The sequence below is a fragment of the Arthrobacter sp. Edens01 genome (genome assembly GCF_001307035.1).
In the GTDB taxonomy this organism is placed as follows: domain Bacteria; phylum Actinomycetota; class Actinomycetes; order Actinomycetales; family Micrococcaceae; genus Arthrobacter_B.
Window position 1 is genome coordinate 56,562 of record NZ_LKIU01000003.1, and the last position, 43,328, is coordinate 99,889.

Sequence of the window (43,328 nt, forward strand, 5' to 3'; positions counted from 1 at the left end):
GCTACGGCACAAGGCAAATTGAACGGACACTTTAGATGAGCCATGGAACGGACAGGCGGGAAATACCGCAGCGCAGCAGCCGGTGGGCGGCAAAAGCTGCGGATCTTCTTGCGGCGGCAAAACTCACCCCCAACCAGATCTCGGTCGGTTCAGTGCTGTTCGCTGCAGCGGGCGCCGTTGCGCTTATCTGGTCGGGGAATGCCAGCGACGCCGTCGTTCGCGCTGTTCTTCTGGCCGTGGCTGCTGCCTGCATACCGCTGCGTTTGCTGCTGAACATGCTCGACGGGATGCTGGCCGTGGAAAAAGGCATGAGCTCACCGGTAGGTGACATTTACAACGAACTGCCGGACCGGATTTCCGATGTGCTGTTCCTGGGGGCCGCCGGCATCGCGACCGCCGGGCTGGCGACCGCCGGCCGGGTCGATTTAGGGATCACGCTTGGACTCCTTGCAGCGATACTTGCCGTACTCACTGCCTACATCCGCTGCCTCGGAGCAGCCCTTGGCACGGGAAACTTCTTCGACGGGCCCCTGGCCAAACCTCACCGCATGTGGCTGCTGATGATCGGAGTCCTGGCGAGCATCGCCGAGCCATGGCTTCCCTGGCAGGAAGGATGGGCGCTGTTCTGCACACTGGCCCTCATCGCGCTGGGCTCACTGATCACCTGTGCCCGCCGCCTGCGCCGCGTCAGCGCTGCGCTGCGTGCCCGCAGCAAGGACCTGCCCGCATGAACCTTGGAAGGGCCGCCCGGCGCAGCCTCGCGAAACTTGTCGGAGCCTTCGCCGGTGCGCGCGTTGTGACTGCAGCCGGAGAACCGGGACTGGATCTACCCGAGCAGGCGATCTACTACGCGAACCATTCGAGCCATCTGGACTTCCTCACCATTTGGGCCGCACTGCCTGCCGAGCTTCAGCGACGCGCACGTCCGGTGGCTGCCAAGGACTACTGGGGGTCCGGGGTGCGGAGGGCTTTTGCCGAACGGATCTTCAACGCCTATTTGGTCGACCGCCACGGCTCCAGCAGCAGCCGGCAGCGCACGTCGGACTCGGGAGTTAGCCCCAAGGGGCAGGTGGAGGGCATGGCGGAGGTGCTGGCCGCCGGCGACTCGCTGATTATCTTCCCTGAAGGTACCCGCGGCGAAGGCGACACAATAGCCCCGTTTCACGGCGGACTGTACAAACTGGCCCGTCTTCACCCGGAGGTGCCTGTGGTCCCAGTGACGCTGGCGAACCTCGGCCGGATCCTCCCGAAAGGTGAGGTGATCCCGGTGCCTCACCTCTCCACCGTCATCTTCTGCGAGCCACTCCATCTGGGACCCGATGAGGACAGACAGACGTTCCTTACCCGCGCCCGCCACGTTCTGGTGGAAGGCCTGGCGAAGCATCAGGGCCCGCAGCCTGCGGACACGGCTGGGCTGGCCGACGGTCACTCGGCCCCTCCCAGCGAGACCCGGCAGGACAATCCGTGAGCGCCTGGGAGTTGGGGTTGCTGGACTGGACGTCGCTGAAACTCCTTGGCGGCGTCGTCGTTGTACTGGTTTTGGCCACCGTGATCGCATGGGTGCTCGGGCGACGGGTGGGCAAAACGGGCACCATAGTGAACCTGAAGCAGCGCATCAACGCCTGGTGGTTGATGGTCGCGCTGATAGGCACTGTCCTGGCAGCCGGCGAGACGGTGACGATCCTGCTGTTTCTGGTGCTCTCTCTTCTGGCACTGCGCGAGTTCATCACCATCTCGCCGACCGGCCGCGGAGATCACAAGGTTCTCGTGTGGCTCGTGTTCATCATCCCCGCGGTGCACTACTGGTTCCTGTGGGAACACTGGTACGGCATGTTCAGTGTCTTCATCCCGGTGTACGCCTTCCTCTTCCTTCCCGCGCGCAATGCACTGGCCGGGCAGACCACCGGCTTCCTGCAGCGAACCGCGGCCATTCAGTGGGCGCTGATGGTATGCGTTTACGCCATCAGCTACGCCCCGGCGCTGCTGCAGCTACCGGTAGCCATGGAGGCAGGCCGGGATGCGGCCGAAGGTTCGGCGCCCGGAGCCGGCGGGGCGACAGGTGCGCAGCTGCTGCTGTTCCTGCTCATCGTGGTGCAGGGCTCCGACGTGCTGCAGTACGTGTGGGGCAAGACGCTCGGGAAGCACCCAATCGCGCCGGGCGTGAGTCCCAACAAGACCTGGGAAGGGTTCATCGGGGGAGTGCTGTCGGCCACCGCTCTGGGGGCGGCTCTGTGGTGGGTCACCCCGTTCAGCCCGTTGATGGCCGCGCTCCTGGCATTCATCTCCTGCGTGATGGGCTTCGCCGGGGGCCTGGTGATGTCTGCCATCAAGCGGGACCGCGGGATTAAGGACTTCGGCTCCACCATCCCCGGCCACGGCGGCATCATGGACCGCCTGGACTCGCTCTGCTTTGCGGCGCCTGTCTTCTTCCACGCGGTGCGGTTCTTCTACACCTGACGGCGGAGCGACCCTGGGCGGGGCAAAGCAAAAGGTCCCGGTTCCCATGATTTACAAGGGAACCGGGACCTTCTCAAATGGCGGTGACGGTGGGATTTGAACCCACGTTGGCTTTTACACCAAACAACATTTCGAGTGTTGCACCTTCGGCCGCTCGGACACGTCACCAACGCGTCAACCTTACCGGGTGTTTGGCCCCAGTCCCAAAACGTCCCGGCCCCGGGTCCGCCGGGGCCGGGACGGCGAGCCTGCGCTAGAGGTCGACGACGTCGTTCTTTCCGATATCCGGCGTCTGGCCGGTTACGGCACTCTTACCGATCTTGAAGATGCTGGCAATCTTGGGTTCGTCCGACACCCAGTACTCGGCGGTGTCACTGTTGACCTTGATCAGCGCAATGGACGGATCTTCGCGTCCCTCTTCGAACCATGCTGAAGCCGAGGCGCTCCAAAGCTCCTGAATCTTCTCCTGGTCACGGGAAATCTCTGCACGGCCGCTGATGGAGAGGTAGCCCTTCTTGTCCGCCACGGAGACGTTCACGTTCGGGTTGGCCCGGATCTCGTCGGCCTTGGGGGAGGGGTCCTGGGTGAAGAACCACAGATTGCCGTCGGAATCCGTTTCCTGCAGCTCCAGCGGCCGGCTGACCAGGTTGCCCTGAAGATCCTGGGTGGTCAGGTTGCCGATCTTGGCGTGTTCCAGGATCTTGACTACGCGATCTACGCCCTCTTGGTGCTCTGAAGTCATGCCTGCTCCTAGCTGGTAGGTTCCACGGATGAAAGAAAGCCTACTTACTGTTTAATGCCGTGTGAACCGCGGCTCCTACGCCGTGAGCCGAAAAACGTGAGCAGGAGTTCAGCACATTCCCTTTCCCGGACGCCTGGGAAAACCTCCACCCAGTGGTTCAGCCGCGGCTCCCGCAGGATCTCGAAAACGGAACCGGAGGCGCCGGCTTTCTCGTCCCAGGCCCCAAACACCACGCGTGGCACGCGGGCCAGGACAATGGCGCCGGCGCACATGGCACACGGTTCCAGGGTGACCACCAGGGTGCAGCCTTCCAGCCGCCACTCGCCGAGCGCCGCAGCTGCCTGGCGGATTGCCACAACCTCGGCGTGGGCCGTCGGATCGCCGGTCGCCTCACGCTCGTTGCGTCCGGTGCCCAGGATGGTTCCGTCCGGACCTACGACGACGGCGCCAATGGGGACGTCGTCAGTGTCCAGGGCGGCGCGCGCCTGCTCCAGGGCGAGTCCCATCCAGGCCTGGTGTGCAGCTGTGGGGGATTCCATACGGCTATGGTCCCTTATTCATACCTCCGGAGGACAAATGGGCCCGGTTTGCCGGGGTCCTCGGTGGTAGTTTGGACTCATGCGCGTACTAGTAGTGGATCATCCCCTCGTAGCCCACAAGCTGACGGTTCTCCGGGATAAGGACACCCCTTCACCGGTCTTCCGGATGCTGACAGAAGAACTTGTCACCCTGCTCGCCTATGAGGCCACACGGACCGTCCGGGTTGAACCCGTGAACATTGAGACTCCCGTTACCTCTGCAATTGGCACGGGGCTGGTCAAGCCGACCCCGCTGGTTGTCCCCATCCTCCGCGCAGGGTTGGGAATGCTTGAAGGGATGACACGGCTGGTTCCGACTGCCGAGGTCGGTTTCCTGGGCATGGCCCGCAACGAGGAGACCCTCGAAGCCATCACCTATGCGGAACGGCTTCCGGACGACCTCACCGGGAGGCAGGTGTTCGTCCTGGACCCCATGCTGGCCACCGGCGGCACGCTTCGCGAGGCGATCAAGTTCCTCTTCAACCGGGGCGCTGCTGAGATCATCTGCATCTGCCTGCTGGGTGCACCGGAAGGCCTCAGCGTGCTGGAGGAGGAGCTGGCCGACGCCAACGTCACCATTGTCCTGGCTTCCATTGATGAGCGGCTGGATGAAAAGGCCTATATCGTGCCCGGCTTGGGAGATGCTGGAGATCGCCTCTACGGCGTCGTCCACTAACGCGGAAAGCATCCAAACGCGCCTAGATTGTCTCAATATGTGGACAGTTTGACAGGTGCTTGACTTCTGGCGGTTCGTAAGTGTGCTTACGAGCCGCCTTTGTCGTTAATGCGGGAACTGACCGAAATCCCTTGTAGATCCGGGATCTATTCCGATTGGGGAATACCAAGGACATTCGCTGGTATTTGTCTTGGAGGGTGAAATAGCTCACAGATGCACGTGTAACGTCCACTATTTGAGACGACGGGACCATTGTTACTTGTGCGTACTTCTTTGTTACATGCAATAATCCGTAACGTGAACATCCACACGACAGCATGTGTCGCAGATCTTCTTTCCGGCAGCCATGCCGGGCCGAAGAGCTGCTGTCGTCGAATGCAGGCCAGGGACACCACCCCCCATCCCAGGCACCACACCAGTTCTGTTGAGTGGCGCAACCCCTGCGCCTGCGAAACGGACACACTCCCTGCATAGTGCCGTTTCGACGGCAATTCACCATGAGGTCCCAAAATGTCAGTAGCATCCGGGTACGTCCACATCTCCCTCCGCAATGCCCAGACAAGGGCAGCCGGAATACCAGCACGGCCGGCTGGGTTTGCCCGCCAGTTCGGTGCGCCCGCCACGGGACAGCAGTTCCCTGGCCAGGTAGTTCCCAACGCGGCCCGTTCACCGCGTCCCTCCTATCCGGAGGGAATGCCCGTCACCGCCCCGACACCAGTGGTCGGCCCGTCCGGAGTGCCCGGCCCGCAGCCAGTTGCCAATGACACGGTTGCCAGAGGTTTCGTGATCTACGTTGGCCTGGATGAACACGCCGCCGCGGCCGCCGGAACTACGCTCACTAAGCTGGCCCAGGAAATCCGGGCGCACGTCCAGACACTTGTGCCGGGTGCTCAAAGCCACGCGGCCGTAGCACTGGCACCTGCCAGTGCCGCCGGCTCTGACATCGACGTTGTCCGCCAGGCACTGGGGGACCCGACTGTCAGCCGGAAGCCACGCCAGGAGATGCCTGCACCGTCACCCGTTCAGCAGAGTGCACCGCGGCCAACCGGCGTGCTTATCGACCTTTCCCGCCGCGAGGTACACCTGGACGGCGAAACCCTGAACCTTACGTTCAAGGAGTTCGAACTGCTCAACTACCTCGTGGAGAACGCTTCCCGGACCGTTGGGCGCGAGGAGCTGCTCTCCGGCCTGTGGCGCAATGCCGAGGAAGTGCCCAATGAGCGGACCATCGACGTTCACATCCGCCGGCTGCGTTCAAAGCTGGGCCGGCTGGCCAACACCGTGCGAACAGTACGGGGCCAGGGTTACAGGTTCTATGAGCACCCCGAAGTTGTTGTCTGGGCCGCTCCGGAATACAGCATCTAGCAAGACCTGCGGCGCCAACCACTGGAAGAGGCTAGAAACGGCTGCTTTGATCCTCAAAGCAGCCGTTTCTGCCCTCTCAGGATGCCGGTCCCTGCAGGGCAGAGGCCGCGGCCCGGCCAGGGCCCCCGCGCGGATAGACTTGGCCCATGAGCGGCCACCACCTGAAAAAACTGATGCTGCTGCGGCATGCCAAAGCAGACTGGCCGCGCGAGGTCACCTCGGACCATGAGCGCCCGCTCTCCGGACGCGGTCACAGGGACGCCCCGCAGGCCGGGATCTGGATGCGGGAGAACGACTCCGTTCCGGACTTTATCCTCTGCTCCTACGCCCTGCGGACACGGCAGACCTGCACGTGGGTCTGCGACGAACTGGGGGAGAAGGCGCCCACCGCCAAATTGGAGGACCGTCTTTACGACGCCTCGGCGTCGGGAATCATCAGCGTCATCAACCATGTACCGGAGACGGTAACCAGCCTGCTGGTGATTGCGCATATGCCGGGGGTCCAGGACGTCGGCATGCGGCTGGCGTCCCTTGCTTCCAACGAAGACGCCGTGATGGAAATGGCTACCCATTATCCAACCTCCGGACTGACCGTCATGGAAGTCGAGGTGCCCTGGGCCGAACTCGACGGCCGCGACGCACGTGTTACCGATTTTGTGGTGCCCCGGGGCTGAAAGGGCCGCTAAAGTCCGTACTTTTCCAACAGGCGCAGCCACACCTCGCTGATGGTGGGGTAGGCAGGAACGGCATGCCAGAGCCTGTCCAGCGGGACCTGCCCGGTCACGGCAATCGTGGCGGCATGCAGCAGCTCAGCCACACCGGGCCCGGCGAACGTGAAACCAACCGGTACGCCCCGGTCCTCATCAACAACCATTTGGGCCCAGCCGCTGTATCCGTCGGCATAGAGGGATGATCCAGCCACGCTGATCGGCAGGGACGTTTCCGAAACCCGGATGCCGCGTTCCTTCGCCTGCTCTGGGCTCAGCCCGGTCATCGCTATCTCGGGATCCGTGAAAACCACCTGCGGCACTGCGTAGTGATCCGCCGTCGCGGCAAACCGGCTCCAGTCCGGCGGAGCTTCGAAACCAATCTCGCCCTTAGCGCGTGCTGCAATTGCGGCACCCGTTGCGCGCGCTTCGTACTTGCCCTGATGGGTCAGCAGAACCTTTCCTGCAGCATCACCGACGGCGTAAAGCCAGTTGCCGGACCCGGCGACCAGCCCGCTGGCATCGGAAACCAGCGAATCCGGGTCCAGGCCCAGTTCTTCCAACCCGAGCCCGTGCAATGCTGGGCGCCGTCCGGTGGCGATCAGCAGCCGGTCTCCGTGTAGCATTTCTCCGTCCGGCAGCGCCAGGACAATGCTGCCGGACTCGTCCTGGAAGACCCGTTCGGCCGTAGTGCCGGTATGGAGGGTGATCCCGTCGGCACGCAGTGCCTCCTCCACGAGGTCCGCTGCCGGCCGGGGGAACGCATCCAGCAGGTTGTGCCGCACCACCATGGATACTTCAGAGCCAAGACGGGCATAGGCCTGCGCCAGTTCGGTTCCGGCGACTCCTCCTCCCACTACCAGGAGGCGGGGAGGCACTTCCTGGGACGAAGTCGCGTCTGCCGTTCCCCAGAAACTGACCTGGTCCAGGCCTTCGAGCGGAGGGCGGACCGGTAGGGATCCGGTAGCAAGAACGACGGCGTGCCGGGCGCGGATGGTTGCCCGTGTGCCGTCGTCGTCACTCACCTGCAAAGAACGCTCACCGGTAAGCCGGGCGCGGCCGCGTACCAGGCCGATTCCTGTTTCCCTGACCCACTCCACCTGGCCGGCGTCGTCCCAGTCTGAGGTGAAGGAATTCCGCCGGTCCAGGACCGCCCTGGCGTCAAGTCCTCCGGTCACTGCCTGGCGGACTCCGTCCACGGCGCGCGCTTCGGCCAGGACCGTGCCCGGTCGCAGAAGTGCCTTTGACGGCATGCATGCCCAGTATGAGCACTCCCCGCCAACCAGGGCGGACTCGACCAGGATGGCCTGGAGCCCGGCTTGCACCACACGGCCCGCAGCGTTCTCTCCCGCCGCTCCGCCGCCGATGACTACGACATCTGTTTCCAGGGATTCAGTCATGGGCCCGAGCCTTCCATCTGTCCGCCTCCGGGGCAAGAGCGGCAAAGGCCTGCCGTCATCTCGAACGACACCGCGGCGCGGGCAGAAAAAAACCCGGCCTGACCGCATTTCTGCAGGTCAGGCCGGGTTTCAGTGGTGCGCGCGAAGGGATTCGAACCCCCAACCTTCTGATCCGTAGTCAGATGCTCTATCCGTTGAGCTACGCACGCATTTTTGGAATATCCTTGAAGTTGGTGGGTTTCCCCGGCTTCTTTCAAGTTCTTCCGTGGCTGTTTGGCCGTAGATAACTATAGCGGGGTTCCCGGGAGAACGCCAATCGGGTTCCGTTACGGCCGAATACTAGACCGGTCTATATGACCTTCGTCACACAAAACAGTGATTTTGGATGAAATTCCCTTGAAATCTAGGCAAACTTGGATCTGTTCGCCACATAGGTAGCATCTTTGGCCCGCTGGAGGGCCGCAGCTGGGAAATAGCATCAAAAAATACCACTGACCCAACGAAGGGAAGAGTCATGGGCGATGACGCGCGTCAGCTAGTTCTCGATGAGAGCGGCAACGCTGCTCCTAGCCAAATGCAGGACAGCAAGAACAGGGAGGCCTCCAGCGGGGCACCCACCACCCACCGTGGCCTGCTGGCGTGGGTCCAGGAAGTGGCAGAGCTGACGCAGCCCGCCGACGTCTATTGGGTCAACGGATCTGCCGAGGAAAACAAGGCGCTCACCGACGCACTGGTAGAGGCCGGCACACTGACCCGCCTGAACCCTGAGACCTTCCCCAACTCCTTCGCTGCCTTCTCCGATCCCAAGGACGTGGCACGCGTCGAGGAGCAGACCTTCATCTGCTCCGAGAAGAAGGAAGACGCCGGATTCACCAACAACTGGATGGATCCCGCGGAAATGCGGACCAAGCTCAACGGTCTCTTTGCCGGTTCAATGCGCGGCCGCACCATGTACGTTATTCCGTTCGTCATGGGACACCTCGACGCCGAGGACCCGAAGTTCGGCGTCGAGATCACCGACAGCGCCTACGTGGTCGCCTCCATGCGGATCATGGCCCGCATCGGCACCGACGTGCTGCGCAAGATGGAGGAACTTGACGCCTTCTTCGTCCCCGCCCTGCACTCCGTCGGCGCCCCTCTGGCTGAGGGCGAAGCAGATGTCCCCTGGCCGTGCAACGAGGAGAAGTGGATCGTGCACTTCCCCGAAGACCGCTCCATCTACTCCTACGGCTCCGGCTACGGCGGCAACGCCCTGCTGGGCAAGAAGTGCTACGCGCTGCGCATCGCGTCGGTCATGGCACGGGACGAAGGCTGGCTCGCCGAGCACATGCTCATCCTGAAACTGACCAGCCCGGAGAAGAAGGACTACTACGTCTCCGCTGCCTTCCCGTCCGCCTGCGGCAAGACCAACCTGGCCCTGCTTGATCCGACCGTCGAAGGCTGGAAGGTCGAGACCCTCGGAGATGACATCACCTGGCTGCGCTTTGGCCACGACGGGGAGCTCCGTGCCACCAACCCGGAAGCCGGCCTGTTCGGCGTTGCCCCGGGCACCGGATGGAGCACCAACCCCAACGCGATGCGCGCCATCGCCAAGGGCAACTCGATCTTCACCAACGTGGCCCTGACCGACGACGGCGGTGTCTGGTGGGAAGGTATGACGGACGAGACGCCGGCGCACCTGACGGACTGGCGCGGCAACGACTGGACTCCGGAAGCGGGCACCCCTGCTGCGCACCCGAACTCCCGTTTCTGCACCCCGATCGACCAGATCGACATGCTCGCTGAGGAATACCATTCCCCGAACGGTGTGCCGGTCTCCGCGATCCTGTTCGGCGGCCGCCGGAAGACCACGGTTCCCCTGGTCACCCAGGCGCGCGACTGGACCAGCGGCATTTTCATGGGCTCCACGCTGTCCTCGGAGACCACGGCGGCCGCTGCCGGAGCCGTGGGCGTGGTGCGCCGTGACCCGATGGCCATGCTGCCGTTCATCGGTTACGACGCAGGTGACTACCTCAAGCACTGGATCACCCTCAGCGGCACCGCGAACCAGGAGAAGCTGCCGCAGATCTTCCTGGTGAACTGGTTCCGCCGCACGGCCGACGGCGGTTTCGCCTGGCCCGGCTTCGGCGAGAACTCGCGTGTGCTCAAGTGGGTCATCGAGCGCCTCGAAGGAAAGGCCGACGCCGTCGAAACCCCGATCGGCTTTGTGCCCACCGGCGATTCGATTGACCTCAAGGGCCTGGACATGACCCCGGCCGACGTCGAAGCCGCAGTGCGCGTGGACCCGGCCGAGTGGGAGACCGAGCTGGCCGGCATCGACGAGTGGTACGCCCGCTTCGGTGATTCCCTGCCCGAGGAGCTCTCCGCCAAGCTGGCCGAACTCAAGGAGCGCTTCGCAGCCGCGAAGTAGGTCCTGAACAAACGGAAGGCCCCGCACTCAGCGAATGAGTGCGGGGCCTTCTGTTTGCCTGCGTCTAGGAATCAGCTGCTTCGCTGCTGGCCCAGACGATCGGCTCGCCGGATTCCCAGATGGGATCGTTGAAGGTCCACTGGCCGTCCTGCTCGGAGTAGGTCTGGATCGCGGAGATGCAGACGCCCTCAGAGTGCTCAGCCACCACGTGGATGGCGTCGGTGCCTTCGTCGGGCAGGGTGATGTCGGAGAACACGGCTACGGCACGGTTCTGGTCCTTCTGCTCTTCCAGGACGGTGTAGAGGTCATCGATCATGGCCTCCGCGTCCAGGTCCTCGTCGCTCTCTTCGGGAGAGACGGCGACCATGCGCAGTTCGCCGTCGTTCTGTACCACCAGGGCAGCCGGGAGGAAGGCACCCTGCGCTTCGAGCTGTTCCTGCGTGACACCGAGGGCGGTGCCCAGCAGTGAGTTCAGGTCATCCTGTACCTGGGCGGAAGGTTCTCCGCCGGTCAGTTCAACGTCAGCCATGAGCTCATTTCCTTACTAGTTCAAGTACACGGTCGCGGACCATCTCCATAGTGGAGAGGTCCTCTGCCTCGGCGTTCAGCCGGAGGAAGGGTTCGGTGTTGGACGCGCGGAGGTTGAACCACCACTGTCCGTCATCTGAGGTGAAAGTCAATCCGTCCAGTTCATCCACCGTGACGCCTGCGCGGTCATACTCGCCGCGCACCCGGTCCACGGCTGCCTGGACGTCGTCCAGCTTGGAGTTGATCTCGCCGGAGGAGAAATACGGCTCGTATTCGCGGGCCAGATCGGAGAGGGGGAGATCCTGCTCGCCGAGTGCAGCCAGGACGTGCATCGCGGCCAGCATGCCGGTATCCGCGTTGTAGAAGTCACGGAAGTAGTAGTGCGCAGAGTGCTCGCCGCCGAAGACAGCTCCTTCGGAGGCCATCAGGGCCTTGATGAACGAGTGGCCCACCCGGGTGCGGACAGCGCGGCCGCCGCAGGCTTCCACCAGCTCGGGAACCGCGCGGGAGGTGATCAGGTTGTGGATGATCACCGGGACGTCTTCGCCGGCTGCCTTGGCGCGGGCGATTTCGCGGCGGGCCACCAGGGCTGTGATCGCCGAAGGGCTGACCGGGGCGCCGAGTTCATCGATGACAAAGCAGCGGTCAGCATCGCCGTCGAACGCCAGGCCCAGGTCTGCGCCGTGCTCGACGACGGCGGCCTGCAGGTCCCGCAGGTTCTCCGGTTCCAGCGGGTTGGCGGGGTGGTTCGGGAACGAACCGTCGAGTTCGAAGTACAGCGGCACAATGTCCAGCGGCAGTCCGGGGAGAATCGAATCACCCAGGACCGCGGGGGTGGTAAGGCCTGCCATGCCGTTGCCTGCGTCCACCACTACCTTCAGCGGGCGGATACCGCGCAGGTCCACCAGATCGCGCAGGTACGCGGAGTAGTCGCCGAGGACGTCCCGCACGCTGATCTGGCCCGGCTTCTCCACCGAGTCGATCACGCCGTCGTTCAGGTACCGCTCTGCGGCCTTCTGGATTTCCTTCAGCCCGGTCTCGGAGGAAATCGGGATTGCTCCGGCCTTGGCCATCTTGATGCCGTTGTACTGCGCGGGGTTGTGGCTGGCGGTGAAGGTCACGCCGGCAGCGTTCAGCGAACCGCACGCGTAGTAGAGCTCATCAGTGGAAATCAGGTCCAGCAGCAGTACGTAGGCTCCCCGCGCGGTGGCGCCGGAAGCGAAGTCCTTGATGAATTCCGGGGAGGACTGGCGCATGTCGCCGCCCACCAGGACCGTCTCCCCGGCCAGGCCAAGGACGTCCACAAAAGCGGCGCCAACGGCCTTGACGATTTCGGGCGTGATGGTCTCGCCGACAACGCCGCGGACATCATAGGCCTTGAAGGACGAGGAAAGATCGAATGCAGTAGTCACGCCATGCAGTCTATAGGGGAGCGCGCTGCAGCGGGGCAGGCGGGGGCGGCTGCGGACTTTTCCACATTGCCTGTCCGGGGCTTCGGCGTGAGGGGGTCCCGGCTGGAATAGTGGAGGGTATGGAACCGGTATCCGCCCAGAACATCCCCACAGCACCCGCCCCACAAGAAACGGCCGACGCCGCTGCCCTGCGTGCGGAGGCAACCACCCTCCTGCGGGCGCTGGTGGGCCGGGACGACGCCGAGTTTCATGAGGGCCAGTACGAGGCCATTGAGGCCCTGGTCCGCGGCGGAAGGCGTGCCCTCGTTGTCCAGCGCACCGGCTGGGGGAAGTCCGCGGTGTACTTCGTGGCCAGCCTCCTGCTGCGCGCCCGCGGTGCGGGACCCACGCTCATCGTTTCGCCCCTGCTGGCCCTGATGCGGGACCAGGTTGCCGCCGCTGCCCGGGCCGGAGTCCGCGCCGCAGCCATTAACTCAGCCAACCAGCTCGAGTGGCAGGACATCTCCGCGCGGCTGGAAGCCGACGACGTCGATGTGCTCCTTGTCTCCCCGGAACGCCTGAATAATCCCGGTTTCCGCGAGAACCACCTGCCGGAACTGGTGCGGCGTTCCGGCCTCCTGGTGATCGACGAAGCGCACTGCATTTCCGACTGGGGCCACGACTTCCGGCCGGATTACCGCCGGATCCGGCACCTGATTGAGCAGCTGCCGCATTCGGTTCCGGTGCTGGCCACCACGGCCACAGCGAACTCCCGCGTGGTCAAGGACGTGGAAGAACAGCTCGCTGCCGGCGGGGAAGAGGTCTTCACCATCCGCGGGGCGCTGGCCCGGGACTCCCTGCGGCTGGGGGTACTCCGGCTGCCCAGCCCCCGCAGCCGGCTCGCCTGGCTGCTGACCCACATCAATGAACTGCCCGGCAGCGGCATCATCTACGCCCTGACGGTCTCTGCAGCGGAAGACACCGCCCGGCTGCTGCAGAAGGCCGGGCATCCGGTGCTGGCGTACACCGGCCGGACCGACCCTGCCGACCGGGAACAGGCGGAAGCGGCCCTGAAGAACAATGAGGTCAAGGCACTGGTTGCCACCAGTGCACTCGGCATGGGGTTCGACAAGCCGGACCTGGGCTTTGTTGTCCACCTGGGAGCGCCGTCCTCACCCGTGGCCTACTACCAGCAGGTAGGCCGTGCCGGCCGCGGCACCCCGAACGCTGACGTCCTGCTGCTCCCGGGAACGGAGGACCGGGATATCTGGGAGTACTTTGCAACGTCCTCAATGCCCTCCGAAGGACCGGCCAACGCCGTGCTGCGCGAACTCGCCGATGGATCCGTACTCTCCACCGGGGCGCTTGAAACACTCGTGAACCTCAAGCGTTCTCCGCTGGAGCTCCTGTTGAAGGTGCTCGCCGTGGACGGTGCAGTGGAACGGGTTACCGGCGGCTGGCGGGGAACCGGGCGGCCCTGGACCTACGACCGGGAACGCTATGAACGGATCGCCGCCGCCCGGGTTCGGGAACAGCAGGCGATGCTGGACTATGAGAACACCGACGGCTGCCGGATGGAGTTCCTGTCCCGGCAGCTGGATGACCCGGCAGCGGCACCCTGCGGCCGCTGCGACAACTGCGCCGGACGCTGGTATTCAGACGACGTTGCCACCGAGGCCGCCGACACCGCCGGGCAGGCCCTGTCCCGGGTGGGCGTGGACATCGATCCACGCGGCATGTACCCGACGGGCATGGACCGGCTGGGTGTGCCGGTAAAGGGGAAGATCAAGCCGGACGCTGCAGTTTCAACAGGCCGGGCGCTGGCACGCCTGACGGATCTGGGCTGGGGCGGACGGCTGCGGGAGATCTTTGGGCCGGGTGCCGTGGACGGCCCGGTGGACCAGTCGCTGCTGAACGGCTGTGTCCAGGTGCTGGCGCAGTGGGGCTGGACGCAGCGGCCCGTAGCGGTCGTGTCCGTGCCGAGCCGGTCCCGTCCGCAGCTTGTGGGTTCACTGGCCCAGGGGCTCTCCGAGCTTGGCCGGATCCCGTACCTTGGTGCCCTGCAGCTGCCGCACGGAGGCCCCGCCGGAGGTCCGGGCGGCAACAGTGCCTTCCGGCTCGCATCCGTCTGGGAGCAGTTCGCTGTGCCGGCCGAGGGCGCGGCGTGGTTCGCGGCGAATCCCGGGCCGGTGCTGCTGGTGGACGACTTCGCGGACAGCCGCTGGACGCTCACGGAAGCCGGCCGCACCCTGCGGCTGGCCGGGGCCGAATCCGTACTGCCGTTTGTGCTGGCGCTGAAGGCTTAAGCGGCGTGGAGTAGCGGCGCAGGTCAGGCGGCGGCGCGGATGCGGGACTCGACGCCGCTGACATGCACGGTCATCAGGGCGCGGGCCAGGTCCGGGTCCCCGGCTGCGATAGCTGCGGCGATGGCCGCGTGCTCGGCGAGGGTGGCGGATACGGCTTTGTCCTGCATCAGGCCGGTCCAGATGTGTCCGCGCAGGGTGCTGGCGGACAGGCCTTCCAGCAGGCCGTGCAGGTACGCGTTGCCGGAGGCCTTGGCGACCAAGGCGTGGAACGCAAGGTCGTGGGCGATGAGCTCCTCCACGGAGGAGTTCTCCTCCACAGACGCCACACAGCCCTGAAGCTCTTTGGCTGCGTCCCCGGTGATGCGGCGGGCGGCCAGCGACGCGGACCCCGGTTCGAGGATGCGCCGCACTTCCAGGAGTTCCGCGGCCGCCCTTTCCTGGTGCAGGTCCACCACAAATGACATGGTCTCCATCAGGATGGCCGGTTCAAGGCTGGTGACGTAGGTGCCGTCGCCCCGCCGGACGTCCAGTACACGGGCCAGTTCAAGGGCCTTGACCGCTTCGCGCAGCGAACTGCGGGAGAGTCCAAGGCGTTCACTGAGATCCTTCTCCGGAGGAATGCGGTCACCGGCCTTGAGCTCACCGCTGATGAGCATTGCCTTGATTTTGGTGATCGCCTCGTCCGTTACTGCCATGCACCAAGTCTAGTTCCGGCAAACCGTCCCCCCTCCCCGCAATCGAGATGGCAGAAACTGCCCGTTACGGGCCTCATACGGGCAGTTTCTGCCATCTCGATGCTTGGGGCCGGGGTTAGTCGCCGGTGAAGACCGCGGGGCGGCGCTCGGCGAAGGCCCTACCGGCTTCGGCGAAGTCACGACTGGGCAGGAACGCCGTATTCCATACCTGCACGTAATCCAGCCCGGACTGCGCCGCCGCCTCGCTGCCCTGGTTTAGAACCTGTTTGACGCCCTGCACCACCAGTGGCGGGTTCGCCGCGATCTGGGCGGCCAGCTCACGGCCGCGCGCAATGACGTCGTCCGCCAGCTCAGTGACCAGGCCCAGTTCAAATGCGCGGGCAGCGTCGAAATCCTCTCCGGTAAGCGCCAGGTGCCGGGTGGCGCCGGAGCCGATGATCCCCGGAAGCCGCTGCAGGGATCCGAGGTCCGCAACGATGCCCACACGGACCTCCCGGATGCTGAACCGCGCACCCGGAGCTGCGACGCGTACGTCCGCAGCGGTAATGACATCCACACCGCCGCCGATGCACCACCCCTCCACAGCAGCCACCACTGGTTTGCTGCAGCGGGCCACTGAACTCACGGCGTCCTGCAGGGCCTTGATCTGCCGCCGGAACCCCGCACGCAGGCGGGCATCCGTTCCTTGGGACTCCAGCAGGGGCCGGAACACCGGTTCCATGCCCGGAAGATCCAGGCCGTAGCTGAAATTGCCTCCCGAACCGTAGAGCAGGACTGCACTGACGCCTTCGTCGGCGTCCAGCTCTGCGAAAACTTCCGGAAGCTCAGCCCAGAAGTCAGGGCCCATCGCGTTGCCCTTCGACGGGCCTCGAAGCTTTACCTCAGCCACCGGTCCGTGGAGGCTGACCTGCAGTGAGCGGAGCGCGGAGTCAGAGTTCATGGATGTCCTTTGATGAAGGGGCCGGGCCATGCCGGCGCAGGGCCTGCGGGCCAATATACCGGGGCCCGAAGAAGCAGGGCCGTGAAAAAGCTAGGATCAAGGTATGGAGTTTGTGGTCATTGCCCTGTTCGTCGCTGCAATCGTGCTCGTGAACTTCCTGGTGGGCCGCGCCCAGAAGAAACGGGCAGCCCGTCCCGAGGCAGCCAAGGCCAAGGCGGCGGGCACCGGGAACCCCAAGGGAACCGGCCGCGCACCGGCCGGAACATCCCTGGAAGCGGCACGTGAAGCCGTGGCCCGGCTCGATGAGAAGGGTCATCAGCAGGTGTACGCGGCCATCGCCCAGGGGCAGCCGATCCGCGCCATTCAGCTCTATGCGCAGAGCACCGGGTGCGGGCTGCGCGCCGCCAGCGCTGCGGTGGCTTCAATGGCATCCCATCCCATCCCGTTCACGCGCCCGGAATCCCGTCAGCCGCAGCAGCCGAGCGGCGTCGACCCCGCTCCCTCCGAGGGCGCCGCTCCTCTGGAACCGGAGGCTGCAGAGACTGAAGCCCTGAAGCCTGAGACCGCGCCGGAGGTCCGCGATTCCGCAGAGCGCGACACTCCCGCCAAGGACACAGCACGCAGCGCAGCGGGAAGTCCGGGTGCAGAAGGCGCCGGGTCCGGCAAGGATAAGCCGCGCGGAACTGCGAAGGACAAAGAGCCCGCAGCCCCCGACGACGCCGAAATCAGCAAATGGGCGCAGAACCTGCGTCCCGAGGACTTCTAGCCGAGCTTTCGCGCCCGCTGGTTCCGGCCGTCCAAGCCATAGGGGTAGTTGCCCACGGCCGGAGCGCTGGCATGATTCAGCCGCTGGATCTCCGCCGGGGTTAGTTCCAGCTGCGCTGCCTGCAGGTTGCCCTCCAGCTGGTCCGGAGTCCGGGCACCCAGGATTACTGAGGTCACACCGGGACGCCCGGCAAGCCACGCGAGGGAGACCTCGGCTGGAGAAGCACCGTGGGACGCTGCGATCTGCTGTACGGCGTCCAGGACCTCCCAGGTCTGCGGGTTGGAACTGCGCAGGTCCCACCCCTGGAACTGCCGTGCCGGATTCTCACCAACGCGGGTGTTGCCGGAGGGGACGGTTTCGCGGTGGTATTTGCCCGTCAGCCAGCCCCCGGCCAAAGGCGACCAGGGAAGCAGCCCGAGTCCGGCGTCGAGTGCTGCCGGCACGATTTCGGATTCGATTTCGCGCTCCAGCAGGTTGTACTGAGGCTGAAGCGTCACTGGTGCCGGCCAGTTGTGCAGCTTGGCCATCCAGACCGCCTTGGTCAGCTGCCAGCCGGTGAAGTTGGAGAAGCCGTAGTAGCTGATCAGTCCGGAGCTGACGGCGTCCTGGAGGAAGCCGAGGCTCTCTTCCAGCGGGGTCAGGGGGTCCCAGGAGTGCAGCTGGTACAGGTCGATGTGGTCAACGCCGAGCCGGCGCAGCGAGGCTTCCAGTGCGCGGCGCAGATGACGGCGGGAGTTCCCGGCGTCGTTGGTGTCCTGCCCGGTGGGGAAGCGGGCCTTGGTGGCCAGCACCACGGTGTTGCGGGCGGTCTGGTTTGAATGCAGCCATTTGCCGACGATTTCTTCCGAGGCACCTTCGTTGTAGATGTCCGCGGTGTCGATGAAGTTGCCGCCGGCGGCCAGATAGTCGTCCAGCATCCGATGGGAGGTCTTTTCATCGGTCTCATTGCCGAACGTCATGGTGCCCAGCGCATAGTTGCTCACGGCTGTTCCGCTGTTGCCCAGCAGGCGCATCTCCATGGGTATTTCCTTCCGTCCGGCGTGCAGTGTGCTGCGCCCCAGCCTATGCCTCTTCCTGCGGGCTGGAACAGGGCGATGGCCGGGCAGCGGAAGAGCGGGCTGCCTAAGTCAGATAGTTGTCGATCAGATAGTCAGCGATTGCGAGGGACGACGTCGCCGCAGGTGAGGGGGCGTTGCGCAGCAGCGTGACCGGCCCGTTCTGGTCTACGGCGAAGTCATCCAGAAGTGATCCGTCCCGTCCCCACGCCTGGGCGCGGACCCCGGCGGCAGTCTTGGCAGTGAGGTCGGAGGGTTTCAGCTCCGGAATGAACCGGCGGGCGCGGGAGAAGTAGACGGGTTTCAGCAGTGATTCACCCACGGAGTCGAGGCCCATCTTCCAGTAGCGCTTCGCCAGTGGAAGCGCGCCGGGCCAGCGCAGCGACTCGAGGGTGTCGCGGACGGAGACTTTGCCCCAGCTGTAGCCCTCGCGGGCCAGGGCAGGAACTGCGTTGGGGCCCACATGCACGTCGTCATAGACCCCGCGGGTGAAATGCACGCCCAGAAAGGGAAAGGCCGGATCAGGGACCGGATAGATCATGCCGTTGACAAGGTGGTTCCTTTTGGGGCTGAGCTCCCAGTATTCGCCGCGGAACGGCAGGATTTTGGGTGAAGGATCGGCGCCGGCCAGCCTTGCCACGACGTCGGACTGCAGGCCTGCACAGGCGATCACATGGTCGAAGACCTGCTCGGAGACCGCTGTTTGAACGCGGACCCGGGCGCCTTCCATGCGGAGTCCGGTCACTTCCTGTCCCAGCAGGATGGTGCCGCCGGAGGCACGCACGTCCTGGGCCATGGCTTCGGTAATCGCTGCGTAATCCACGACGGCGGTGTGCGGGGAATGAACGGCAGCAACGCCTGCCACATGGGGCTCGATTTCGCGCAGCTTCGCCGGGTCATCAATCCTGGCGAGCCCGGGAACGCCGCTGGCGAGGGAACGCGACTCGATGTCCACCAGGGCCGGCAGGTCCGCCTCATCCACGGCCACCACGAGCTTGCCCACCTCACGGTAGGGCAGGGATTTCTCCAGGCAGTAGTCTCGGATGCGCTGCCTGCCCTCGGCGCAGAGCTGTGCCTTCAGCGAACCGGGCCTGTAGTACAGACCGGCGTGGACAACTCCGGAATTGTGGCCGGTCTGATGGGCGGCCAGCCGGGCTTCCTTCTCGAAGACAGTGACTTCTCCCAGACCGCGCAGGGCCAGTGCCCGGGCCACGGCGATTCCCACGATGCCTCCGCCAATAACGGCGAACCGGTTCACGTTCAAATGACTGCCTCCCCGCTGCCTGTCCTGTGGAGAGTGTAGAGGGTGGGCTAAATGCCCAGCACTGCGGACGCGATGAGGAAGTAGATGATCAGCCCCGTGGCGTCGACGAAAGTGGAAATGAACGGGTTGGAGAACACGGCCGGATCGACTTTCAGGGCCTTACCCAGAAGCGGCATGAGCCCTCCGGCAGCGGCGGCCATGGTGCACACGCCCAGCAGGGTCAGGCCCACCACGGTGCCCAGCGGCACGGTGAAGATAACGGACGTTATGGCGAACCCCAGCCCGCCGAGCAGTAAGCCAAGCACCGCACCCACTCGGACCTCGCGCGCAACGACCTTGGCAACGTCCCGCGGCCGCACGTCTCCCAGGGCGAGTGCCCTGGTGATGGTGGTGGCGGCCTGGTTTCCGGTATTGCCTCCGGTGCCGATCAGCAGCGGAATGAACAGTGACAACGCCACCTGCTCGGCCAGGGTGGCTTCAAAGGTATCCATTACCTGGACGGTGAGGGTGGCTCCGAGGGCCAGGACCAGCAACCACACGACACGGGCGCGCACAATGGCCCGGACTGGAGTCGCCAGGTAAGGCCGCCGCAGGGGCTCAGTCCCGCCCGAACGTGCGGAGTCCTCGCTTTCGGCCGATTCCAGGATCCGGAGGGCGTCATCCACCGTGAGGATTCCGACCAGCCGGTTTTCGGAATCAACCACGGGCAGCACCAGCACCTTGGCATCAGCGCAGTACCGCGCAGCCTCTTCGGCGTTCAGGGTGGCGGGGACTGACAGCGGGGCCTTCATCAGGTCCGCTACCGGGTCGGAGTCCGCGGCGCGGAGCAGGTCCCGGAGGGAAACTACGCCCAGCAGGTGCCGTCTGCCGTCGGTCACGGGGATGGTGTAGACGCTTTCCGCGTCGTCGAGCTGTGACCGGACCCGGGCCAGGGACTCGGCGGCCGTCCTGTCCGGGCTGGTGGTGACGAACTGTGGGCTCATGTAGCGGCCCACTGCGCCGCGCGGGTACCCCAGGACTGCGGTGGTGAGCGCCCGGTCCTTCTCGTTGAGCCCCAGAATCAGGCGGTTGGCCACTCCCGCCGGCAATTCATCCAGCAGCGCCACCCGGTCATCCGGGCTGAGCGCGGTGAAGACCTCCGCCACCTGGGCATCCTTCAGTCCGGCCAGGAGGTCTGCCTGGACCGGTGCGTCGAAACGCTCGAAAACTTCCATGGCCCGCCCCTTCGAGAGTGTCCGGTACGCCACCGCGCGGTCAATGGTATTGAGGCGTTCGAGCTGTTCCAGGGTTTCGGAGACGTCCAGTGGCTGGAGAACCCGGGCAATCCCGGTCAGGCTGCCGCTGCTGAGGGCATGGGCCAGCAGTTCGGCGGTTGCGTCGAATGAAAGATTGGGGGACTTGATCATGATCCGCTTCCCTACGGTGGGCGCACTGCAACGGCGCGGAAGAACCGCGGAGCAGTGATCGGGTGTGGTGGGGCTTTGGCAAATGCCGCAGCCGCGCGGACCCGGGCCGGTTAGGGAAGCAGGGGTTGGTTTCCCTTCGAACAGGGAGGAACCGGCGTGGCCCTTAGGGGCGGATGTTCAGGAGAGCTTCCCTGAAACGCTGGCGAGGTCCGCGCGCTGCGGAGATCGACTATTTCCGTCGTCCATGCGTGCGGTTCACCTCCTGCGGTTCAGGAAAAGCTCGGATATGGAAACACCCCGGTCCGAAGACCGGGGTGTCCTTGATGTCTCAACATCACAACGCGGAGACGGGGGGATTTGAACCCCCGGTGGGCTTTAGGCCCACACTTCATTAGCAGTGAAGCCCATTCGGCCGCTCTGGCACGTCTCCAATTGCCCTGGCAAACTCACGCTGCCAGCCTGTCAAGACTACCCATAACGGGGTGCTTTCAGCAAAACAGGTTCAGGACAACCTGCCGGTCAGCGCTTCCCAGAGGAACTCGTAGGACATAGCGTGCATGCGGGCGGACTGGCGGTTGTCCGCAGCGCCCGCGTGGCCGCCCTCGAGTGCCTCGTGGAACCAGACCCGGTCCACGCCCAGTGCCTTCATCCGGGCCGCCATTTTGCGGGCCTGGACCGGGCCCACCCGGTCATCGCTCGTAGCGGTCCAGATTAGCGCCGGCGGGTACTGCACGCCTTCACGCAGCAGATGGTACGGGGAGAAGGTCTTGATGAACTCCCACTGTTCCGGATCATCAGGGTCTCCGTATTCGGCAATCCAGGACGCGCCCGCGGAGAGCTTGGTGTACCGGCGCATGTCCAGGAGCGGAACACCGCAGGACACGGCGCCGAAGAGCTCCGGATAGAGGGTAAGCATGTTGCCCACCAGCAGGCCGCCGTTGCTGCGGCCGGTGCAGCCAAGGTGTTCGCGGGAGGTGACGCCCCGTGCCGTGAGGTCCCGGGCAACTGCCGCGAAGTCCTCATAGGCCCGGTGCCGGTTCTGCTGCAGTGCTGCGCGGTGCCAGTCCGGCCCGTATTCTCCGCCGCCGCGGATGTTGGCCAGCACGTAGACACCGCGGCGCAGGGTTCCGGAGCCGTCGGTGTAGCTGCGCTCAAGCCAGCCGCGTCCAACAACGCCTGAGTAGGCGGGGGTGAGGGCCTGTTCGAACCCGCCGTAACCCGAGAGGACTGTGGGGTTGCCGCCGTCGAGCACCATGTCCTTGTGTCCCACCTGGAAGTACGGCACCCGGGTGCCGTCCTCCGACACAGCGAAGTGCTGCTCAACCGTGCAGCCGGAGGCATCGAAGAACGACGGCGATGCCTTGACCGGGGAGGCCGGCGACCCCGGCTGGCCGAGGGTTCCGCGCGAGAGTGTGGACGGTGTGGTGAATCCGGTGCTGACCAGCCAGTAGTCGTTGCCGGCCTGCTCGTCCTCGTCGTCCACCGCGTAGGCGTCCACGGAGTGCAGGGGAGGGCAGGCGTCGAGTTCCGAGGCCTGCCAGTCAGCAGCCGGGTCCAGGACCTGGATTTCGGAGGAGACGTCACGCAGCAGGTTCAGCAGCAGATAGTCCCGGGTCCAGCTCCACGATTGCAGGGACACGGTGGGCTCGGGGGTGAAGAGCGTACGAAGGTTCCGGCTGCCGGCCAGGAAGTCCTCCAGGTCCGCTGCGAGCAGGGAGCCTGCCTTGTGCAGGGTTTCGCCAACCAGCCAGTCGGTGCGCGGGCGCATCACCAGCCACTGCCGGTGCAGGTCCACGTTCACGTCCAGCGGCACATCGATCCGGGCCCAGTCCCCGTCCTTCCGGAGGTAGGTGATGCTGTCATAGAAGTCGATGATGTCCACGGCCAGGTCCCGCTCGAACCCCGGCGTCTGGTCATGGTGGACATAGCCCATCATGTGGTCCTCGGGGACCTCGAAGTACAGCTGGGCGTCCACGGGTCCCTGTCCGCGGTGCAGGACGCGGACAGTGCGCGGATAGGAGGAGGCAGTCATGCTGCCGGGACCGTAATCCGTGGCCACATAGAGGGTGTCCGGGCCGGCCCAGGAAACCTGTGTTTTCGCCACGGGCAGGTCGAAGCCGCCCGGCACGAAGGTGCGGTCGACGACGTCGTACTCCCGGTAGCGGGAGGCATCCCCGCCGTCGGGCGAGAGAATCACGAGGGCGCGGCGGTAGGAGACACCGTCTTCCGGACGAAGGAAGCGTGCGCCGCCCCAGACCCACTCGGTATCATCTTCAGCGCTCAGCGCATCGAGGTCCAGAAGGGTCTCCCACTGAGTTTCCGGAGCCGTGTAGCCCTCCCATGAGGTACGGCGCCAGATGCCCCTGGGGTGTTCGGCGTCCCGCCAGAAGTTGTAGTACCAGTCCCCGCGTTTCACGACCATGGGAATCCGGTCGGTGGAGTCAAGGACTTCCAGCAGGCGCTCTTCGGTCCGGGCGAATCCGGTGGCGGAGAGCAGGGCTTCCGTCTCGGAGTTCCTGGCCCGGACCCAGTCCAGCTGCCTGTCTCCGTAGATGTCCTCCAGCCAGAGGAACTCGTCTTCGCTGTCCTGCGGGGTTTCTGCGCTCGCGGTACTCATGTGCCCATCCTAGGGGCGGATGGTGACACAGGGCTCCGCGGGTGCCACGGTTGAATGGCCTGCGCGCCTGCAGGCGTTCCGGCGGGCATGATGGACTCCATGCCGTTCCCGGTGCGAGAAAGGACCCACATGTCTCTTGTTAGCCGCCGGCGCCGCAGCTCCGAGGTCCGGGCATGACGCTGCTGATTCTTGACCTGGCCGGGGTCTTCTTCTTCGCGGTCTCCGGATCCCTGCTGGCGGCCCGGCGAAACTTCGACATTGTTGGCTCGCTGATGCTCGGATCCCTGGTCGGACTCGGCGGCGGAGTGGTGCGGGACCTGATCATTGGACAGGGCGTCCCCCAGGCCTTCACGAATCCGGTGTACCTGGCCCCGCCTGTGCTGGCCGCCCTGCTTGTTTTTGTCCACGCGCTGGGAGTCCAGCGTTACCGGCGCACGCTGCTGGTCTTCGACGCCGCCGGCCTGGCTCTCTTCTGCGTTACCGGAACACAGACTGCACTCGCCGCCGGACTGCCCCCCGTGTCTGCCGCCCTCCTGGGGGTCACGACGGCGGTGGGCGGAGGCCTGCTGCGCGACGTGGTTGCCAACGAAGTACCGCAGGTGTTCAACCCCAACGGCGTCTACGCCATCCCTGCCCTTCTTGGGGCTGGCCTGGTGTCCTTCTTCTCAGCCTTGGGCGTCTATAACGCGGTTGTGGGCATGTCGGTGGCGGGGCTGGTCTTCACCCTGCGGATCCTTTCGCTGCGATACGGCTGGCGGATACCGCTGGCAGGCCGCACCGCTGCCGTTGCTGACGAGTCCTAGCCTCGGTTCTGCTCTGGTGAGAAGTCCACGACGACGGCGGCCAGCTTGTGGGGGAGCGTGCTAACGAGCCCACGGGCCCTTCCCTCCCGGGGCGAAAGGAAACCCTGCCTGCCGGCAGGCAGCCAGAGGGCGGCCGCCGGAAAGAAGCCCGGAAATCCTGTTGACCCCTGGCTACTCAGTGTTACTATCTACTGGTAGTCAGTATTACTAGGTAGCTGGAGGTCCGTTGGGCAAGCAGGCAACAGAGATGCTCAAGGGTGTCCTGGAAGGAATCGTCCTGGCGCTTCTTAGCCGCCGGCCTGCCCACGGATACGAAATCACCGGATGGCTGCGGGACCAGGGGTTTAACGACATCGCCGAGGGGACCATTTATGCCCTCCTCATCCGGATCGAGCAGCGAGGACTCGTCGATGTGGAGAAGGTGCCGTCCGAAAAGGGTCCGCCCCGGAAGGTCTACGCCATCAATACAGCGGGACGGGACTATCTCAACGAGTTCTGGAGGACATGGAGCTTCCTCGCGGAACGTCTGGAACAGCTCCACCAAGGAGAGCGGTGACCATGTTGATTGAGAAGATAGTCGGCGACTTCGGAGACAAGCGCCGGTGGAGACAGTACAAAGCAAGGGTCAAGGGACTTCCTGGGCCTTACCGGGCCTCGGCTGAAGCCCTTGAACGCTACCTGATCTACTTCGGCGCCCTCAGTGACGGCAGCACCATGATGACAATGCTCGAAGACCTGGCCGACCTCTTCGAACGTGCTTCGGTGGATGGAACGTCCATCCGGTCCGTGGTGGGAGATGATCCGGTGGAGTTCGCCGAAACCTTCCTGCGGAACTACTCCGACGGCCAGTGGATCAGTAGGGAACGCCAGCGGCTCATCAAGGCCATCGACGCGGCGGAGGAAGACGACGACGGCGGGGAGGGGTCGTGACTGCCCGGCTGGACGGGCGCCCCGCGGTCCGGGTAACCGGTCTCAAAAAGTCCTTTCGGGAGCTGGACGTGCTGCGCGGTGTGGATTTCGACGTCGCGCCGGGGAGCATCTTCGCCCTGCTTGGTTCCAACGGGGCTGGCAAAACGACCGTGGTCCGGATCCTTTCCACCTTGCTGAAGGCTGACGCCGGAACGGCTCTGGTTGACGGCTTTGACGTTGCCGCCGAGGCAGCCGAGGTACGCCAGGCGATCAGCCTCACAGGGCAGTTCGCAGCGGTGGATGAGGTTCTGAGCGGACGGGAAAATTTGGTGCTCGTAGCCCAGCTGCGGCGGGTAAAGGAGCCGGGACGGACCGCCGATGCACTGCTGGAGCAATTCGGGCTGAGCGAGTCAGGCGGGCGCAGGGCCGGGACCTATTCCGGCGGAATGCGCAGGCGCCTGGACATCGCGATGAGCCTGATCGGCAATCCGCCGGTCATTGTCCTCGACGAACCCACCACCGGCCTGGACCCGCAGGGACGGCTGGAGGTGTGGGCGATGATCAGGCAGCTCGCCGGACAGGGAACCAGCGTCCTGCTCACTACCCAGTATTTGGACGAAGCCGAGCAGCTGGCAGACCGTATTGCCATCCTGCACCAGGGAAAGATCATCGCCAACGGGACCCTCGCCGAGCTGAAACAGCTTATGCCGCCGGCAACGGCCGAGTACGTCGAAAAGCAGCCAACCCTTGAGGAAGTGTTCCTCGCCATCATAGGGAGCGGGGCGGGCACCCCTTCCCGGGACACCGGAACCCCGCCCGAGCATCAGCAGCAGGGGGAAAAGCCATGAACACAACCACAACGCACTTCTATGGCAACACCGCTGTTCTGACCAGGCGGTCGCTGCGGCACATCCTGCGCAGTCCGGACACCATCATCACCACGGCTGTCATGCCCGTGGCGATCATGGTGATGTTTGTGTACGTGCTCGGTGGGGCGATCAACACCGGTCCCTATGAATACATCGACTACATGCTGCCGGGCATCCTGCTGATCACGGTTGCCTCGGGGATTGCCTACACGGCTTTCCGGCTCTTCACGGACCTGCAGAGCGGGGTTTTCGAACGCTTCCAGTCCATGCCCATTGCCCGGTCGAGCAGTCTGTGGGCGCATGTCCTGACGTCCCTGGCAGCGAACCTCATGTCCCTGGCCCTCGTGGTGGGTGTGGCACTGCTGCTTGGCTTCCGCACCGGCGCGGGACCGGGGGCATGGCTGGCCGTGGCCGGCATGCTGCTGCTCTTCACCCTGGCCCTGACCTGGGTTGCCGTAGTGGCCGGACTGTCAGCCAAAACGGTGGAGGGCGCAAGTGCGTTTTCCTATCCCCTGATCTTCCTGCCGTTTATCAGCTCGGCCTTCGTTCCCACCGACACCATGCCCGGGCCGGTGCGCTGGTTCGCGGAGAACCAGCCGGTGACCTCGATCGTCAACTCGATCCGGGCCCTGTTCACCCAGCAGTCCGTAGGGGCCGATCTCTGGCTCGCCCTCGCCTGGTGTCTCGGCATCATGGTGGTTGCCTACGCCCTTGCTATCTCCACGTACAAGCGAAGGGTCAGCTAGGTGCTGAATCCCGTATGGCTGGTTGGCGTAGCGTCGCGCCTGCTTGGACGCGAACTCTCGCTGCTTAGGGAGCTCGGCGCGGGCCAGCATGCCGTGACGGTTTTGGTTTCCGACGGTCTTACAGAGCTGGTTGTCCGCGGCTTCCCGCGAGCAGATCCTGCGGTGGGCCATGAGCTGCCCGTCCTGGACCGGATTGCCCCGCTGTGGGAGCTGGTTCCCCGTCTTGTTGTGCACGGGCATGAAGAAGGCTATCCCGTTATTGTGACAACGGCCTTGCCGGGTTCCACCCCAGCCCCGGACCTCCCGCTTGATGCTGTTGCCAAGCAGATGGCGTCCGCTTTGGCGAGGATCCACTCACTGGATGGTCAGGGGCTGCGTGAAGACCACCCTGCCCCGGCGGCTGGGGAATCAGCCATCGCAGTGCAGGCCCGGAACGAGCTAAAAACGCTGGATCTCAGTGAACGCGTTTTAACGCACCATGACTTCTGGTGCGGTAACGCCGTCTGGCAGGGGGATGTCCTGACCGGCGTCGTTGACTGGTCCGGTGCCAGGCATGCGCCCAGGGGCCTCGATATTGCGTGGTGCAGGCAGGACCTCATCCTTCTGGGTTCCACCGAGGCAGCACAGACGTTCCTCGGCGAGTACCGCAGACTGAGCGGGCTGGAAGTCTCCGACATCGCCGCCTGGGACGTCCTGGCCGCGGCGCAGGCGCACCCGGTCGTGGAAACCTGGGCACCGAATTACCACGGCATTGGCAGGCTGGACATTACCCCCGGGGTCCTGAGGCAGCGCCTGGACCGTTGGATCGCCGACATCTCCGCTCTGAAACCGTCGGGCGGTAACTAACGTCCTGTTTCAGTGCAGCTAGCCGGCAGCAAAGAAATCGTGCTCCCAGCGGACCGAGGCAACAAACGCCTCCTGTGCAGCGTCCCGCGCAGTGCCGCCCACCGCCAGCACGCCTTCGAGGATTCCGATGGCGCGGACGGTAGCTGCCGCAAACCCGGGATCCGCATACGTCTGAAGCCATTCCCGGTACGGATGCTGCGCGTGGTTCGGCGACTGCAGCCGGGCTCCCACATCCGCGTAGATCCAGAAGCAGGGCAGCACGGCGCCTACCAGCCGCGCGTACTCCAGTTCACCGTCCGGCAGTCGGTCCGGTCCCAGCAGATGGTCCAGGTAACCCCGGGTCACCGGTCCCGGAACCAGGCCTCCGGCGGGATCCGCCGGAACCTGCCGGACACCGGAACCGCTGCCGGAACCGCCGCTGTCCGGTGAGTTGCCGCGGCGCTCAGCATTGGCAGTGAGCCAGCTGCGGTGCAGGTCCAGTTCAGCTTCCAGGGCGCCGCTGGCGCTTTCTGCCCAGAACAGCTGCTCTTGGAGCGTGGGTGCCAGTTCGCTGGCGCGGGCCAGTGCGCGGGCATATCCCCTGAGATAGATCGCATCCTGAGCCAGGTACCGCCCGAAGACTGTCTGATCCAGCGTCCCGTCGCCCAGTCCGCGCACAAAGGCCAGGCCGTCAATGCGCTCCCGCAGGGCGGCGGTCCGGGACCAGAGCGCAGCGGTGAGCTTGCCGGCCGGTGGAACATCGGATCCTGTCGGCGCAGGCAGCGGTGCGAGTCCCCGCTGCCAGAGTCCGGCAAAGTGGTTCACCGGACCGTGCCCGGTTCCCACCTCCAGCAAATCCGCGGTTTCGAGGGCTTCCTGCAGCCAGGCTTTCGCGCCCTCCAGCGCGTGTGCCCAGTTCCCGGTCCGGGCGAACAGGGTAGCCAGCGCGGCAGAGAGCGAGCAGCCGGTGCCGTGGGTGTTCTTGGTGTCTACCCGCACGGAACTGAACTCTGAAATCGTGAATCCGCGCTCGCCGTCGGGCATTACCAGCGCATCCGGTGCCGTGGTTCCAGCCAGGTGCCCGCCCTTGACCAGCACGGCCGTGTCATAGGTGCCGGCGAGGCGGCGTCCCTGCTCCAACGCCTTCTCCCAGTCCTGAGCCGGTTCTACTTTCAGCAGGGCAGCCAGCTCCGGCAGGTTGGGCGTCACCAGGTCCACGTGATGCAACAGCGCGCGAAGGGCATCTTCGGCATCGGGGCTGAGCAGGCGGTCACCGCTGCTGGCCACCATCACCGGATCCAGCACTACTGCCGGGGGCCGGACGTCCGCCAGCCAGGAACCCACCGTCCGGGCGACCTCGGCGCCGCCGAGCATGCCGATTTTCACCGCATCGATAATCACGTCGTCGCTCGCCGCTTCCAGCTGTTCGCGGAGGAAGCCGACCGGCGGGGTGTGCACGGCACGGACCCCGTGAGTGTTCTGCGCAACCAGTGCCGTGACCACAGCCATGCCGTATCCGCCGTTAGCAGCGATCGACTTCAGATCGGCCTGGATTCCGGCCCCACCCGTGGGATCCGTTCCGGCGATGCTCAGGATCCGAGGGACGTCCCGGACGCTCAGCTCTCCCATGCCGCCACCAGTTCCTCGGCGCTGCGGCGCGGATCGGCAGCGGTGCAAATAGCGGAAACGACGGCGGCGCCGGACGCTCCGGCGGCCTGCAGGCCCCGAATGTCGGACAGCCCGATCCCGCCGATTGCCACGCACGGGACCGGAGCCGCAGAAGCAAAGGACCGGAACCCGTCCACGCCCAGCGGGGCAGGATGATCCGGCTTGGTGCTGGTGGGATGGATGACTCCGGCACCGAGATAGTCCACCGTTCCCGGTGCCAGGTCCCGCACGGCGTCGAGGTGGGCGGGACTGTTGGCGGTGAGGCCTACGACGGCGCCGGGGCCCACCAGCGAGCGGACGGAGTCGACGGGCAGGTCGCTTTGGCCAACGTGGACTCCGTGCACCCGGGCGCCGGCTGCCCGGGCGGCGAGGTAAATGTCCACCCGGTCATCGACGAGCACCAGGGCGCGGTCACCGACGGCGTCGGCGACGGCCAGCACCTGGGCGTAGAACTCCGCGGCGGAGGCGTGCTTTTCCCGGACCTGCACGGTGCGCACCCCTCCGGCGACGGCGGCGGCGGCAACAGCGGCAACGCCCCGGTCCCCGCACTGCGCCGCATCAGTGACCAGATAGATGCCCGTGTTCCTGGCCAGGGCCCGGGGCCGCCGGAGCAGTTCGGACTGCACGCCGGCGCTCATGCCGCCACCAGCAGGTTCTCGATGTCTTCGGCGGAGAGTGCCGCCAGGGCGTCCAGGAATGCCGGGGCAAAAGACCCCGGTCCTGCCGACACGGCTGCAGCCTGCTGCGCGGCGATCGTGTAGGCGGCGGTGGCTGCCGCCGTGGCAGTGAGGTCGCCGCCTTCGTCCGCGGCGGCGAGGAACGCGGCCGTCACGGCGCCGAGGGCGCAGCCCCCGCCGGTCACCTTGGTCAGCAGCGCGCTGCCATTGCTGATCCGCAGGGTTGATTCACCGTCCGTGATGACGTCAGTGGGCCCGGAGACCGCCACGACGCAGCCGTGTTTCGCCGCCAGGAGTTCAGCTGCCGGAAGGGCATCCTCCGGATTGTCGGTGGCGTCCACGCCCCGTCCGCCCGCGCCCAGTCCGGCCAGGGCCATGACCTCGGAAGCGTTGGCCCGGACCACCGTGGGACGCATCGCCAGCAGCTCTGCGGCCAGCGCCGTGCGGACCGGGAGGCTGCCGACAGCCACGGGGTCCAGGACCCACGGCGTGCCGGCATCGTTTGCAGCTGTGGCGGCCTCCAGCATGGCCATGCGCTGCTCGGCATGCGGGGTGCCCAGATTGATCAGCACCCCGGACGCGATGCGGGCAAAAGGTCCGGCTTCACCCGGAATGTCCGTCATGGCCGGGGCTGCCCCCAGGGCCAGCAGCACGTTGGCGGTGAAGTTGGTGACCACTGTGTTGGTCAGGCACTGCACCAGCGGCGGCTCGCTGCGGACGCGGGAAAGGTGGGTGGATACAGAAAATGGTGTCAGGCCAATAGTCATCGGCGACATCCCTTCGCTAGTTCTAACTAGATCAGGTTCGACGGGTCTCATCTCAGCCTTGCGGCACCCCGTGTCACTACAGCTGACTCTACGAAGTCAGCGGGCAAATGGCCAGCCGGGACGGACTAGGCGTCGTCCATGGCCGCGCAGGGATTTAGGCCCGACGCCGGCTGGTGGGCCTGGCTGGCCAGCCGGTGCAGAAGGACGCGGAGCAGCTCCGATTCGGAGGGCTCAAGCCCGGCGAGGAAGTCCGCCTCGGCAGCGGCAACCCGTTCCTCGCAGGACGCCAGGCGTGCGCGGCCGGCCTTGGTAGCGACCACTTTGCGGGCCCGGCGGTCCGCAGGATCGGGGATGCGTTCTACGTCCCCGGCTTCCGCGAGTGCGTCGATCAAGTAGGTCAGCACAGTACGGTCGATGCCAAGATGGGCGCCCAGGGCCTGCTGGTTCGGGGGATCGAGGCGCACGACTGTAGAGAGTACCTGGAAGCCGCGCAGTCCACCTGCCGCACCTTCCAGGGCTGCTTCTACACGGGACTGGTAACAGCCGGCCAGTATGGAGAGATCCCAGCCCAGGGCGCCGGGGGTAATCGTCGTACTGCCTATAGTCATGGGTTTGATGGTAACCCCGTCATGTGGCGGCATAGATATTCTCGGGAGCATATGTTCTGCGTGTGCACCTAACCCGCTTCAGTGCTGGAACCGGTAGCCCATGCCGTGCTCAGTCAGGAAATGAACGGGATGCGCAGGGTCCGGCTCAAGCTTGCGGCGCAGCTGTGCCATGTATAGACGGAGATACCCGGCGTCGGTTGTCTTCGGTCCCCAGATCTCGGTGAGCAGCTGCGCCTGCGTGACGAGGCGGCCGGGCTGCCGCAGCAGGGCAGCGAGCAGATGCCATTCGGTTGGCGTAAGCCGGACCACGCCGCCGTCGCCGATCCGCGAGACACGGCGGGCTGCCAGATCTACGCGGACGTTTCCGAAACTGACAGCGGGGCTCTCCTGAGCCGGACCCGTCCTGCGTTTGAGGGCACGGATACGAGCCAGAAGCTCTTCGGCGGAGAAGGGTTTGGTGACGTAGTCATCCGCGCCCAGGTCCAGTGCCCGTACCTTCTCCGCAGAATCTGAGCGCCCGGAAATCACCAGGATTGGCATGGTGCTCCAGCCGCGTACAGCTTCGATCACTTCCATGCCGCTAAGCCCAGGCATTCCAAGATCCAGGACCAGGAGGTCGGGATGCGAGTCCACGGCCCGCCGCACTGCTGCTTCGCCGTCCTGGGCCACCGCCACCTCGTAGCCGTACACAGCCAGGGTGATCTTCAGGGCACGAAGGATCTGGACGTCGTCGTCGGCGAGCAGGATCCTCACAGTGCCGCCGCTGATTCAGTGCGCCCGAAGGCGACAGCGGCGGGCAGGCTGAGCACCATGGTCAGTCCTCCGCCGGGTGTCTTCTCGATCTCCACAGTCCCGCCCATTCCTTCCATGAATCCCTTCGCGACGGCCAGCCCCAGCCCCAGCCCGGTTTCGTTATCCGTGTCTCCCAGCCGCTGGAAGGGTACGAACATATCTTCGCCGCGTTCCGGGGAGATTCCCGGTCCGCAGTCTATGACCCGTAGTTCAACTCTCCCGCCGAACTCGCTGGCGGTGAGCAGCACCTTGGCATCCGGCGGGGAGAAGCGGACGGCGTTTGCCAGGACGTTCACCAGCACCCGCTGAAGCAGGACCGCATCCCCGAGCACGGGAGGCAGGCCTGGTGCCAGGTCCAGCTCAACCTCGCCTGGCCCGAGCCGCAGTTCCTCAAGCGCGGGCAGCACGGCGTCCGCTGTCTCCAGCGGTGCGAGCGAGACGGCCAGCGCTCCGGCCTGCAGCCGACTGACGTCCAGGAGGCTCGTCACCAGTTCAGAGAGGCCGTTCAGCGACTCCTCCGCAGTGGCGAGCAGTTCCTGGCGGTCCTGTTCGCTCCAGTCCACGTCATCAGCGCGCAGGCCGGTCACAGCCGCAGTGGCCGCAGTCAGCGGACGGCGCAGGTCATGCCCCACGGCCGCCAGCAGGGCTGTACGGACCCGGTCGGCGGCAGCCAGGGGTCCGATGCCTTCGGCTTTGGCGGACAGGGTCCGGTGATCCAGGGCGGCTGCCAGCTGAGCGGCAGTAACCTCGAGCAGGCGAAGGTCAGCCGGCTCGGGACTGCGGCCGTAGAGTTCCAGGACCGCTTCGCCCACCTCAAGCCGGTGTTCCGGCAATCCGGGCGGAATGCTGCCGGACACGGCGAGGTCGGCATCAGCGGTCCGCAACCGGGCGGCGTCGAGGTTGAAGGCCTCCCGCACCCGGCCCACCAGCGCTTCCACCGCGTCCTCACCGCGCAGGACGTTGCCTGCGACGGCAGCCAGGAGGTCGGATTCAGATGCCGCCCGGCGGGCAGAACGGGAACGCCGTGCCGCACGGTCCACCACGAAACTGACCAGCATCGCGTTGGCGGCATAAAGCACCAGCGCAAACAGGTGCAGCGGCTCGGCAACCGTCACTGTATGGAGCGGCTGGATGAAGAAGTAGTCCAGGGTCACCCCGGAAAGCAGTGCAGCGAACAGTGCCGGCCAGATGCCTCCTGCCAGCGCCACGAGGATCACCAGCAGCTGGTAGGCCAGCACATCGCTGGTAATAGATTCCGGGGTGCTGATGCCAACCAGCAGCCAGGTGAGCAGCGGCCCGCCAGCCAGTGCCAGGCCAAAGCCGGCCAGCCGCCGTCGGGGGCTGAGGGCACCGCCCAGGCGTGGAAGCCCCCGGTGGCTTGCTGCGGCGCCGTGATTAACGATGTGCACGTCAATGTCCCCCGAGAGCCGGATGACGGTGGCGCCGATGCCTGGTCCGCCGAACAGCGCCTTCAGCCTGGGGCGGCGGCTGACGCCGATGACCAGCTGAGTCGCGTTGGCGGACCGGGCGAATTCAACCAGGGATCCGGGGATGTCTGAACCAACTACCTGATGGAAGGTGCCGCCGAGCTTCTCCACCAGCGCCCGCTGCACGGCCAGTTCACCGGGATGGCTTTCCCGCAGCCCGTCCGGGTTGGTTACGTGCACCGCCAGCAGCTCTCCGCCCGCGGACCGTGCAGCAATCCGTGCGCCGCGCCGGAGCAGGGTCTGTCCCTCCGGGCCGCCGGTGAGCGCAACCACCACGCGCTCGCGGGCCTCCCATTTGCTGCGGATGCCCTTTTCATTCCGATACCGGTTCAGCGCGCTGTCCACTTCATCGGCCAGCCAGAGCAGGGCCAGTTCACGAAGGGCGGTGAGGTTGCCGACGCGGAAGTAGTTCGACAGCGCAGCGTCAATCCGGGCAGCCGGGTAGATGATTCCCTCTGACAGCCGGGCGCGCAGCAGTTCCGGGGCAATGTCCACGAGTTCAATCTGGCCGGCTGCACGGAGAACATCATCCGGAACCGTTTCGCGCTGCACGGTCCCGGTAATGCCTTCCACCACGTCGTTGAGCGAATCGATGTGCTGGATGTTCACCGTGGACAGGACATTGATACCTGCGGCCAGAAGTGCTTCCACGTCCTGCCAGCGCTTGGAATGAGCCAGCCCGGGTGCGTTGGTATGGGCCAGCTCGTCCACCAGGGCGTAGTCCGGGCACCGGGCCAGCACGGCGTCCAGGTCCAGCTCCTCCAGCTCGAGTCCACGGTGTTCCAGCGTCACCCGCGGCACCTCTTCCAGACCGCGGGCGGCTGCGGCGGTGGCCTCCCGGCCGTGCGTTTCCACCAGCGCCACCACCACGTCCCGCCCTTCGCTTCGCAGGCGGTGGCCTTCCTCCAGCATTGTGCAGGTCTTCCCGACCCCCGGGGCCGCGCCCAGGAAGACCCGGAGCTCTCCTCGTTTCATTGCCTAAGTGTCCAGCTCCAGCAGCGCGATGTTCAGTTCCAACACGTTTACGGTTGGCTCGCCCAGGATTCCTGCCGTGCGGCCGGCTACCGCATCGTCCACCAGTGCACGCACGTCCGGTTCGGGCAGCCCCCGCGCCTCCGCCACGCGCGGCACCTGGAGGTAGGCGTACTCCGGGCTGATGTGCGGGTCCAGGCCCGAGGCGGAGGCTGTAAGCGCATCAGCGGGAACGTCTTCGGCGGGGACTGATTCAAGGGCAGCAACGGCCTGGCGGCGCTCCTCGATTTGGGCTGCCAGTTCCGGGCTGGAAGGCCCCAGGTTGCTGCCCCCGGAGGCAGCGCCGTCGTAAGTTCCCGGCCGGGACTGGAACCACTCCGGCAGGGCAGCGCCCGCACCGTCAGTGAAGGACTGGCCGAGCAGGGCTGAGCCGGCCGCGGCGCCGTCGACGGTCACCGGGGAGCCGTTGGCGCGGTGGGGGAGAGCGGCCTGGGCCGCGGCAGTGGCGAGCGCCGGGTAGCCGATGCCAAGGAGCAGGGTGAAGACCGCCAGGGCTTTGGCGGCTACGGCGAGCTGCCGGGCCGTGGAACGAAGCGTGGTCATGTTCAGTCCTTTGGTTCTAGAAGCCGGGAAGCAGGGAGACGGCGAGGTCGATCAGTTTGATGCCCAGGAACGGGGCCACCACGCCGCCCACGCCGAAGACCAGCAGGTTGCGGTTGAGGACGGCGGCGGCACCGGTGGCCCGGTACTTTACTCCGCGCAGGGCGAGCGGGATCAGCGCCAGGATGACGACGGCGTTGAAGACGAGTGCGGACAGAATCGCGGAGGCAGGCGAATGAAGGTTCATGACGTTCAGGACCTCCAGCCCCGGGAACAGGCCCACGAACATTGCCGGAATGATCGCGAAGTACTTGGCGACGTCGTTGGCGATCGAGAACGTGGTCAGGGCACCGCGGGTGATGAGCAGCTGCTTGCCGATCCGGACGATATCGATCAGCTTGGTGGGGTCCGAATCCAGGTCCACCATGTTTCCGGCTTCCTTCGCCGCGGAGGTTCCCGTGTTCATTGCGACACCGACGTCCGCCTGGGCCAGGGCCGGGGCGTCATTGGTGCCGTCCCCGGTCATCGCTACCAGCCGTCCGCCATCCTGCTCACGGCGAATCAGGGCGATCTTGTCTTCCGGAGTGGCTTCAGCAAGATAATCATCAACCCCGGCTTCCGCAGCGATCGCCTTGGCAGTGCGCGGGTTGTCTCCGGTGACCATCACCGTGCGGATGCCCATCCGGCGCAGTTCGGCGAAGCGCTCCTTCAGGCCCTGTTTCACCACGTCCTTCAGGTAGACGACGCCGAGAATCCGGGACACGCCTGCGGTGTCCCGTTCCGCGACCACCAGCGGGGTGCCGCCGGCAGCGGAAACCGTGTCTACCCGGTAGGTGAGGTCGGCCAGGACGGAGACCTCAACTCCGTCGCTTTCCGCGGCCCAGTCGATGACCGCCGAGCCGGCGCCTTTGCGGATGCTGGACCCGTCCGCGAAGTCCAGTCCGCTCATGCGGGTCTGCGCAGTGAACGGAATACCTTCGGCGTCCGCAGGAGCCGTGGCAACGACTCCGCGGGAGGCCGCCAGATCAACAATGGAGCGGCCTTCCGGCGTGGGGTCGAGCGCCGAAGACAATGCTGCGGTGCGGATAAGTTCCTCCGCGTCCGCTCCGGCCACGGGGATGAACTCGGCCGCCTGCCGGTTCCCGTAGGTGATGGTGCCGGTCTTATCGAGCAGCAGGGTGGTCACGTCGCCCGCGGCTTCGACGGCGCGGCCGGACATGGCCAGCACGTTGTGCTGCACCAGGCGGTCCATTCCCGCGATGCCGATGGCAGAGAGCAGGGCGCCGATCGTCGTTGGAATCAGGCAGACCAGCAAGGCGGTCAGAACCGGAATGCTGATGGTGGCGCCGGCGTATGAGGCCATCGGGTTTAGCGTCAGCACCACCAGCAGGAAGACCAGGGTGAGGGTGGAGAGCAGGATGTCCAGGGCCACCTCGTTGGGCGTTTTCCGCCGCTTGGCGCCTTCCACCAGTCCGATCATCCGGTCCACGAACGTTTCTCCCGGACGGCTGGTGATGCGGACAATGATCCGGTCCGAGAGCACGCGGGTGCCTCCAGTGACTGCCGACCGGTCGCCGCCGGATTCGCGCACTACCGGGGCGGATTCTCCGGTGATCGCGGACTCATCCACGGCAGCAATGCCGTGGATGATGTCCCCGTCGCCGGGGATCACTTCCCCCGCGCTTACAATCACGACGTCGTCCAGCCGCAGGTCGGCTGAGGCAACGTCCTCCACGGGGCCGAGCGCGGCGGGATCGGACTGAGGATCATAACCGCGGATTCGTCTGGCGGCAGTGGTGCTGCGGGTGGCCCTCAGGGCAGCTGCCTGTGCCTTGCCGCGGCCTTCAGCAACTGCCTCGGCGAGGTTGGCGAAGAGGACGGTCAGCCAAAGCCAGAGGGCGACCAGCCAGGTGAACCCCTCCGGCACGGATGACCCGCCGGAGCTGGGGGAGACGCCGGTAAAGGACTCCGACACCGCCACGGTGGTGATGAGGACCGCTCCGGCCTCCACGATGAACATGACCGGGGTGCGCCACATGCGGCGCGGGTCGAGTTTGCGCAGGGCCAGCGGGAAGGCCGCGGCGGCCTGGCGCCAGGAGAAGCCTGCTGCGGCTGCCGGCCGCGGGGCAATGGGCGCCTTTGCGCTCCCGGGTTGGGGGCGGCGGTGTTTGGTGATGATGGACATGGTCAGATCAGTCCTTCTGCCAGGGGACCCAGCGCGAGTACGGGAAAGAAAGTGAGGGAGGTGACAAGCACGGTGACGCCGCTGAGCATCAGCACTGACTGCGGCCGGTGGGTAGGCAGGGTCCCTGCCGTTACCGGGACCTTGCCCTGCGCGGCCAGGGTCCCGGCGAGCGCCAGGACGAAGATGATTGGCAGGAACCGGCCCAGCAGCATGGCCAGGCCCAGCGCAGTGTTCAGCCACGGCGTATTGGCAGTCAGCCCGGCGAAGGCCGAACCGTTGTTGTTGGCTGCGGAAGTGAACGCGTAAAGGACCTCGCTGAAGCCGTGCGGGCCGGTGTTCAGCATGGACGTCTCTTCGATTTCCGCCCGGATGCCGGGCAGGGCAAAGCTCAGGGAGGTGCCGGCGAGGACCAGCGCGGGCATGGCCAGCACGTACAGGCAGGCCAGTTTGATCTCCCGCGGACCGATCTTCTTGCCCAGGTACTCGGGGGTCCGGCCGACCAGCAGCCCGGAAATGAAGGCCGCGACGACGGCCAGGACGAGCATGCCGTAGAGCCCGGAACCCACCCCGCCCGGGGCGATCTCGCCGAGCATCATGTTCAGCATGGCCATCATGCCGCCGAGGGCTCCGAAGCTGTCATGCATGGAGTTCACGGCACCGGTGGAGGTCAGGGTGCTGGTGCTGCCGAACAGAGTGGAGCCGGCGACGCCGAAGCGGGTTTCCTTGCCCTCCATGGCACCGGCGGTCCCGTCCGCAGCAGCTAACTCAAACGCCGTCATGGCCGCCACGGACAGCATGAAGATGCCCGCCATGGCGGCGAGGATGGCGTACCCCTGCCGGCGGTCGCCGATCATGGTGCCGAATGTGCGCGGCAGCGAGAACGGGAGAATGAGCATCAGCAGTACGGATACCAGGTTGGTAAACGCGTTCGGGTTCTCGAACGGGTGGGCGGAGTTGGCATTGAAGAATCCGCCGCCGTTGGTGCCCAGCAGCTTGATGGCTTCCTGCGTGGCCACCGGGCCGCCCGGGATGCTCTGGGTGCCTCCGGCCAGGGTTGAAACCTCGGTGAAGCCGGTGAAGTTCTGGATGACCCCGCCCAGCAGCAGAATCACGGCTCCCACTGCCGCACCCGGCAGCAGGATGCGGGTGAGGGACCGGGTCAGGTCCACCCAGAAATTGCCGATGGTCACGGCCCCGCGGCCAGCGAAGCCCCGCACCAGGGCAATGGCCACGCAGAGCCCGACGGCGGCGGACAGGAAGTTCTGGACCGCCAGGCCCGTGGCCTGGACGGCGTAGCCCATGGTGGCTTCGGGCGAGTAGGACTGCCAGTTGGTATTGGTTACGAAGGACACCGCGGTGTTGAAGGACAGGCCCTCCGGAACAGCGGGCAGTCCCAGGGAAGCTGGAAGCAGCGGCTGGAGCCGCTGCAGCAGATAGAGCGCCAGCACACCCAGCGCCGAGAACACCAGGACCGACCGAAGATAGGACTGCCAGGGCTGCCCCGAGCGCGGGGCGACGCCCAGCGCCCGGTACACGCCGCGTTCGGCAGCCAGGTCCTTCTGCGAGGTATAGGCATGAGCCATGTAGTCGCCCAGTGGACGGTGTACCAGGGCAAGGAACAGGGCGACGGCGAGGAACTGGCCGAGCGCCAGCCAGCCCGCCATCAGAATTTCTCCGGCCGCAGGAGTGCAGCCAGCACGTAGACCGCCGAGACGGCAGCCAGGATCAGCGCAGCGTAGTCGAAGGCGTTCACAGCTTCTCCACCGCCCGGGCCAGCAGGGCCAGTCCGGCGAAGAACGCCGCCGTTCCCGCGACTATCAGTACATCCAGCAAGGGGTGCCCCCAACAAACTCGTTCGTGCTCCCACCGGTCCGGAAGGAGGGCGCCGTCAAGCGCCGAAACGAGTAGAAACCCCGTGCCGGGGTGTTTGGGGAATCCTCACGGATTCCTAACGCCAGGCAGGCAGACCATAACGAATTCCCTGCGGTTCGGGCCCTGGGAGGTCGGCTGGCCGGTGCTGCCGTTCCGCGGGGCATGGCACAGCCCGTAGTGTTTTCCGCACCCGGAGCCGCTAGTTTCCCCTTGGAGTCATCGTGTCGATCCTCACCCTGCTGCTCCCGCTGGCCGGGATCATCGCCGCCGTGATCCTGATAGTGCTCATCTTCCGCGGCTCACGTATCCCGGTGGAGGATGTCCAGGGCCGCAAACGGGTCAACCGCTGGTTCTGGATCCTGGGAGTGTTCGTGGCGGCAGTGTTTGTATTCCTGACGTTCGCATGAGCCGGACCTGGTCCGGGACAAAGGTCCGCGCAGGTCAGCGCTGGCCGGCGGATACCCTAGAAGGATGGACAAAGGCCAAACCCTCCGCGTTGCCGTGATCGGTGCCGGTCCGCGCGGTGTCTCGGTCCTTGACCGGCTGCTTGCCCGCTACCTGGAACTGCCGGCTGCGGACCGGCCTGTGCTGCAGGTCAGCATGGTTGATCCGTTCAACCCGGGGCCCGGGCATGTGTGGCGGACCAGCCAGTCCCGGCAGTTCCTGATGAACACCCCCTGCCTTTTCCCTACGGTGGTCCCCGCTGGGCGGACAGCCGAAGAACTCGCTCCCTCAGCCACAGGGCTCTCGCTGGGACAGTGGGTGCGCCTGATGGCCCAGGACCCGGCACCTGCGCTGAGCGCCGGGGACCGGGAGGAAATCGCCTGCCTTGGCCCTGCCGACTTCCCCAGCCGCGCCCTGTACGGCAGGTATCTGGAATGGACCTACGCGCATCTGGCGGATGCTGCCGCCCAGGCGGGCGCCGTCGTTGTCCATCACCGGGCCGAAGCCCTGTCGCTGCAGCGTCTGGGCACCGGGTTTGTCATTGAACTGGCGGGGGAGGACCCGCTGGCTGCGGACGCCGTGGTCCTCGCCCTGGGCCATCTGCCGGCAGCCCTCACGCCCGAGCAGAACCGGCTTAGCGATGCCGCCTCCCGGCTGGGGCTGCAGTACCTGCCCCCGGCCGTTCCCTCGGACGCGGACTTCTCCGTGCTGCCCGCCGGGGAACCTGTGCTGGTCCGCGGCCTGGGACTGAACTTCTTTGACATCATGGCGCATGTGACCCTGGGCCGCGGCGGAGTGTTTGTGCCAACCGGGGAGCCCGCGGGCCGTGCCCTGCGCTACGAGCCTTCCGGCCGGGAACCGGTGCTGGTGGCCGCCTCGCGCCGCGGCACCCCGTACCGTGCCAAGGCAAAACTCGAGAGTTATGTGCCGCGCAGCGTGACCCTGCGCTGGTTTACCCAGGAAACTGCCGGGAGGTTTGCCGCGGAAGGCATCCAGCCCGGGTTCGACCACGACCTCTGGCCGCTGCTGCACCGCGATGCCGTGTGGGCTTACTACTCAACCCTGGCGCGGACCACCCCGGACTGCCTCACAATCCCGGCTGACGACTTCCTCGCTGAGCTGGAAGCCGCGCTCAATGTGGCCGGCCCGGACTGGGATGCCGCAAAGGAAGAAGTCCTGGCGCGCTGCGTGCCGTCGGACCAGCGGGCCAGCCTGGAAGCTTTGGCCCAGCCGCTGGGCCGGCGTCCGTTCGCCGGTCCCGAGGACCTGGACGCAGAAATCCTGCGCTATCTGGAGGACGACGCTGCCGGCTCCGCGAAGGGCGAGGACGACCCGCTGAAGATGGCCATCGGTGCGCTGAACGCCGGCCGTTCCCTGCTGAAGGCAGTAGTGGCCGACGGCGGACTGGCGGAGGAATCCTGGCTCACTGAACTGCGCGGCTGGTTTGAACCCCTGGTGGAGGGGCTGGCCTCCGGGCCGCCGCCGGAACGGATCGAACAGCTCGCCGCCCTGGTGCGCGCAGGGCTGGTCCACTTTGTGGGTCCGGACCCGCGTTTCGACGTCGATGAAGCCCGCGCCGTCTTCACCGCGTCTTCTCCCTGGGTAGCAGGTGAGTACGCGGCCACCACCCTCGTGGAGGCGATGATGCCGCCCAACCGGGTCAACGCAACGCTCTCACCACTGCTGGCGGATCTGCTGCACCGCGGGGAAGCCCGGCCCAAGGTGATGATGGCGCCCAACGGCACGCCCGTCCTTACGCCGGGGCTGGATGTTTCACTGCCGCCGTACCGTCCGCTGGACGTCAAGGGCAAACCCCAGGAGAACCTCTACGTCCTGGGCCTGCAGCTCTCCTCGGTGCAATGGGGCACCGCGATCGCCGCGGAATCCGGAGCCCCGGCCTCAGCCGGTTCCCGGACCCTGCGCGACGCCGATGACATTGCTGCGGCGCTCCTGGCCGGCCCCGGACTGCCCCGGGACCGGCAGGAGCCCGCTAGAACGGGTACTGACGCGGTTCGTGCTGGAGCGTGACTGTCTGGTCCTGAGTGAACTCCTCGACGGCCCACTCGCCGTTGAACCGACCCAGGCCGGAGTTCTTCACCCCGCCGAAGGCTACGTGCACTTCATCATGGACAGGCATGTCATTCACGTGGGCCATGCCCACCTGCAGCTTCCGGGCGAACTGCAGCCCGCCCTCGGCTGAGGCGGTGAAGACTGCGCCGGAGAGGCCCTGCGGGGTGGCGTTGGCCAGTTCCAGTGCATGAGCGGCGTCGTGTGCGCGCTGGATGCCTGCGATCGGGCCGAAGATCTCCTCGCGTGCCAGCTCCATGTCCTGGGTGACGCCGGTGAAGATCCACGGGCTGAGGACCTGCCCGTTGGTGCTGCCTTCCAGGACGGTTTCAGCACCTTCTTCCTTGGCCTGGTTGATCTTGGTTTCCAGGCCTTCGAGCTGCTTGGCGTTGATGATCGGGCCGATCACGGTCTTCGGATCCGAGGGATCGCCCACGGGCAATGACCGTACGTGCTGGGTGAACTTCTCCACGAACTCGTCATGGATGGAGTCCTCAAGGATGATCCGGTTGATTGCCATGCAGATCTGTCCCTGGTGCAGGAACTTGCCCATTACCGCGGCACGGACGGCCTGGTCCACATCGGCGTCAGCCAGGACCACGAACGGGCCGTTGCCGCCGAGTTCAAGCGCCGTGTACTTGAGGTGGTCACCGCTCGCGGCGAGGGCGCCTACGTTCTTGCCCACCGCCGTCGAGCCCGTAAACGAAATCAAGGACGGGACGGGGTGCTCCACGACGGCATCGCCGATCTCTGAACCGGCACCGGCAACAACGCTCAGCACGCCGGCCGGCAGCCCGGCTTCCTCAAAGATCTTCGCGATCAGCAGTCCGCCGGTGACCGGTGTGTCGCTTGCCGGCTTAAGAACGACGGCGTTGCCAAGTGCAAGGGCGGGTGCCACGGAACGCTGGGAGAGGTGGAGCGGGAAGTTCCAGGGACTGATGACGCCGACGACGCCGAGCGGGCCGCGGTAGACGCGGTCTTCCTTGCCGGGGATATCGGAATCAAGGATCTGGCCGTGGACGCGGTGGGGAAAGGACGCAGATTCTCGGGTGATGGCAGTTGCCGAGTCGATCTCGATCGCGGCCTTTACCGCTGTGCTGCCGGATTCAGCTGCGAGCCAGGCGGCGATTTCATCGCGCCGTTCTTCCAGGATGTCGGCGGCACGCTCCAAGATGCGGCGGCGTTCGGCCGGGGGAGTGGCGGCCCAGTCCGGCTGGGCTTCCTGCGCGCTGCGGTATGCATCGTCGAGGTCTTCGCTGGAGGCCAGCTGCAGGGTCAGGAGTTCTTCGCCGGTGTAGGGGTTCGTGTCCGGGGATGCTTTGTGTGAACGGCCTTCGCGCCATTCTCCGGCGATGAACTGCTTGGCCGGGATCCAGCCGGATGCTGCGGGGTTGGCGGCGGTCATGGGCGTTCTCCTTTGTGAGGGTACGTTTCTGACGATGCCGGGTATAACCAAGCATACTTACTTCTTGTTCCCTGTTTGGTCCGGGAATCTTGGCCTGTTTGGTCCGTTCCAGCCGGTGCATGACCGCGGTGCGGAACCTGGCTCGGTGCCGGGGCCTTCAAGCTTCGGGGAGATAAGCGTTTTGGGCCTGGCTGCCGAAACCTTCGGGGAGTAAACGTCGCTTTGGGCCCGGTGGAGTCATATGGTCAGTGCAACGCCCTGATTTTGCAGGAGCGATGTGATGCCCAGAACTTTCCCTTACAGCTACAACCAGGACTTCAGAGACCGGC

The 43,328-nt window shown here is 65.7% G+C and carries 39 protein-coding genes, 3 tRNA genes and 1 riboswitch; of the genes, 17 read left to right on the forward strand and 25 right to left on the reverse strand.

Features of this window, described 5'->3' with window-relative positions:
• Nucleotides 1-35: 35 nt before the first annotated feature.
• From AO716_RS04700 to AO716_RS04710, 3 genes are read left to right on the forward strand one after another with little or no spacing between them, the layout of a single operon-like run.
• Complete coding sequence (locus AO716_RS04700; RefSeq protein WP_055239818.1) at nucleotides 36-731, forward strand: CDP-alcohol phosphatidyltransferase family protein; 696 nt, start codon at nucleotides 36-38, stop codon at nucleotides 729-731.
• The gene (locus AO716_RS04705; RefSeq protein ID WP_055239819.1) at nucleotides 728-1,468 is read left to right on the forward strand and encodes a lysophospholipid acyltransferase family protein; all 741 of its coding nucleotides are present in this window, start codon (nucleotides 728-730) and stop codon (nucleotides 1,466-1,468) included. Before AO716_RS04700 ends, AO716_RS04705 begins: the two co-directional genes overlap by 4 nt.
• Nucleotides 1,465-2,457, forward strand: a complete 993-nt coding sequence (locus AO716_RS04710) for a phosphatidate cytidylyltransferase (RefSeq protein WP_200907590.1) — start codon at nucleotides 1,465-1,467, stop codon at nucleotides 2,455-2,457. Before AO716_RS04705 ends, AO716_RS04710 begins: the two co-directional genes overlap by 4 nt.
• Before the next feature lie 78 nt (nucleotides 2,458-2,535).
• Here the strand turns inward: AO716_RS04710 and AO716_RS04715 are convergent.
• The 3 genes from AO716_RS04715 to tadA form a co-directional block, all read right to left on the reverse strand.
• Nucleotides 2,536-2,625: transfer RNA gene (locus AO716_RS04715), tRNA-Ser, on the reverse strand.
• An 85-nt stretch (nucleotides 2,626-2,710) separates the two neighbouring features.
• A complete protein-coding gene (locus tag AO716_RS04720) occupies nucleotides 2,711-3,199 on the reverse strand; it encodes a pyridoxamine 5'-phosphate oxidase family protein (protein WP_055239820.1) in 489 nt (162 codons plus the stop codon).
• A 44-nt stretch (nucleotides 3,200-3,243) separates the two neighbouring features.
• Nucleotides 3,244-3,738 (reverse strand): tRNA adenosine(34) deaminase TadA, encoded by a 495-nt coding sequence (tadA, locus tag AO716_RS04725; protein ID WP_055239821.1) that lies wholly within the window; start codon nucleotides 3,736-3,738, stop codon nucleotides 3,244-3,246.
• Between the two features lie 79 nt (nucleotides 3,739-3,817).
• On the opposite strand from tadA, the gene upp reads away from it, so the two are divergent.
• The 3 genes from upp (at nucleotide 3,818) to AO716_RS04740 (ending at nucleotide 6,492) form a co-directional block, all read left to right on the forward strand.
• Nucleotides 3,818-4,453 carry a uracil phosphoribosyltransferase gene (gene upp, locus AO716_RS04730; protein ID WP_055239822.1) on the forward strand — a complete coding sequence of 212 codons (636 nt, stop codon included), beginning with the start codon at nucleotides 3,818-3,820 and terminating at the stop codon, nucleotides 4,451-4,453.
• Between the two features lie 510 nt (nucleotides 4,454-4,963).
• Entirely contained in the window at nucleotides 4,964-5,818 is an 855-nt protein-coding gene (locus tag AO716_RS04735; protein ID WP_055239823.1) for a winged helix-turn-helix domain-containing protein, read from the forward strand.
• Nucleotides 5,819-5,964: 146 nt separating this feature from the next.
• On the forward strand, nucleotides 5,965-6,492 hold the full coding sequence (locus AO716_RS04740; RefSeq protein WP_055239824.1) for a SixA phosphatase family protein: 528 nt from the start codon (nucleotides 5,965-5,967) through the stop codon (nucleotides 6,490-6,492).
• Between the two features lie 8 nt (nucleotides 6,493-6,500).
• On the opposite strand, the gene AO716_RS04745 is transcribed toward AO716_RS04740, so the two are convergent.
• Nucleotides 6,501-7,925, reverse strand: a complete 1,425-nt coding sequence (locus AO716_RS04745) for a dihydrolipoyl dehydrogenase family protein (protein ID WP_055239825.1) — start codon at nucleotides 7,923-7,925, stop codon at nucleotides 6,501-6,503.
• A gap of 133 nt (nucleotides 7,926-8,058) precedes the next feature.
• Nucleotides 8,059-8,134, reverse strand: a tRNA-Arg gene (locus AO716_RS04750).
• A 365-nt stretch (nucleotides 8,135-8,499) separates the two neighbouring features.
• On the opposite strand from AO716_RS04750, the gene AO716_RS04755 reads away from it, so the two are divergent.
• Complete coding sequence (locus AO716_RS04755) at nucleotides 8,500-10,335, forward strand: phosphoenolpyruvate carboxykinase (GTP) (protein WP_055239826.1); 1,836 nt, start codon at nucleotides 8,500-8,502, stop codon at nucleotides 10,333-10,335.
• A 64-nt stretch (nucleotides 10,336-10,399) separates the two neighbouring features.
• Here AO716_RS04755 and AO716_RS04760 read toward each other — a convergent pair whose 3' ends face one another.
• A complete protein-coding gene (locus AO716_RS04760; RefSeq protein WP_055239827.1) occupies nucleotides 10,400-10,864 on the reverse strand; it encodes a hypothetical protein in 465 nt (154 codons plus the stop codon).
• A gap of 4 nt (nucleotides 10,865-10,868) precedes the next feature.
• Nucleotides 10,869-12,275, reverse strand: a complete 1,407-nt coding sequence (locus AO716_RS04765; RefSeq protein ID WP_082413329.1) for a phosphomannomutase/phosphoglucomutase — start codon at nucleotides 12,273-12,275, stop codon at nucleotides 10,869-10,871.
• A gap of 119 nt (nucleotides 12,276-12,394) precedes the next feature.
• On the opposite strand from AO716_RS04765, the gene AO716_RS04770 reads away from it, so the two are divergent.
• Complete coding sequence (locus AO716_RS04770) at nucleotides 12,395-14,560, forward strand: RecQ family ATP-dependent DNA helicase (protein WP_082413330.1); 2,166 nt, start codon at nucleotides 12,395-12,397, stop codon at nucleotides 14,558-14,560.
• Nucleotides 14,561-14,583: 23 nt separating this feature from the next.
• Here the strand turns inward: AO716_RS04770 and AO716_RS04775 are convergent, their stop codons facing one another.
• Nucleotides 14,584-15,255 (reverse strand): FadR/GntR family transcriptional regulator, encoded by a 672-nt coding sequence (locus AO716_RS04775; RefSeq protein WP_055239828.1) that lies wholly within the window; start codon nucleotides 15,253-15,255, stop codon nucleotides 14,584-14,586.
• A 115-nt stretch (nucleotides 15,256-15,370) separates the two neighbouring features.
• Nucleotides 15,371-16,195 (reverse strand): crotonase/enoyl-CoA hydratase family protein, encoded by an 825-nt coding sequence (locus tag AO716_RS04780; RefSeq protein ID WP_152969862.1) that lies wholly within the window; start codon nucleotides 16,193-16,195, stop codon nucleotides 15,371-15,373.
• A gap of 103 nt (nucleotides 16,196-16,298) precedes the next feature.
• Between AO716_RS04780 and AO716_RS04785 the strand changes: the two genes are divergently transcribed.
• Nucleotides 16,299-16,961, forward strand: coding sequence for a hypothetical protein (locus tag AO716_RS04785; protein ID WP_055239830.1), 663 nt, complete (start codon nucleotides 16,299-16,301; stop codon nucleotides 16,959-16,961).
• On the opposite strand, the gene AO716_RS04790 is transcribed toward AO716_RS04785, so the two are convergent.
• From AO716_RS04790 to AO716_RS04810, 5 genes are all read right to left on the reverse strand, one after another.
• On the reverse strand, nucleotides 16,958-17,980 hold the full coding sequence (locus AO716_RS04790; RefSeq protein ID WP_055239831.1) for an aldo/keto reductase: 1,023 nt from the start codon (nucleotides 17,978-17,980) through the stop codon (nucleotides 16,958-16,960). The two genes, AO716_RS04785 and AO716_RS04790, sit on opposite strands and share 4 nt — an antisense overlap.
• 103 nt (nucleotides 17,981-18,083) lie before the next feature.
• Complete coding sequence (lhgO, locus tag AO716_RS04795) at nucleotides 18,084-19,274, reverse strand: L-2-hydroxyglutarate oxidase (RefSeq protein WP_235472000.1); 1,191 nt, start codon at nucleotides 19,272-19,274, stop codon at nucleotides 18,084-18,086.
• 53 nt (nucleotides 19,275-19,327) lie between these two features.
• Nucleotides 19,328-20,686 carry a magnesium transporter gene (gene mgtE / locus AO716_RS04800; protein WP_055239833.1) on the reverse strand — a complete coding sequence of 453 codons (1,359 nt, stop codon included), beginning with the start codon at nucleotides 20,684-20,686 and terminating at the stop codon, nucleotides 19,328-19,330.
• A gap of 342 nt (nucleotides 20,687-21,028) precedes the next feature.
• A tRNA-Ser gene (locus tag AO716_RS04805) sits at nucleotides 21,029-21,116 on the reverse strand.
• Nucleotides 21,117-21,188: 72 nt separating this feature from the next.
• Entirely contained in the window at nucleotides 21,189-23,303 is a 2,115-nt protein-coding gene (locus AO716_RS04810; protein ID WP_055239834.1) for a prolyl oligopeptidase family serine peptidase, read from the reverse strand.
• Nucleotides 23,304-23,476: 173 nt separating this feature from the next.
• On the opposite strand from AO716_RS04810, the gene AO716_RS04815 reads away from it, so the two are divergent.
• From AO716_RS04815 to AO716_RS04840, 6 genes are all read left to right on the forward strand, one after another.
• On the forward strand, nucleotides 23,477-24,106 hold the full coding sequence (locus tag AO716_RS04815; RefSeq protein WP_055239835.1) for a trimeric intracellular cation channel family protein: 630 nt from the start codon (nucleotides 23,477-23,479) through the stop codon (nucleotides 24,104-24,106).
• A 226-nt stretch (nucleotides 24,107-24,332) separates the two neighbouring features.
• Nucleotides 24,333-24,662, forward strand: a complete 330-nt coding sequence (locus AO716_RS04820; RefSeq protein ID WP_055239836.1) for a PadR family transcriptional regulator — start codon at nucleotides 24,333-24,335, stop codon at nucleotides 24,660-24,662.
• Between the two features lie 2 nt (nucleotides 24,663-24,664).
• The gene (locus AO716_RS04825; RefSeq protein ID WP_055239837.1) at nucleotides 24,665-25,036 is read left to right on the forward strand and encodes a DUF1048 domain-containing protein; all 372 of its coding nucleotides are present in this window, start codon (nucleotides 24,665-24,667) and stop codon (nucleotides 25,034-25,036) included.
• Nucleotides 25,033-25,863 carry an ABC transporter ATP-binding protein gene (locus tag AO716_RS04830; RefSeq protein ID WP_055239838.1) on the forward strand — a complete coding sequence of 277 codons (831 nt, stop codon included), beginning with the start codon at nucleotides 25,033-25,035 and terminating at the stop codon, nucleotides 25,861-25,863. The genes AO716_RS04825 and AO716_RS04830 overlap by 4 nt, the downstream gene beginning before the upstream one ends.
• Complete coding sequence (locus AO716_RS04835; RefSeq protein WP_055239839.1) at nucleotides 25,860-26,630, forward strand: ABC transporter permease; 771 nt, start codon at nucleotides 25,860-25,862, stop codon at nucleotides 26,628-26,630. Before AO716_RS04830 ends, AO716_RS04835 begins: the two co-directional genes overlap by 4 nt.
• Nucleotides 26,631-27,476, forward strand: coding sequence for a phosphotransferase family protein (locus AO716_RS04840; RefSeq protein WP_235471998.1), 846 nt, complete (start codon nucleotides 26,631-26,633; stop codon nucleotides 27,474-27,476).
• Nucleotides 27,477-27,494: 18 nt separating this feature from the next.
• Here the strand turns inward: AO716_RS04840 and AO716_RS04845 are convergent, their stop codons facing one another.
• The 10 genes from AO716_RS04845 to AO716_RS17425 form a co-directional block, all read right to left on the reverse strand.
• The gene (locus AO716_RS04845; protein WP_055239840.1) at nucleotides 27,495-29,084 is read right to left on the reverse strand and encodes a bifunctional hydroxymethylpyrimidine kinase/phosphomethylpyrimidine kinase; all 1,590 of its coding nucleotides are present in this window, start codon (nucleotides 29,082-29,084) and stop codon (nucleotides 27,495-27,497) included.
• The gene (thiE, locus tag AO716_RS17185) at nucleotides 29,072-29,761 is read right to left on the reverse strand and encodes a thiamine phosphate synthase (protein ID WP_152969863.1); all 690 of its coding nucleotides are present in this window, start codon (nucleotides 29,759-29,761) and stop codon (nucleotides 29,072-29,074) included. Before thiE ends, AO716_RS04845 begins: the two co-directional genes overlap by 13 nt.
• Entirely contained in the window at nucleotides 29,758-30,567 is an 810-nt protein-coding gene (gene thiM, locus AO716_RS04855; protein ID WP_055239841.1) for a hydroxyethylthiazole kinase, read from the reverse strand. The genes thiE and thiM overlap by 4 nt, the downstream gene beginning before the upstream one ends.
• Nucleotides 30,559-30,648, reverse strand: a riboswitch (TPP riboswitch). Its footprint overlaps the gene before it by 9 nt.
• Before the next feature lie 44 nt (nucleotides 30,649-30,692).
• Entirely contained in the window at nucleotides 30,693-31,175 is a 483-nt protein-coding gene (locus AO716_RS04860) for a MarR family winged helix-turn-helix transcriptional regulator (protein ID WP_055239863.1), read from the reverse strand.
• Nucleotides 31,176-31,253: 78 nt separating this feature from the next.
• The gene (locus AO716_RS04865) at nucleotides 31,254-31,928 is read right to left on the reverse strand and encodes a response regulator (RefSeq protein ID WP_055239842.1); all 675 of its coding nucleotides are present in this window, start codon (nucleotides 31,926-31,928) and stop codon (nucleotides 31,254-31,256) included.
• The gene (locus AO716_RS04870) at nucleotides 31,925-34,429 is read right to left on the reverse strand and encodes an ATP-binding protein (protein WP_055239843.1); all 2,505 of its coding nucleotides are present in this window, start codon (nucleotides 34,427-34,429) and stop codon (nucleotides 31,925-31,927) included. The genes AO716_RS04865 and AO716_RS04870 overlap by 4 nt, the downstream gene beginning before the upstream one ends.
• A 3-nt stretch (nucleotides 34,430-34,432) precedes the next feature.
• Nucleotides 34,433-35,029 carry a potassium-transporting ATPase subunit KdpC gene (gene kdpC, locus AO716_RS17190; protein WP_055239844.1) on the reverse strand — a complete coding sequence of 199 codons (597 nt, stop codon included), beginning with the start codon at nucleotides 35,027-35,029 and terminating at the stop codon, nucleotides 34,433-34,435.
• 16 nt (nucleotides 35,030-35,045) lie between these two features.
• Complete coding sequence (gene kdpB / locus AO716_RS04880) at nucleotides 35,046-37,211, reverse strand: potassium-transporting ATPase subunit KdpB (RefSeq protein ID WP_082413332.1); 2,166 nt, start codon at nucleotides 37,209-37,211, stop codon at nucleotides 35,046-35,048.
• Nucleotides 37,212-37,213: 2 nt separating this feature from the next.
• Complete coding sequence (gene kdpA / locus AO716_RS04885; RefSeq protein WP_055239845.1) at nucleotides 37,214-38,875, reverse strand: potassium-transporting ATPase subunit KdpA; 1,662 nt, start codon at nucleotides 38,873-38,875, stop codon at nucleotides 37,214-37,216.
• Nucleotides 38,875-38,964, reverse strand: coding sequence for a potassium-transporting ATPase subunit F (locus AO716_RS17425; RefSeq protein ID WP_160317906.1), 90 nt, complete (start codon nucleotides 38,962-38,964; stop codon nucleotides 38,875-38,877). The genes kdpA and AO716_RS17425 overlap by 1 nt, the downstream gene beginning before the upstream one ends.
• A gap of 340 nt (nucleotides 38,965-39,304) precedes the next feature.
• Here AO716_RS17425 and AO716_RS04890 point away from each other — a divergent pair, with 340 nt between their 5' ends.
• Both AO716_RS04890 and AO716_RS04895 read left to right on the forward strand, forming a co-directional pair.
• The gene (locus tag AO716_RS04890; protein ID WP_055239846.1) at nucleotides 39,305-39,490 is read left to right on the forward strand and encodes a hypothetical protein; all 186 of its coding nucleotides are present in this window, start codon (nucleotides 39,305-39,307) and stop codon (nucleotides 39,488-39,490) included.
• Nucleotides 39,491-39,554: 64 nt separating this feature from the next.
• Nucleotides 39,555-41,555 (forward strand): FAD/NAD(P)-binding protein, encoded by a 2,001-nt coding sequence (locus tag AO716_RS04895; RefSeq protein ID WP_055239847.1) that lies wholly within the window; start codon nucleotides 39,555-39,557, stop codon nucleotides 41,553-41,555.
• Here the strand turns inward: AO716_RS04895 and AO716_RS04900 are convergent.
• Nucleotides 41,518-42,999, reverse strand: a complete 1,482-nt coding sequence (locus AO716_RS04900) for an aldehyde dehydrogenase family protein (protein ID WP_055239848.1) — start codon at nucleotides 42,997-42,999, stop codon at nucleotides 41,518-41,520. The genes AO716_RS04895 and AO716_RS04900 overlap by 38 nt on opposite strands.
• Between the last annotated feature and the right edge of the window lie 329 nt (nucleotides 43,000-43,328).

Coding starts and splice junctions, on each gene's coding strand:
- AO716_RS04700 (WP_055239818.1), top strand. CDS start 36: ATGAGCCATGGAACGGACAGGCGGGAAATACCGCAGCGCAGCAGCCGG.
- AO716_RS04705 (WP_055239819.1), top strand. CDS start 728: ATGAACCTTGGAAGGGCCGCCCGGCGCAGCCTCGCGAAACTTGTCGGA.
- AO716_RS04720 (WP_055239820.1), bottom strand. CDS start 3,199: ATGACTTCAGAGCACCAAGAGGGCGTAGATCGCGTAGTCAAGATCCTG.
- tadA (WP_055239821.1), bottom strand. CDS start 3,738: ATGGAATCCCCCACAGCTGCACACCAGGCCTGGATGGGACTCGCCCTG.
- upp (WP_055239822.1), top strand. CDS start 3,818: ATGCGCGTACTAGTAGTGGATCATCCCCTCGTAGCCCACAAGCTGACG.
- AO716_RS04735 (WP_055239823.1), top strand. CDS start 4,964: ATGTCAGTAGCATCCGGGTACGTCCACATCTCCCTCCGCAATGCCCAG.
- AO716_RS04740 (WP_055239824.1), top strand. CDS start 5,965: ATGAGCGGCCACCACCTGAAAAAACTGATGCTGCTGCGGCATGCCAAA.
- AO716_RS04745 (WP_055239825.1), bottom strand. CDS start 7,925: ATGACTGAATCCCTGGAAACAGATGTCGTAGTCATCGGCGGCGGAGCG.
- AO716_RS04755 (WP_055239826.1), top strand. CDS start 8,500: ATGCAGGACAGCAAGAACAGGGAGGCCTCCAGCGGGGCACCCACCACC.
- AO716_RS04760 (WP_055239827.1), bottom strand. CDS start 10,864: ATGGCTGACGTTGAACTGACCGGCGGAGAACCTTCCGCCCAGGTACAG.
- AO716_RS04770 (WP_082413330.1), top strand. CDS start 12,395: ATGGAACCGGTATCCGCCCAGAACATCCCCACAGCACCCGCCCCACAA.
- AO716_RS04775 (WP_055239828.1), bottom strand. CDS start 15,255: ATGGCAGTAACGGACGAGGCGATCACCAAAATCAAGGCAATGCTCATC.
- AO716_RS04780 (WP_152969862.1), bottom strand. CDS start 16,195: ATGAACTCTGACTCCGCGCTCCGCTCACTGCAGGTCAGCCTCCACGGA.
- AO716_RS04785 (WP_055239830.1), top strand. CDS start 16,299: ATGGAGTTTGTGGTCATTGCCCTGTTCGTCGCTGCAATCGTGCTCGTG.
- AO716_RS04790 (WP_055239831.1), bottom strand. CDS start 17,980: ATGGAGATGCGCCTGCTGGGCAACAGCGGAACAGCCGTGAGCAACTAT.
- mgtE (WP_055239833.1), bottom strand. CDS start 20,686: ATGATCAAGTCCCCCAATCTTTCATTCGACGCAACCGCCGAACTGCTG.
- AO716_RS04810 (WP_055239834.1), bottom strand. CDS start 23,303: ATGAGTACCGCGAGCGCAGAAACCCCGCAGGACAGCGAAGACGAGTTC.
- AO716_RS04815 (WP_055239835.1), top strand. CDS start 23,477: ATGACGCTGCTGATTCTTGACCTGGCCGGGGTCTTCTTCTTCGCGGTC.
- AO716_RS04825 (WP_055239837.1), top strand. CDS start 24,665: ATGTTGATTGAGAAGATAGTCGGCGACTTCGGAGACAAGCGCCGGTGG.
- AO716_RS04835 (WP_055239839.1), top strand. CDS start 25,860: ATGAACACAACCACAACGCACTTCTATGGCAACACCGCTGTTCTGACC.
- AO716_RS04845 (WP_055239840.1), bottom strand. CDS start 29,084: ATGGGAGAGCTGAGCGTCCGGGACGTCCCTCGGATCCTGAGCATCGCC.
- thiE (WP_152969863.1), bottom strand. CDS start 29,761: ATGAGCGCCGGCGTGCAGTCCGAACTGCTCCGGCGGCCCCGGGCCCTG.
- thiM (WP_055239841.1), bottom strand. CDS start 30,567: ATGACTATTGGCCTGACACCATTTTCTGTATCCACCCACCTTTCCCGC.
- AO716_RS04860 (WP_055239863.1), bottom strand. CDS start 31,175: ATGACTATAGGCAGTACGACGATTACCCCCGGCGCCCTGGGCTGGGAT.
- AO716_RS04870 (WP_055239843.1), bottom strand. CDS start 34,429: ATGAAACGAGGAGAGCTCCGGGTCTTCCTGGGCGCGGCCCCGGGGGTC.
- kdpC (WP_055239844.1), bottom strand. CDS start 35,029: ATGACCACGCTTCGTTCCACGGCCCGGCAGCTCGCCGTAGCCGCCAAA.
- kdpB (WP_082413332.1), bottom strand. CDS start 37,211: ATGTCCATCATCACCAAACACCGCCGCCCCCAACCCGGGAGCGCAAAG.
- kdpA (WP_055239845.1), bottom strand. CDS start 38,875: ATGGCGGGCTGGCTGGCGCTCGGCCAGTTCCTCGCCGTCGCCCTGTTC.
- AO716_RS04895 (WP_055239847.1), top strand. CDS start 39,555: ATGGACAAAGGCCAAACCCTCCGCGTTGCCGTGATCGGTGCCGGTCCG.
- AO716_RS04900 (WP_055239848.1), bottom strand. CDS start 42,999: ATGACCGCCGCCAACCCCGCAGCATCCGGCTGGATCCCGGCCAAGCAG.